This window comes from Methylocystis sp. (assembly GCF_051061225.1).
Lineage (GTDB): Bacteria > Pseudomonadota > Alphaproteobacteria > Rhizobiales > Beijerinckiaceae > Methylocystis.
Genome location: NZ_JBPFEB010000057.1, coordinates 1 through 54,557, shown reverse-complemented (window position 1 = coordinate 54,557; position 54,557 = coordinate 1). Strand labels below are relative to the sequence as shown.

The 54,557-nt window shown below is 59.5% G+C and carries 57 protein-coding genes and 5 pseudogenes (1 of these 62 running past the window's edge); 21 read left to right on the top strand and 41 right to left on the bottom strand.

The window, feature by feature from the left end; translation table 11 throughout:
- From ACR652_RS10930 to ACR652_RS10920, 3 genes are all read right to left on the bottom strand, one after another.
- Nucleotides 1–69: the 5' portion of a hypothetical protein gene (locus ACR652_RS10930; protein ID WP_434506529.1), read on the bottom strand. It extends 150 nt beyond the left edge of the window; 69 of the gene's 219 nt are visible here — the first part of the coding sequence; the start codon lies at nt 67–69; the stop codon falls past the left edge of the window.
- Nucleotides 62–289: a hypothetical protein gene (locus tag ACR652_RS10925; protein ID WP_434506528.1), complete on the bottom strand. Its 228-nt coding sequence runs from the start codon at nt 287–289 to the stop codon at nt 62–64. The genes ACR652_RS10930 and ACR652_RS10925 overlap by 8 nt, the downstream gene beginning before the upstream one ends.
- Nucleotides 290–399: 110 nt before the next feature.
- Nucleotides 400–633, bottom strand: coding sequence for a hypothetical protein (locus tag ACR652_RS10920; protein WP_434506527.1), 234 nt, complete (start codon nt 631–633; stop codon nt 400–402).
- A 119-nt stretch (nt 634–752) separates the two neighbouring features.
- Here ACR652_RS10920 and ACR652_RS10915 point away from each other — a divergent pair, with 119 nt between their 5' ends.
- Complete coding sequence (locus tag ACR652_RS10915) at nt 753–974, top strand: helix-turn-helix domain-containing protein (protein ID WP_434506526.1); 222 nt, start codon at nt 753–755, stop codon at nt 972–974.
- Between the two features lie 215 nt (nt 975–1,189).
- On the opposite strand, the gene ACR652_RS10910 is transcribed toward ACR652_RS10915, so the two are convergent.
- The 16 genes from ACR652_RS10910 to ACR652_RS10835 all read right to left on the bottom strand — a co-directional run bounded on the left by ACR652_RS10910 (nt 1,190) and on the right by ACR652_RS10835 (nt 10,458).
- The gene (locus ACR652_RS10910; RefSeq protein ID WP_434506525.1) at nt 1,190–1,426 is read right to left on the bottom strand and encodes a hypothetical protein; all 237 of its coding nucleotides are present in this window, start codon (nt 1,424–1,426) and stop codon (nt 1,190–1,192) included.
- A 20-nt stretch (nt 1,427–1,446) separates the two neighbouring features.
- The gene (locus ACR652_RS10905; protein ID WP_434506524.1) at nt 1,447–3,372 is read right to left on the bottom strand and encodes a hypothetical protein; all 1,926 of its coding nucleotides are present in this window, start codon (nt 3,370–3,372) and stop codon (nt 1,447–1,449) included.
- 5 nt (nt 3,373–3,377) lie between these two features.
- Complete coding sequence (locus ACR652_RS10900; protein ID WP_434506523.1) at nt 3,378–3,851, bottom strand: hypothetical protein; 474 nt, start codon at nt 3,849–3,851, stop codon at nt 3,378–3,380.
- 133 nt (nt 3,852–3,984) lie between these two features.
- Nucleotides 3,985–4,716, bottom strand: a complete 732-nt coding sequence (locus ACR652_RS10895) for a hypothetical protein (RefSeq protein WP_434506522.1) — start codon at nt 4,714–4,716, stop codon at nt 3,985–3,987.
- A 103-nt stretch (nt 4,717–4,819) separates the two neighbouring features.
- Nucleotides 4,820–5,164, bottom strand: coding sequence for a hypothetical protein (locus tag ACR652_RS10890; RefSeq protein ID WP_434506521.1), 345 nt, complete (start codon nt 5,162–5,164; stop codon nt 4,820–4,822).
- A gap of 9 nt (nt 5,165–5,173) precedes the next feature.
- Complete coding sequence (locus tag ACR652_RS10885; protein WP_434506520.1) at nt 5,174–5,884, bottom strand: hypothetical protein; 711 nt, start codon at nt 5,882–5,884, stop codon at nt 5,174–5,176.
- Nucleotides 5,881–6,126 carry a hypothetical protein gene (locus ACR652_RS10880; protein WP_434506519.1) on the bottom strand — a complete coding sequence of 82 codons (246 nt, stop codon included), beginning with the start codon at nt 6,124–6,126 and terminating at the stop codon, nt 5,881–5,883. The genes ACR652_RS10885 and ACR652_RS10880 overlap by 4 nt, the downstream gene beginning before the upstream one ends.
- Nucleotides 6,123–6,542, bottom strand: a complete 420-nt coding sequence (locus tag ACR652_RS10875) for a hypothetical protein (RefSeq protein ID WP_434506518.1) — start codon at nt 6,540–6,542, stop codon at nt 6,123–6,125. The genes ACR652_RS10880 and ACR652_RS10875 overlap by 4 nt, the downstream gene beginning before the upstream one ends.
- Before the next feature lie 157 nt (nt 6,543–6,699).
- Nucleotides 6,700–6,906: a hypothetical protein gene (locus ACR652_RS10870; RefSeq protein WP_434506517.1), complete on the bottom strand. Its 207-nt coding sequence runs from the start codon at nt 6,904–6,906 to the stop codon at nt 6,700–6,702.
- 63 nt (nt 6,907–6,969) lie between these two features.
- A complete protein-coding gene (locus ACR652_RS10865; RefSeq protein WP_434506516.1) occupies nt 6,970–7,266 on the bottom strand; it encodes a hypothetical protein in 297 nt (98 codons plus the stop codon).
- A gap of 256 nt (nt 7,267–7,522) precedes the next feature.
- Nucleotides 7,523–8,668, bottom strand: coding sequence for an AAA family ATPase (locus ACR652_RS10860; RefSeq protein WP_434506515.1), 1,146 nt, complete (start codon nt 8,666–8,668; stop codon nt 7,523–7,525).
- Nucleotides 8,665–9,297 carry a hypothetical protein gene (locus tag ACR652_RS10855; protein ID WP_434506514.1) on the bottom strand — a complete coding sequence of 211 codons (633 nt, stop codon included), beginning with the start codon at nt 9,295–9,297 and terminating at the stop codon, nt 8,665–8,667. The genes ACR652_RS10860 and ACR652_RS10855 overlap by 4 nt, the downstream gene beginning before the upstream one ends.
- Nucleotides 9,287–9,796, bottom strand: coding sequence for a hypothetical protein (locus ACR652_RS10850; RefSeq protein WP_434506513.1), 510 nt, complete (start codon nt 9,794–9,796; stop codon nt 9,287–9,289). The genes ACR652_RS10855 and ACR652_RS10850 overlap by 11 nt, the downstream gene beginning before the upstream one ends.
- Complete coding sequence (locus tag ACR652_RS10845) at nt 9,793–10,020, bottom strand: hypothetical protein (RefSeq protein WP_434506512.1); 228 nt, start codon at nt 10,018–10,020, stop codon at nt 9,793–9,795. Before ACR652_RS10845 ends, ACR652_RS10850 begins: the two co-directional genes overlap by 4 nt.
- A complete protein-coding gene (locus ACR652_RS10840) occupies nt 10,017–10,166 on the bottom strand; it encodes a hypothetical protein (RefSeq protein ID WP_434506511.1) in 150 nt (49 codons plus the stop codon). The genes ACR652_RS10845 and ACR652_RS10840 overlap by 4 nt, the downstream gene beginning before the upstream one ends.
- A gap of 67 nt (nt 10,167–10,233) precedes the next feature.
- Nucleotides 10,234–10,458 carry a hypothetical protein gene (locus tag ACR652_RS10835; protein WP_434506510.1) on the bottom strand — a complete coding sequence of 75 codons (225 nt, stop codon included), beginning with the start codon at nt 10,456–10,458 and terminating at the stop codon, nt 10,234–10,236.
- Nucleotides 10,459–10,597: 139 nt separating this feature from the next.
- On the opposite strand from ACR652_RS10835, the gene ACR652_RS10830 reads away from it, so the two are divergent.
- Together ACR652_RS10830 and ACR652_RS10825 are read left to right on the top strand one after the other, a co-directional pair.
- Nucleotides 10,598–11,098 (top strand): hypothetical protein, encoded by a 501-nt coding sequence (locus tag ACR652_RS10830; protein ID WP_434506509.1) that lies wholly within the window; start codon nt 10,598–10,600, stop codon nt 11,096–11,098.
- A gap of 30 nt (nt 11,099–11,128) precedes the next feature.
- Nucleotides 11,129–12,319, top strand: a complete 1,191-nt coding sequence (locus ACR652_RS10825; RefSeq protein WP_434506508.1) for a tyrosine-type recombinase/integrase — start codon at nt 11,129–11,131, stop codon at nt 12,317–12,319.
- A gap of 302 nt (nt 12,320–12,621) precedes the next feature.
- On the opposite strand, the gene ACR652_RS10820 is transcribed toward ACR652_RS10825, so the two are convergent.
- The 6 genes from ACR652_RS10820 to ACR652_RS10795 form a co-directional block, all read right to left on the bottom strand.
- On the bottom strand, nt 12,622–12,945 hold the full coding sequence (locus tag ACR652_RS10820; protein WP_434506507.1) for a hypothetical protein: 324 nt from the start codon (nt 12,943–12,945) through the stop codon (nt 12,622–12,624).
- Between the two features lie 326 nt (nt 12,946–13,271).
- Nucleotides 13,272–13,847 (bottom strand): recombinase family protein, encoded by a 576-nt coding sequence (locus ACR652_RS10815; RefSeq protein WP_434506506.1) that lies wholly within the window; start codon nt 13,845–13,847, stop codon nt 13,272–13,274.
- Nucleotides 13,848–14,348, bottom strand: coding sequence for a recombinase family protein (locus tag ACR652_RS10810; protein ID WP_434506505.1), 501 nt, complete (start codon nt 14,346–14,348; stop codon nt 13,848–13,850).
- On the bottom strand, nt 14,335–14,736 hold the full coding sequence (locus ACR652_RS10805; protein ID WP_434506504.1) for a DUF2924 domain-containing protein: 402 nt from the start codon (nt 14,734–14,736) through the stop codon (nt 14,335–14,337). Before ACR652_RS10805 ends, ACR652_RS10810 begins: the two co-directional genes overlap by 14 nt.
- 78 nt (nt 14,737–14,814) lie before the next feature.
- The gene (locus ACR652_RS10800) at nt 14,815–15,006 is read right to left on the bottom strand and encodes a DUF3489 domain-containing protein (protein WP_434506503.1); all 192 of its coding nucleotides are present in this window, start codon (nt 15,004–15,006) and stop codon (nt 14,815–14,817) included.
- A complete protein-coding gene (locus ACR652_RS10795; RefSeq protein WP_434506502.1) occupies nt 15,000–15,341 on the bottom strand; it encodes a hypothetical protein in 342 nt (113 codons plus the stop codon). The genes ACR652_RS10800 and ACR652_RS10795 overlap by 7 nt, the downstream gene beginning before the upstream one ends.
- Nucleotides 15,342–16,100: 759 nt before the next feature.
- Here ACR652_RS10795 and ACR652_RS10790 point away from each other — a divergent pair.
- The 4 genes and pseudogenes from ACR652_RS10790 to ACR652_RS10775 form a co-directional block, all read left to right on the top strand.
- Complete coding sequence (locus tag ACR652_RS10790) at nt 16,101–16,631, top strand: flavin reductase family protein (RefSeq protein ID WP_434506501.1); 531 nt, start codon at nt 16,101–16,103, stop codon at nt 16,629–16,631.
- Nucleotides 16,632–16,934: 303 nt separating this feature from the next.
- The gene (locus ACR652_RS10785) at nt 16,935–17,999 is read left to right on the top strand and encodes an efflux RND transporter periplasmic adaptor subunit (protein WP_434506500.1); all 1,065 of its coding nucleotides are present in this window, start codon (nt 16,935–16,937) and stop codon (nt 17,997–17,999) included.
- Nucleotides 18,000–18,022: 23 nt separating this feature from the next.
- Complete coding sequence (locus ACR652_RS10780) at nt 18,023–20,140, top strand: ABC transporter permease (protein WP_434506499.1); 2,118 nt, start codon at nt 18,023–18,025, stop codon at nt 20,138–20,140.
- A 523-nt stretch (nt 20,141–20,663) separates the two neighbouring features.
- Nucleotides 20,664–20,776, top strand: a pseudogene (locus tag ACR652_RS10775) (IS5/IS1182 family transposase); the annotation flags it as partial.
- Here ACR652_RS10775 and cysC read toward each other — a convergent pair.
- The 3 genes from cysC to ACR652_RS10760 all read right to left on the bottom strand — a co-directional run bounded on the left by cysC (nt 20,770) and on the right by ACR652_RS10760 (nt 23,619).
- On the bottom strand, nt 20,770–21,327 hold the full coding sequence (cysC, locus tag ACR652_RS10770; RefSeq protein WP_434506544.1) for an adenylyl-sulfate kinase: 558 nt from the start codon (nt 21,325–21,327) through the stop codon (nt 20,770–20,772). The pseudogene ACR652_RS10775 and the gene cysC overlap by 7 nt on opposite strands.
- Nucleotides 21,328–21,622: 295 nt before the next feature.
- Nucleotides 21,623–22,900 carry an ATP-binding protein gene (locus ACR652_RS10765; RefSeq protein WP_434506498.1) on the bottom strand — a complete coding sequence of 426 codons (1,278 nt, stop codon included), beginning with the start codon at nt 22,898–22,900 and terminating at the stop codon, nt 21,623–21,625.
- Nucleotides 22,900–23,619 (bottom strand): response regulator, encoded by a 720-nt coding sequence (locus ACR652_RS10760; protein ID WP_434506543.1) that lies wholly within the window; start codon nt 23,617–23,619, stop codon nt 22,900–22,902. Before ACR652_RS10760 ends, ACR652_RS10765 begins: the two co-directional genes overlap by 1 nt.
- 950 nt (nt 23,620–24,569) lie before the next feature.
- Between ACR652_RS10760 and ACR652_RS10755 the strand changes: the two genes are divergently transcribed.
- From ACR652_RS10755 to ACR652_RS10715, 9 genes and pseudogenes are all read left to right on the top strand, one after another.
- Nucleotides 24,570–25,199, top strand: a complete 630-nt coding sequence (locus ACR652_RS10755) for a hypothetical protein (RefSeq protein ID WP_434506497.1) — start codon at nt 24,570–24,572, stop codon at nt 25,197–25,199.
- Complete coding sequence (locus tag ACR652_RS10750) at nt 25,196–25,435, top strand: hypothetical protein (RefSeq protein WP_434506496.1); 240 nt, start codon at nt 25,196–25,198, stop codon at nt 25,433–25,435. The genes ACR652_RS10755 and ACR652_RS10750 overlap by 4 nt, the downstream gene beginning before the upstream one ends.
- Before the next feature lie 269 nt (nt 25,436–25,704).
- Nucleotides 25,705–26,360, top strand: a pseudogene (locus ACR652_RS10745) (IS6 family transposase).
- 271 nt (nt 26,361–26,631) lie between these two features.
- Entirely contained in the window at nt 26,632–27,129 is a 498-nt protein-coding gene (locus tag ACR652_RS10740) for a VOC family protein (RefSeq protein WP_434506495.1), read from the top strand.
- Nucleotides 27,122–27,790 carry a dihydrofolate reductase family protein gene (locus ACR652_RS10735; RefSeq protein ID WP_434506494.1) on the top strand — a complete coding sequence of 223 codons (669 nt, stop codon included), beginning with the start codon at nt 27,122–27,124 and terminating at the stop codon, nt 27,788–27,790. Before ACR652_RS10740 ends, ACR652_RS10735 begins: the two co-directional genes overlap by 8 nt.
- A 259-nt stretch (nt 27,791–28,049) precedes the next feature.
- Nucleotides 28,050–28,412, top strand: a pseudogene (locus tag ACR652_RS10730) (methyltransferase domain-containing protein); the annotation flags it as partial.
- A 15-nt stretch (nt 28,413–28,427) separates the two neighbouring features.
- A pseudogene (locus tag ACR652_RS10725) lies at nt 28,428–28,780 on the top strand (DUF1254 domain-containing protein); the annotation flags it as partial.
- 534 nt (nt 28,781–29,314) lie between these two features.
- On the top strand, nt 29,315–30,556 hold the full coding sequence (locus tag ACR652_RS10720; RefSeq protein ID WP_434506542.1) for an SLC13 family permease: 1,242 nt from the start codon (nt 29,315–29,317) through the stop codon (nt 30,554–30,556).
- Nucleotides 30,557–30,576: 20 nt separating this feature from the next.
- On the top strand, nt 30,577–31,023 hold the full coding sequence (locus ACR652_RS10715) for a DMT family transporter (protein WP_434506493.1): 447 nt from the start codon (nt 30,577–30,579) through the stop codon (nt 31,021–31,023).
- A gap of 213 nt (nt 31,024–31,236) precedes the next feature.
- On the opposite strand, the gene ACR652_RS10710 is transcribed toward ACR652_RS10715, so the two are convergent.
- The gene (locus ACR652_RS10710) at nt 31,237–32,826 is read right to left on the bottom strand and encodes an ATP-binding protein (RefSeq protein WP_434506492.1); all 1,590 of its coding nucleotides are present in this window, start codon (nt 32,824–32,826) and stop codon (nt 31,237–31,239) included.
- A 264-nt stretch (nt 32,827–33,090) separates the two neighbouring features.
- On the opposite strand from ACR652_RS10710, the gene ACR652_RS10705 reads away from it, so the two are divergent.
- Nucleotides 33,091–35,571, top strand: coding sequence for an ATP-binding protein (locus tag ACR652_RS10705; protein WP_434506491.1), 2,481 nt, complete (start codon nt 33,091–33,093; stop codon nt 35,569–35,571).
- Nucleotides 35,572–36,341: 770 nt separating this feature from the next.
- Complete coding sequence (locus ACR652_RS10700; protein WP_434506490.1) at nt 36,342–38,255, top strand: potassium transporter Kup; 1,914 nt, start codon at nt 36,342–36,344, stop codon at nt 38,253–38,255.
- Nucleotides 38,256–38,384: 129 nt separating this feature from the next.
- Here ACR652_RS10700 and ACR652_RS10695 read toward each other — a convergent pair whose 3' ends face one another.
- The 9 genes and pseudogenes from ACR652_RS10695 to ACR652_RS10655 form a co-directional block, all read right to left on the bottom strand.
- Nucleotides 38,385–38,561: a DUF2254 family protein gene (locus ACR652_RS10695; RefSeq protein WP_434506541.1), complete on the bottom strand. Its 177-nt coding sequence runs from the start codon at nt 38,559–38,561 to the stop codon at nt 38,385–38,387.
- A gap of 106 nt (nt 38,562–38,667) precedes the next feature.
- A pseudogene (locus ACR652_RS10690) lies at nt 38,668–39,006 on the bottom strand (DUF2254 family protein); the annotation flags it as partial.
- A gap of 467 nt (nt 39,007–39,473) precedes the next feature.
- On the bottom strand, nt 39,474–39,764 hold the full coding sequence (locus ACR652_RS10685; RefSeq protein ID WP_434506489.1) for a hypothetical protein: 291 nt from the start codon (nt 39,762–39,764) through the stop codon (nt 39,474–39,476).
- Between the two features lie 475 nt (nt 39,765–40,239).
- Nucleotides 40,240–41,034, bottom strand: a complete 795-nt coding sequence (locus tag ACR652_RS10680; protein ID WP_434506488.1) for a response regulator — start codon at nt 41,032–41,034, stop codon at nt 40,240–40,242.
- 107 nt (nt 41,035–41,141) lie between these two features.
- Nucleotides 41,142–41,741, bottom strand: a complete 600-nt coding sequence (gene kdpC, locus ACR652_RS10675) for a potassium-transporting ATPase subunit KdpC (RefSeq protein WP_434506487.1) — start codon at nt 41,739–41,741, stop codon at nt 41,142–41,144.
- A gap of 10 nt (nt 41,742–41,751) precedes the next feature.
- Entirely contained in the window at nt 41,752–43,848 is a 2,097-nt protein-coding gene (gene kdpB, locus ACR652_RS10670; RefSeq protein WP_434506486.1) for a potassium-transporting ATPase subunit KdpB, read from the bottom strand.
- 14 nt (nt 43,849–43,862) lie between these two features.
- Nucleotides 43,863–45,572: a potassium-transporting ATPase subunit KdpA gene (kdpA, locus tag ACR652_RS10665; RefSeq protein WP_434506485.1), complete on the bottom strand. Its 1,710-nt coding sequence runs from the start codon at nt 45,570–45,572 to the stop codon at nt 43,863–43,865.
- 33 nt (nt 45,573–45,605) lie between these two features.
- A complete protein-coding gene (gene kdpF / locus ACR652_RS10660; protein WP_434506540.1) occupies nt 45,606–45,692 on the bottom strand; it encodes a K(+)-transporting ATPase subunit F in 87 nt (28 codons plus the stop codon).
- A 240-nt stretch (nt 45,693–45,932) separates the two neighbouring features.
- Nucleotides 45,933–46,058, bottom strand: coding sequence for a hypothetical protein (locus tag ACR652_RS10655; protein WP_434506484.1), 126 nt, complete (start codon nt 46,056–46,058; stop codon nt 45,933–45,935).
- A gap of 477 nt (nt 46,059–46,535) precedes the next feature.
- Here ACR652_RS10655 and ACR652_RS10650 point away from each other — a divergent pair, with 477 nt between their 5' ends.
- Together ACR652_RS10650 and ACR652_RS10645 are read left to right on the top strand one after the other, a co-directional pair.
- Entirely contained in the window at nt 46,536–49,232 is a 2,697-nt protein-coding gene (locus ACR652_RS10650) for a DUF4118 domain-containing protein (RefSeq protein ID WP_434506483.1), read from the top strand.
- A complete protein-coding gene (locus ACR652_RS10645; protein WP_434506482.1) occupies nt 49,229–49,921 on the top strand; it encodes a response regulator in 693 nt (230 codons plus the stop codon). The genes ACR652_RS10650 and ACR652_RS10645 overlap by 4 nt, the downstream gene beginning before the upstream one ends.
- Before the next feature lie 1,072 nt (nt 49,922–50,993).
- Here the strand turns inward: ACR652_RS10645 and ACR652_RS10640 are convergent.
- Nucleotides 50,994–51,395, bottom strand: a complete 402-nt coding sequence (locus tag ACR652_RS10640) for a hypothetical protein (RefSeq protein WP_434506481.1) — start codon at nt 51,393–51,395, stop codon at nt 50,994–50,996.
- Complete coding sequence (locus ACR652_RS10635; protein ID WP_434506480.1) at nt 51,392–51,658, bottom strand: transporter associated domain-containing protein; 267 nt, start codon at nt 51,656–51,658, stop codon at nt 51,392–51,394. Before ACR652_RS10635 ends, ACR652_RS10640 begins: the two co-directional genes overlap by 4 nt.
- 664 nt (nt 51,659–52,322) lie before the next feature.
- Between ACR652_RS10635 and dapA the strand changes: the two genes are divergently transcribed.
- Nucleotides 52,323–53,300 (top strand): 4-hydroxy-tetrahydrodipicolinate synthase, encoded by a 978-nt coding sequence (gene dapA / locus ACR652_RS10630; protein WP_434506539.1) that lies wholly within the window; start codon nt 52,323–52,325, stop codon nt 53,298–53,300.
- Between the two features lie 1,108 nt (nt 53,301–54,408).
- Here the strand turns inward: dapA and ACR652_RS10625 are convergent.
- Nucleotides 54,409–54,557, bottom strand: a 149-nt coding sequence (locus tag ACR652_RS10625) for an integrase core domain-containing protein (RefSeq protein WP_434506538.1), incomplete at its 5' end; no start/stop codon positions are given.

Genomic DNA, 54,557 nt, shown 5'->3' with positions numbered 1-54,557 from the left:
CCCTTGCGCCTCGTTCACGAGGTCGTGGAGGCGATCGATAATTTCATGGGTTCCGAGGGGCTCAGCCATTTCTGGCCTCCTTCTCGGCCCGCAGCATTTCGAGCAAATCCCCGGCGGCGCGAGCGGCGTCTTTCAGCAGCTCGGCGAGCCCGTCGACGCTATCAATGGCGTCATACTGCTCCGCGATGGAAACGAGCTCCGCCAGCGCGTCGAGCCGGCGCCACTGGCGCAGTGCGAGATCGTAGGACGTCGGGCCGAGGTCGGCTTCGGTTTCGGTTTCAGCGACCATGGCGGCGGCCTCCACGGATGGAGGCCACGGCGCGCGCGGTCTCGCTAATGGCAAACGAAAGCCACAAGAGACCGAACGGGGCGAGAAAATAGAGGGTGGCGACGGTCTGGTCAGACATGATCGCCCCCGCTGATCGCATAGGCGGCGCCGGCGAGGCGGCGGACGAAGGCGTCGCGCTGGGCGAGGGTGTTGAACTGCCATTCGTCGCGCCGGCCGTCCTCGCGCAGGAATTGGACAGATAGCCCTGCGGCGCGCCGCTCGGCGATAACGCGCCGGGGCGTCTCGACGACGGCCGCCGGGAGCGTGGGTGGCAAGCTGTGCACGAAGCTGTGGTCGAATTGCATGGGACATGCCTTTCCCGTTTGCGGAAGTGGTGCTTTCCGCGTTGGTTTGTGCTATGGGCACAGTGTGGAATTTACACATGTGGAAATAGCACATGGCTGGGCATATGACAAGCGCACAGATGAGAGCGGCCCGAGGGCTCGTAAACTGGAGTGTTCGTGAGCTTTCGGAGAGGTCAGGCGTTCACCGGAACACGATCACCAATTTCGAGACCGGCAAATCCGGTGGCGACGAAACCACCATCTCCGCCATCCGCGCCGCCCTCGAGGCCGCGGGGGTGATCTTCGTCGCGGAGAATGGCGAGGGCCCGGGGGTGCGGCTCAGGAAGGCGGGCGGAAAATGAAGTGGCTTTGGCCCAAATTCATGCGAGGGCGCGGAAATCAGCCCGGAGAGGACGACGAAACATATTTCGTGCTGTTTGCGTTTATTGCGATCGCCGTTCTGCTTGCCGTTCTAATCGCACTTTAGCCGCGCTCCCCCAGCCTTCGCCCGGTCGATGAGCGGCTTGCGGTCTTCCGGCGCCATCTTCGCCAATGCGTCCAGCCGGCGCTCGGCCCCTTACACTAGCGCAGCAATCTCGCGCGCGATCGCGTGCTCTAAATCGTCGGGCAATTCCACCGCCGGCATGACTGCGCCCCCGTGCGCAACGCCCGGCGCGTCGATCAGAAGCTTTCCGTCCATGCCGCGCCGGACCTCCAGGCCATTCAACCGCAACGGGATTTTGCCGATCTCGACTTCGGCAGACGCGACGGCAATGAGGCCATCGCGCCCGATTCTCTCGACAGAAACCGTCAATGTGGTTTTCGTCGTTCTCATCAATGTGAGGGCGGCATGGACACGCCAGTGTCGGGCGACAGCGCGCCCTCTGTCGACGTGGTTGAAGTGGCGAAGATGCTGAAGCCGGGGGCGGGAGCCACGCGCACATCAACAGCTATTCTTGCCGCGCCTTCGAGCTTCGCCACGGGCGCTTGCATCACAGGGCCGCCGAGCCCGAAGTTCGCGAGTCCGGAGCGATCGCCCTTGCTCGCGGCCGTCAACGCGGCGACGGGCCTGGGCAACTGGAAGAGCTTGTCGGTCTCGTCAAGCATGGCGTTCAGCTTGCGGAAGTTCTCATACATTTTATAGGAGAACGCGCCGACGTCGGCGGCAAGAGCAATGGGACCCATCGTTCTTGTAAACGCGCCGAGACCTGCTGTTACGCCAGGGCCGCCGAAGTAGCCGCCGAGGGCGCTGAGACCCAAATGAGTGCCAAAGATCGACGCAAGGCCACCACCGATAAGCGTCCGCGTGTGCTCCTTCGGGTCCTCACTGATTTTCTTCTCCCACTCGCGCAACCGGTCTGAAATCGAGTTCGCGAACGACGTGATTTTCGGATTGAGGTCACGGCCCAACGTCGCAGACAGCGCGTTGAACTGCTCCGTCAATCCCTTCATCGCCGTGGGAAGGTCCTCGCTCATGATCTTCGCAACGGAGGGCGAAAGGTCCATGCCACCGCGCGCCATGTTCACGTCACGCTGTATCTGCTCGCGGTTCAAGATGAAGTGCGTCATGATCTTGGCGACGTTCTTGTCGCTGTATGCGCCCGCAAGGGTCTCAGTGATTTTCAGGGGGTCCGTGATCTTGTGGCGCGTCAGCGCTGGGGAGACAACTTCGGTCGCATATTGGAACGGATTCGTCAGCGCGAGGTCGCTGCGAATAAGGCCGCCTGGCATAATGCCGGCCACGTCGCCTTGCTTGTTCCGAACGATCTTCTTCGGATCAATCAGCCCGAGCTCGTTGAGGATTTTGGCGCTCTTGACCTTCATCTTGCCGCCAACAAGCGCAGAGAACATCGAGCCGAGGGCCGTTCCGGCAGTGTCACCGCCCATCGTCTGAATGAGGGACGGGAATACGCCCGCGACAAACTCTTTCGACCACTGCGTCGACGCGGCTCCTGCGTGCTGGGCGGCGGCGAACATGGCCGATGGCGGCACGCTGTCGCCGAACACATTCATCGCCCGCCCCGTCCCCTCAATGAAGGTGCTGAAGCTTTTCAAGTTCTTCGTCGCGCCGATCAGGTCGGCGGCGCGAAGGATGTTTTCCATCTCGCGGGAAACCTCTTCATCCGAGACGCCTTGCTTGGTGTGCTGCATCAGCACACGAAACTTCAGGAGCGGGTCCATGAACTTTATGGCATCTTCGTATGTGCCCGCGATCGTCCGAGCGTTACGGATCATGGTCCCGATGGTCGTCTGGCCAACCGGCTTAAACTCCTTCGCCAGGCGCTCCATTTCTTCGTTGGCCCCGGCAACCTCTTCCGGCGACATGCCGGCCATCTTCATCCGGAGATTTTCGGTCGCGCGGAGGCTCGCGTCCTTCGAAATTTTCATGATGAACGGGGTGATTGCGGCCGCTGTCGACCCCGCGACCATGGCCGTCTCCGCGGCCCGCTCGGTCGCCGACGCCATGACGCCTGGACCACGGGCGCTGACGGCTCTGGCCACGGGAGCCGCTGCCGCCGCGGTCGCTGCGGCGGCGTTGATTGAGGACATGCGAGCGGCAATGTCGGCGTGACGGGCCGCCGAGAGCGCTTGGTTCCGATAGAACCCGCTCATTCTACCGGCCACGCCATCCATGCGGCGCGAGGCAGCCTCGGCGGTCTGCTCGAGCCCGCGCAAGCGCTGGGACACGGCCGAAAATGTCTGCCCGGTGTTATCCTGGGCGCTGATTGAGATGCGGGTTTCTGTCGGTTTCGCAGCCATTGTGATTACTCCGTCACGCCGAATTTCACGCATGTGTCAAAGTCAGGCCACTGGTCACGCGGTGGCAGGCCGAGTAGCGTGTCGTTGACAACGTTCGCCGCAGCGAGTCCCTCATCAAAAGCTAGCCGACGGATTTTTTCGACCGTCTCTTCGTCAACGCCCGCGTTCTTCGCGGCCCGCGCGGCGACATTCGGCACAAAAACAAACATCGAAGCGACCGCGATCCTCGATCCCGCTACAACCGGGTTGTCTGGATCGTCCTTCGCTCCGCGCGACGACGCCTTACCGCGCAGCTCCCGTAAAATTGCGTGCGCCGCCTCGCCGGCTTTGCCGTCGATATTAGAAGCGATCCATTTAGCCGCGTTTTCGAAGTCTAATTGCCCGTCCGCGCGCTGCGGCATGCCAGCCGAAAGGTATTGGCTCACCCTTCCAGGTGAAATCCCAAGTTTTTCAGAGAATTCGCGCTTGCCGACGATCATGTAGTTTCTCCGCTTTTAGATTGTATAAAATTTTTTATAGATCGGGACCAAGCGGTTCGAACCACCCGCAACTATACGCGGAGCTAGAAGGACCCATGCCCGGGGGTGCCCATCCGAACATCCCGCGCACCCCTCACCTCGCCGTCGCGATCGCCTGGGCGATTCCCTTTGCAATCTCCTCCGCCGCCACCGCTGCGACCTTGGCTTCGGCCACCCTGTGGAACTCGAAGCGCGGTCGGTAGCTGGGGTCCTTGATGATGTGGAACACCGGCACAACGGACCTGCCGTGGCGAGCGTAGACACCAGGCTTGAGGCCGCCTCGGGCAGACTGCAGCATGAAATATTCCGCTCGCTTGCCTCTGGCGCGGAGCCGGGAGCGGACCGTTTGATTTTGCATCGGATCGCTAGAGGCGCGGAGCTGCGAGATAATGCTGGTGATAGTTCCCCGGCTGACGTTCCCGTAGGCGTCGAGCTGGACACCGGACGCGGGCGCGAGCGCCATGCCGCCGGGAAGTCTTCCGGTTGCGGCAAGCGCCCGCTCAAAGCGCTTGATATTGCGGGGCCCGCCGTAAATCTCGGGCGCCAGATATTTCTCGGCCGGCGTTCCCTTGCCGGCGAACTGCTTGAAGCCGACCGCCGCGACCAGGGCGGCTTTCTTGGCCGGCGTGACCTGCATGGAGTTCAGCGTGTAGGGCGTCGGGCGGTCGAACACCCGCTGCATCTCCTCTCGCAGCGCGACCCGCGTCGCCATCGCCGTGCGTGTGAGCCCGAGCGCCACGCCGAAGGGGATTTGACGCTGGATCCTGTTCAATTCCTTCAGCGTCTCCGCGATGGGAACTTCGATCTTGACTGATAATCCTGTCATCGATCCTCGCCCGATTTGGATAGATCGGCGGGCGGCGGGGAACCCATTCCGCCGCCCACCTCGCGCACATCTCCGCCGAAGGGACGCGCGCATTCCGACGCCGCTACCCGATCGTCTCGAGGACACGCAGCGCGCGACGATGTGCGGCGAGTTCGTCGCAGAGCACACCGTGGGCGCGCTGGATCTCCTCGAGCTCGTCCTCGGAGATACCTTCCGTGACTTCGGCTGCTTTCGCGCGCGCGGCCGCATCCAGCGACTCGATTTTTCGATTGATGAGTTCGCGGGGCGAACTGTTCGAGGCGCTATCAGCAAAGCTGCGCTCTGCGGCTTCCGCTGTCCCTTCAGCGGCGACGCCGAGAAAGACGAGCGCCTCGGCTTCGTGCTCAGGCAGGTCGAGGATTTGTCCGGCTCGAAAGTTTTGGAAGTCTTTGAGAATTCGAATTGCCATTTTTGCCTCCTATGCCGCGGCGCGCGAGGTGTGCAGGCGCACCGGCCGGCGCTGAGTGTGCGGTTCGATTGCAAAAGCGCCCGGTCGCAGTCCGGCTTGTTCGGAGAGCTTGAGAACATCAGCAGCGCGTAGGTAAAACTCAGCCTGATCGCCAGGAGCGGGGTCATGCGGTAGCGCTCTCAGAAGGCCGCCGCCAAGCTGATCGGAAACAGCGCGGATGGCGCGCCAGATGATACAGTCCTGCATGAGGCGATCAGCAGCGCCGCTGACGAGACGAAGGAAAGCGGCTTCGTTTCGTCCGGACGTGTTGAAAACACAACGGGCGAGGTCGGCAAGCTCCGCATTGTCCCTAGCGGCGGTCCATGTGGTGAGAGGCTCCAGGCCGGCGGCGTCCTCAACACGGCGCTCTGCCGCGCCGCCGGCTGCCGTGTAGATGGCTAACGGCAATAAGTCCCGCCAATCGATCAGGGCGCGCTTTGATGGCGCTGGCGGGACGGCGGGCGGCAACTCGGTCTGACTGAACTTCGGACCTTCATGGCGCCACGTTCCAGCATACCCATCAACCACCTCAACGAGCTCGCCGTCGGTTGTCTCCGAGTAGGCGGCCCTGAGCACCAGGTCCACTGGGTCCATCCCGAGCGCGATCCGCGCGATTCCGTGTCCAGCCTCGTGGAAGGCTTGCCGGAACGGCGCGTCGCAGCGTCGCAGCACTTCGGTCATCTGTGGAACCTCCCCCGTGGTTGCCGGCACAGGTCCGCGTCTTCGGCGTCGCCGTCGTCTTCTTCTGCGTCAGCGACCTCATCGGCGCGCTCCACACCAAGAGCGAGAGAGCCGCGCACGAGCTCCTCGTCCGTCACTTCCTCGAGGCGCAGCGGGCCTTCCGACGGCGGCAGGCCGACGGCGGCGCGGATCAGCTCGGCGGCGCGCCGTTCTATCAATTCTTCGATCGGGTCGCCGATCATTCCGCGCTCCCATCGGCAACGGTGCGGCGAGTGTCTTCGTGCGCCCGTGCAGACGCCAGCCTCTTGCCGAAGTTCTCGACGACATCTTGGGAGATGACGAGTGGCCCATCCCCCCAATGAGGCGGGTTGTGGCCGGCGCGCCGAGCGGCTTGGTCGTATTCAGCGTGTGTGGTCTTCAGCACTTCGAGCGCATCGTGGGCAGCTTTCATCGCGCCGTGAAAGGCGGCCATCGCGTCATGACGCGCATCAAAGGCCGCCCGCATCTGGCGCTCGGCAAGCTCTCGCTGCGCCGCCTGGAGGCGGCCTTGCAGCACGCGCTCGAGCTCGTCCAGCCGCTCCAGCCTAGCGTGATGACGCTCCGTCGTCATGTCGAACTTTATGAGATTATCTTCGCTCACGCTCTCATCGATCAACATGGATTTTCGCTTCGCTGCGTGTCCCGCGATCTCGGCGTGAAGGCGGGCGCGCTCGCTCTCCACGGCCTGGAGGTCATCGGCGATTGTCGCGATGCGGGCCTCCGCGGTCTCGGCTGCTTCGGCGCCCTGGCTCTTCAAAAAGTCGAAGAATCCCATTTCAGTCCTCCCCTTTGCCGGAGCGCTCCGCCGAGGCCTTCTTCGGCGCGACCATCTCAGCGACGCGGTTGAACAGCGTCTTGTTGAACTTGGCGCGGCCGGTTCTAACCAGGTGGTCCGCGACGCTGTCCTCAAACGAGGCAATCTCGCCGGCTGCGTAAAGGCAGGGCCAGACTTGCGTGTTCACAGTGAATTCGATTGCTTTCATCGAGCCTCCGGTGATTTGTTCGGAGCATGGCGGCGCCGGGTTATTAAGTTCAAGGCCTGCGAATTAATATGTTTGCTCCCGGTGGCCCTCCGCGATGTTTTTGAGCTGGCCATACCCGATCGTCTTGCCGTTGTTCAGAGCGGTGAGCCTTTGAAGCTCCGGATCGTCAGTGCGGCGCGTTATGTGCTCAATCCATGCTTCGGCCAGGCGCTTGCAGCGGCCACACAGCGCGCCATGGCCGAAGCGGGTTTCGAGCAGCTCCCGGATGAGGGCGTCCCGTCGATCAAACCGCTTTGCACGGGCGGCACGCAGGGCCGCGTCTATCGTGGCGCGAAAGTCCTCGCGGCGGGCGTCGGTCATTTCCGCCGCCGCGGCATGGATAATTTCGATTGCGGCGCCAACATCGGCGGCGGCGGGAGGGAGGGCGGCGAGGGCCGCGGCGAGGTGAGGGTCGGTCATAGGCGAGCCTCTCCAGCCATTCCCCTATTGGATGCGTGAGCGAGCGTGAGAAAGCGTGAGCCCTCACGAATTTTCACGCGCCCAAAGCGGGAGGAGACCGTGAGCGAGCGTGAGGGGGTTCTATAAGAACCCTCACGCATCTCACGCTCACGCAGGGTCAGGGCAGCCATAGGACACGACCCCCGTTTTGCTCTCCGGCTACCAGTCTTTTGGCGTCGAGGTTCTTCTTGATGGCTGAGTTGAAGGCTTGCCGCTGGCGATCGGCAAGCTTCTTGGCCGTGTCGCCTTCCTTTGGCTTCTCCGCGATGCGCGTGTAATAGCGTTCCCTAACAACCTCGTCGGAAACAGCCCGCACCAGCGGCCCATTTGGGAATGGCCGGAATGTTTCGCCAAGCTCCTCGATCGCCTGCGACGTGACTTCCATAAAAAGTCGCTGCGACGGCGGAACGACGGGTGCACGGGCCTTTGGCGCGGCGTCTGTGGCGTTTTCGACGCTCTCGACAACGAGGGTCGATATCTCGTCGCCATCCTCGTCGTGGCCAATCACGACGCGACCCAGGCGAGCGATAAGGCGCACGTCCGAGGAGTCGTCTTTGAGCTTGGCCAGCGTCAATGAAGCAGCGAGGTCGCCTTCCATCCGCTCACAGAGGATCGCGGCATCGAGCGCTCCCAGGAGCGATGAATGGCCGCGCATCCGGCGGTCATCGCCAAGGCCCGTATGGTGCACCACAAGCACGAGGCAGTTAAAGCGCTCAGCCAGCGCGCCGGCATTCGCGACGAAAGCCGTCATGCCGGCCCCGTTTTCATCATTGCCCGCGAGCGTCGCGGCAAGCGTGTCCAAGACGAGCAATCCGGGAGTTACGCAGGCCCCTTCTATGGCCGAAACGAGGGCTGCGAGGTCGCCCTTCTCGGCGCCTAGGTTCGGCGCGGCAGGGATCATTGCAAAGGGAACATCTTCCCCAATGTTAGGGTGCGCGATCTGAAACCCGGCCTTGCGTTTCCGCAGCCCAGCCGCCGCCTCGGCCGCGATGTATAAAACCGGTGCCTGATTGGCGCGCCGCCCCGCCCAGTCCCAACCAAGGGCGACCGAAAGTCCGATATGGGCCACAATGAAGCTTTTAAAGCTGCCTGGCTTTCCGAAGATCGCCGCGAGTCCAACACGCGGGAGAACGCGCTTGATCGCCCATTCCTCGCGCCCGTCGAAGGCGATCTGCGACCATGGTTCGACCCTGAAGCGCTTATCGCTGGGAGGGCGGGACTTTGACTGCGGAGGGTTGTCGTCGAGAGGAGCCCATTCCGTCATGCGGCTTTCCTCTGCTTTTCGCTCGGCGCGACAATCTTTGGGGCGATCGTCAATTCCTCGCGCAAACGCCTCCCGAATGCATGATCCAGGACGCCGAGGGTAATGCCATCAAGCCAGCGCGCCGCGCGGGAAGGGTCGATGATAAAAACCCCCTCTCGCCCAGCGCGCAGCCAGGAGAGAACGCTTTCATGGGCAATGAGCGGCCCGTCAATCTGGGGGCGCGCGACGTTTTCCAGGCCCAGCGCCGGGACCGCGCCACGCCATAACGCGAATTCGCCGCGCTCGATGCCCCAGGCGGCGAGATCGACGACCTCCGTGAATTCGTCTCTGGCGGGGATGATCGCCGCTGGCGTCGACGCGTTGCCTGGGAGATACCTGGAAAGCTCGAACCTCGCCCCGCCGAGGAAGACGACAGGTTCACAGGCGAGCGCGTCGAGATGGTCGCGACCATTGACGGCGCGCCCGCGCACGCCGAGGCGCCACAGCGCAGACCATGCGCGCTCAACGCAGGCTATTGGCGCGCACGAGAGATATTCCATCTCGACCTCGTTGAGCAGGCCGAGACCCAGCGTGCGCGGGTCTATCGGCTGGCCGTTGGGGACGTCTGTGAGCGGGAGATCAGCGTCCATCTTCGCCTCCCGTAATTGCGCCGATCCGGAGGAGGCCAGCGACGGCGATCAGCGCCGCCTCAGCGCGACCGTCATCTTTCACGCGGGCGAAAAGGTCGGCTTTGTCGGGCCAGCGGCGGATCGCCTCCGATCGCGCAGCGTCCTTTGCGCCAACCTTGCCTGGCGCAATGCCAACCGCGCGCTTCCAGGTTGGAGGGGTTAGGAATGTCGCGGGGATCCCGGCGGCGCCGAGGGCCCCCTCGATGACGCCGCGCGCTCTCCCGAACGCGAAAGCGCCGACCGCGCCTTCACCTGGCCTTGCGCCGACAAACTCCACGAAGGCGTGGCCCGCGTGCGATTTCCAGACAAGGCTTGCCAGAAGAGGGGCGTTGACGGCCTTGCGGCCTGCGGGACCATCGGCGAGCACCGGCATGTCGAACAACTCCCGCAGCTCACCCGCGGGAGAGAGGACAGCGATGGCGCCGCGACCGCCCACATCGATTCCGAGGATGGATTTCATGCGCTGCCCTCCTCATGAGAGAGGCACGCTGGATTGACGCCGCGCACGTCATCGCGTGCGAGGATCCATCCGTCGCCAATCAGGCTGAGCACCTCGAGCAGGGCGTCTTGATACTCGGCGCCTGCCCAGGCGAGACCAGCAAGCGAGCCGGTGCGCCGGATTTCGATGGTGCCGACAAAAATGCGGTCGACGGGATTGCCGAAGATTTCCAGATACCCCTTCATCGCGCGCCCTCCCGTTTCTGGAGGGCGATCACCGCCGCGGCGGCGGCCAACGACTTCACCAGGGCGCGGCGGCGCGGCTGGCGCGCGGCGCAAAATTCGTGGATTTTTGTCGGGTTTTGCGGTATCTCGGAGCCGATCGCTGCCACGCTGATCGCTTTCCGAGCCCGGCCCGCCGCCCGCGAGGCCGGGTTCATCTTTGCTGGGGTCATAGGATCAGGCCGCCCCCTGCTCGAGGCGGCGCAGGCCGGCGAGGATCGTCGAGCGGCGCGCTTCCCACATCGAGCCGCGTTTGAACGCTCCAGGGATCAAACCCTTCGACAACTGGTGATAGGTCGCGCGCGGGGTCTGGTCCAAAAACTCAGCAATTGCGTCGACACCACGGAGAATATCGCCCTTCAGCGTCTCCGGAGGCGTCTGGGGATTAGGCGAGGTGTCCATCGGCCATCCTTTCTGGGCAAGAAATGCAAGTGTGCATTTCCATACGTAGGCTGCCAGAGAAGGAAAGAAAGTCAAGAGTGCATTTGCTATATTTCGGGAGGGCCGATATAAGGAGTGGAACGGATGGGAGAGCGAGGGAATGTATACTTACGCCCAAGTCGAGGAGGCGCTGGCCAAGCTAAACGGGGCGCATTCCGATCCGCGCCGTGGGGCATTTCGTGCCCGCCTTCAGCATTACCGTCGTATAGGTCTAGTTCAGGAAAGCCCGGGCAAGGGGAAGCGCGTCGCCTACACGATCGCGCACGTCCAAATTTGGGCCTTCAGCCTATGCCTAGCCCAAATCGGTATTGATCCGACTGCAATCAAAAAACTCGTCGACGGCTTTAAGCCGAAGATCATGGCGGCATTTCAGGACGCGGGCAGGGGCGGCGAGGACCTCTACGTTGTTTTTAATCCATGGTTTCTGACTATTCCCGTAGATGAGGAACTGCCGCTCCATCGCCCGGATTTCTTCGAGATCGTTTCCGCTTCGAGATTCAAGGAACATTCGGATTTTTGGATTGGTCGGATTTGCTGCGTCGTTAATATTTCTGATCTTCAGAGGAAGTTGGAGAGTGACCTTCAGGCCATCGCGGCTTGACGCGTCGCGCTCGTCGGCGATGATCTCGCCATGTCGGTGAGAAAACGCACATGGACCAACCCCAAGGGGGAGGAAAAGCTCGCTTGGATTGTCGACTATTTCGACGCCAGCGGAAAACGCCGCCTCAAAACATTCAAGCTCAAAAAAGAGGCGGAGGCCTTCGCTGCCCAGACGACCGTAGATATCCGAGCGGGAGTCCACACGCCAGACAGCGCCAGCATCGCGGTGAGGGAAGCGGCTGCCCTTTGGGTGGAAAGCTGCGAGGGACGGAACCTCGAACCGACAACGATCGCTGCTTACGAGCAACACGTCGACTTGCACATCATCCCGGCGCTCGGGGGCATAAAGCTTTCTCAGCTCACGGCGCCCATGGTCCGCGCCTTCGAAGACGCATTGCGCTCCGGGGCCGCGCCCTTCGATCGGCCGCGCTCGCAGGCGATGATTAAGCGCATCTTGCGGAGTCTCGGCTCGATCCTTTCGGACGCGCAAGAGCGGGGTCTGGTCGCTCGTAACGTCGTCCGCGAGGTTCGCGCGCGTCGTCACGGGGGAGCCGAACGAAAGGCGGCGGCGCGCCAGAAACGGCGGCTGAGGGTAGGGGTGGATATTCCGACGCGCGCGGAAGTTCGCGCTATCCTGAAGGCAGCCAAGGGCCGTTGGCGGCCGCTCCTCATGGTGGCTGTTTTTGCCGGCCTGCGGTCGTCAGAGGTCCGCGGCCTGCATTGGGAAGACGTCGACTTGAAGCGCGGCGAGCTTCATGTCCGACGCCGCGCCGATCGATACAAGACGCTCGGGCCTCCCAAGACTGAAGCCGGCGAGCGCATGGTGCCTATCCCGGCGCCCTTGATTGCCGCGCTTCGCGAATGGAAGGTCGCCTGCCCGCCGGGCGATATGGTCTTTCCGACAGGGGTAGGGACGATCGAACTACACCAGAACATTGTGAACCGGGGCCTGAAGCCCGCATGCGTCGCGGCCGGAGTCGTCTCGGGGGAGGGCGTGGCGAAGTATCCTGGCCTGCATAGTCTCAGGCACTTTTTCGCCTCGTGGCTTATCAACCGGCGCGAGGACGGCGGCCTTGGGCTCCCGGCAAAGATCGTCCAGGAGCGTATGGGCCACAGTAATATCGCCGTGACGCTTGATACGTATGGACACCTTTTCCCGCAGGAGAATCACGCTGCGGAACTCGCGGCGGCGGCTGCGTCCATCCTGGATGATGCAACATGAGTGCAACATGGCTGACGAAAAAGCTATGAAATCAATGGATGATAACGCACTCTGACTCCGTTAATCTTGGTTCGAATCCAGGTCCCCCAGCCAGCGAAATCCCCGAATTCCTATGTCTCCCATGGTTACCGGCCGAGCCCGGAAGGCCCCGATTTTTCCGTCGTTTACGATAGGGGCCTTGCAGCGAGCGCCTCCTGGAGACGCAAACCAGGGACTTTCGACGCGTGAATGGCGCGAATGTCTCTGAGGCCGATTTTCAGACCGTCAGTTGTGCAGCTTTGCTGGTGGGGTGCAGGCTTAGGTCAGGGCAGGGAAAAGCCAAGAACGCGCTTTTGTTCTCGCCAGTCGTGCGGCAAACCTCTCGACAGGGCGATGAGTCGCGTCGGCGTCAGCTCAACCGGGTGCTGGCCGGCGAGGATGGCCCGGACAATGTCCGGCGAGAGGTAGGACAGGCGCAGCAGCACGGCCAGATAACCCCGCCGCACGCCGAGCCGGGCAGCCATCGCTTCAACGCTGTCGTCTTGACCGGAAAAGAGCATCGCGCGCATGGCCATCGCTTTGGCGATGAGCGAGGCGAGGCCGCTGTCGACGGCGTTGGCGGCGCCATCGCCGATGACGAGCCGCACGCCCTTCCCGGCGCGTCGGAGGCTAGCGATAACGGACAGCGTCAAAGGCTGTGCAAGCGATAGTGGATTCGTCCATCGAGGCGAAGCGTTCGGCAAGGCGACTGAAGGAAGCGACGCTCGGTCCAAGTGCATGAGGATCTGCTCGTCGCCGACCTCTATCCGCGTGATCAGCGCGCGTACGATCTCCCGCCGTTCGAGCGAAGTTTGTCTCGTCCAACGGTCGGCAAGCGCTTTTGATCCACCGATCAGAGCCCGTTGTGTCGGCGCATCAAGAACCAGCGGCGCGACGGCGCTGATGATCTCCGCCTCGGAAGCGAATAACGCGCTCAGCCGATCCAGCACCAGCCCTTCGATGTCGCCCGCAGGAATCCGCGGCCTTTGGATTGGCCATTCCTGCTGCCCGCGATGAGCGCGGCGGAGACGTAATAGCGATAGCGTTTGCCTTTCTTCACGGCATGGGTCGGCGACAAGCGATGTCCCTCGTCGTCGAAGATCAGGCCCGCCCACAGACTCGGCTCCTCCGCGCCAGCGCCCAACGACCGTTCGACCCAATTTGTTGACAGAGATTCCTCTACAGCTTGCCAAAGCGCTGCGTCGACGATCGCCTCGTGCTGGCCGGGATGGACGTTACCCTTTTGGGCGACCTTTCCGACGTAAAGCGGGTTCTGCAGCATCAGGTAAAGGTTGCCCCGCGAGAAAGGCTTGCCGCCGCAGAGCTTCCCCTGCGCGCCCTCCCGTCGTTTGCTGACGACGCCGCGCGCATTGAGTTCGGCTTTAAGAAGCGCAACCGAGCCGAGCTCGGCGTAACGCTGGAAGATCATTCGGACAGTCGCCGCCTCCGCCTCGTTGACGACGAGCTTCTTATCTTTCACGTCATAACTCAGCGGGACGTTGCCGCCCATCTACATGGCTTTGGCCTTCGAGGCGGCGATCTTGTCTCTGATGCGCTCCCCAGCAATCTCCCGTTCGAACTGGGCGAAGGAGAGCAGCATGTTGGGTGGGACTCCCCATGGAATTCGTGGTGTTGAACTGCTGGGTGACGGAGACGAAGGACGCCCATGGGCGTCGAACACGTCGACGATCTTGGCGAAGTCGGCCAGCAAGCGGGTCAGACGGTCGACCTTGTAGACGACGATGATCTGAACCTTCTTCGCGACAGCATCAGCCAGCAGCCGCGGCAGGGCAGGGCGGTCCATGGTCCCGCCCGAAAGGCCGCCGTCGTCATACATATCGGGAAGAGCGACCCAGCCGGCGTGGCGCTGGCTGGCGATATAGGCTTCGCAGGCCTCGCGCTGGGCGTCGAGGGAGTTGAACTCCTGCTCCAGCCCGTCCTCGGAAGATTTGCGCGTGTAGATGGCGCAACGGACAACACCAGAGGAATGTGCGCGATCAGGCCTCCGCATGGCCGCTCTCCGCGCTCTTTGATGAAGCGCCAGTCAGCCTTCTCAGCCCGAAGAAGCGAGGCCCCGACCAATGGGCTCCCGTGATCTTTTCGGCGATGAGGGTCAGCGAGCTATCGAGTTCGCCGTTCCATTCGAATCCGTCCGAGTCGACAAGGACCGAATGGGTGGCGCCGCGCCATTCGCGCACCAGCCGCGTGCCAGGCTTCAGGGAAACCGGCGCAACGAACAACTTATCGGCATTGGTTTTAGCGTTGAAGCTTTCCAGCTTGCGCAGCGTTACTTTTGAGAGGCCGCCGAGCGGCCTCTCCTGAAGCTTGTAGGTGATCCCCGCATGAGGAGATCGCGTGACAAGCGCATCGGTGGCTGCGCCCGATGCAGCTTGCGCCACTCTGCCCGCAGCTCGAAGATCGTCAAATCGGCAAGCCGGACGAGCTCGGCGGCGATATCGACCGAAGCCTTGCTCATGTCAGCGGCTTCGGCGCGCCTTCATATGGTAGCGATGGACGCCGTCGGCGGTCTTGGCGCTCGACAGCGACAAGCCGAGCTTCTTCTTCACCGTCCCAGCGAGGAAGCCGCGCACGCTGTGCTGCTGCCAGTTCGTCGCCTGCATCATCTCTTCGATGCTTGCTCCCTCTGGGCGGCTGAGCAGGGTCAGCATGCGCTCCTGCTTCGTGCTGCGACCGGCGTGCGGTTGATCGACTGGCGTGGGCGCCGTTGCAGCAGGCGCCGCTGCTTCTGGCGTTTCGACGCCTCGGAAGTCTTCGGCGCTAAAGCGGCTTTGGCCTTTGCGTTCTTTGACGGCGCAAGCCTCTCTGCTTGGAATGGTTGCGCCTTGGTCGTCGTCTGAACCGCAAGCATGCGATCGGCTGCCGGCTCCGACGCTTTATCCAGCTTGCGGACGTTGGCGACCATCTCCTTAATGGAGAGTCTTGCTTGCGGTTTCGTAGCCGGAACAGGTGCAGGTTTCCGGTGCCTTGTTACTGTCGCGGTCATGACCGTGGGCTCCTGAAAACGCCGGAACGGCGTTCGCACTGCCCAAAGCCCCGCAGTTCGCGAGGCTCACCAGTTCCGCGCGAGAGGCCCGCGCCACACGCACACCACTGCGTGTTTTCCGGCGAAAGTCCAGTCGGATTTTAGCGTATTACTGCTTTTGCAGACCTGCCCTTGGCGACCCACGCACTTCTCGAAGAGCGTGAGGCGGTTCATCTCGTCTTCAATCGGCATCGCCGCGACGCAGCAGTAGCATCCCGTTTCCGGGGGAGCGCCTAACTTTTGAGGCGCTTTGGGAATGCGTTGTTCCGGCAGAAACCACCGATCTGGCGTCGCGGTCAGCTAAAGACGACGAGCGTGCCCTTAGGAACGCGCTCTGCAGAAGTTTTTGGTTATGTGGTTAGTCAAACAGTAATATTGCGATATGCATTCTTCACATGATATCTACTAAGCAGAGATCGTAACTACTGTGAATTATAGACTATTACAATAAGCGCACATTATCGGACATTATTTACGCAAGACAGGCCCGGCGCATATTGCGCGAAAAATGGTAAAAAAGCGCCGCCATCGGCTCCGATTCTTGCCATGCACTTGTGTGATTCGATGCTGGCGCGCGAAATCGTCTCAGCCGCCCGGCGTCGTCCCCCAAGCGCCTCCGGCGGGCACGCCGCGCCGAGTGATGGCCGAGAATAGCTTGTAGATTCAAAAGCGTAGTCCGACGGGCCGCGGGTTCCTAGCGCGAAGGGTGGGAAATGCATCATGAGAGATCTGCCTTTGTCCAAGGTGTATCAGTTGATCGAGCCGGGCCCGGTTGTCCTGCTCACAACGGGGCATGACGGCGCGCGGAACGTCATGACCATGTCCTGGCATATGGTGGTGGACTTCAATCCGCCGCTGATCGCGTGCATCGTCAGCGACCGGGATCACAGTTTCGTGGCGCTGCGGGCGACGAAGGAATGCGTGATCGCGATCCCGTCTGTCGAACTCGCGGCGAAAGTCGTCGCGATCGGCAACTGCTCCGGCCGGGAAGTCGACAAGTTCGCGACCTTCCGCCTGACGCCAAAGACGGACGGGCGTGTTTCGGCGCCCCTGATCGCCGAGTGCTTCGCCAACATCGAATGCAGGGTGGTGGATACGCGCCTCGTGAACAAATTTGGCCTTTTCGTTCTGGAAGGTCTCAAGGCATGGGTCGATCCGCTGAAGAAGAATCCAAAGACGATCCATCATCAGGGCTTCGGCAGGTTCGTCGTCGACGGTGACACGATCGAGTTGGCGTCGCGGATGCCCTGACCTGGCGCTTGTTTGATCGCCTACGAGGCGTTCTCGCGCCGGCCAGGCCGCCCGGTGTGGCGCGGCGCCTGCCTGAGACGCATATCTTAATTTGCGTCATGCTCGCGTAAATTCTATTAAATCTACTCAGTGAATGCCCGATGCGGTCACATGGTCATGACGGCCGAAGAAGCAGCCAGTCCGAAAATACAGAGGGGCCTCGCTCGAAAGGGCCTCGGCGGGCTTGTCCTCGCGCTTCTCGGTGCGAGCGCGATCGCGTTCGCCGGCTTTGAAATATCCCGTCTCGTGGGGAAGGGGCCGGCCGTGCGCTATCTTACGCAAAAGGTTACGCGCGGAGCGGTCGTCAAGGCGGTGACGACCAGCGGCACGGTGAACCCGGTCATCACGGTGCAGGTTGGAACCTATGTCTCGGGCGTCATCCAGGCGCGTTACTGCGACTACAATACGAAAGTCACGAAGGGCCAGGTCTGCGCGAAAGTCGATCCAAGACCCTATCAGGTGATTGTCGATCAGAGCCGCGCCACCCTCGGCGTGGGGCAAGCCCAGATGGTCAAGGATCAGGCGGATCTTGCTTATGCAAAAGTCGCCTATGAGCGCAACAGGAGGCTCGTCGCGACGAAGTCCGTTTCGCAGGACGTTCTCGACTCCTCCAAGGCCGCGCTCGACCGGGCGATGGCCCAGATCGGACTGGATCAGGCGACCATCGCCTTGCAGCAGGCGCAGCTGCACGCCGCAGAGATCAATCTCGGCTACACGGACATTGTGTCGCCGGTCGACGGCACTGTCGTCAGCCGCAGCGTCGAAATGGGCCAGACAGTCGCTGCAAGCTTCCAGACGCCGACCCTCTTCCTCGTCGCGACGGATCTGACGTCGATGCAGGTCGACACCAATGTTTCCGAGAGCGACATCGGCTCCGTCAACGGAGGCGACAGGGCGACGTTCACGGTCGAGTCCTTCCCAAATCGAACCTTTTCGGGAAGGGTGACCGAGGTCAGGCAATCGCCGCAGACCATTCAGAACGTCGTGACCTATGACGCCGTGGTCGGCGTGCGCAATCAGGACCAGGCCCTGAAACCCGGAATGACGGCGACGACGCGCATCATCGTCGACGAGCGGCAGGATGTCCTGCGGGTTCCCGACCAGGCGCTTCGCTATCAGCCGGGCGGCGTTCCCGGTGTTACCGGCGCTCCGCCGCCGGTCGATCTGAACGGCGGCGTTAGAGTCTGGGTGTTTCGCGGCGGCGAGCCGCAAATGGTAGTAATCATGCCTGGACTCGACGATGACTCCTTCACGGAAGTCATCAAGGGAGACCTTCAGGACGGCGACGAGGTCATCGTGGGCGGAGCGACCCCGAAGCCATCGCCCTGACGCTCGAACATGAGGCACCGATCGTGACGGCGTCGAATATCATCATCGAGGTTGGAGGCCTGACCAGAACCTTCACAGTGGGGGACGTGGACGTGCGCGCCTTGCGAGGCGTGAACCTCTCCATCGAGCGCGGAGAGTTCGTGGCGATCATGGGCGCGTCCGGCTCCGGAAAGTCGACGCTCATGGCGATATTGGGCTGCCTGGATTCGCAGACTGGCGGCCGCTACTTTTTCGGAGGCCTCGACGTCTCGGCGCTCCACGAACCGCAGCTTGCGAAGCTGCGTCGGGAAAAGCTCGGCTTTGTCTTCCAGAGCTTCAACCTGCTCGCCCGCACGAGCGCGATCGAGAACGTCGCTTTGCCGCTCTTCTATTCGGATGAGGCCATCGAGGGCGCGCAACGGCTCGAGAGGGCGCGCGCCGCGCTTGAACTGCTTGGCCTGGGGGACCGGGCGCAGAATACCCCAGCGCAGCTTTCCGGCGGCCAGCAACAACGGGTGGCGATCGCTCGGGCCCTCATCAATGGGCCTTCCGTGCTGTTCGCAGACGAACCCACGGGCAATCTGGACACAAAGACCTCGCATGAAATCATGGAGAGCCTGCTCTCTTTGAACAGGGACCAGAGCTTGACTGTAATCGTGGTCACGCATGAGCCGGACATCGCCGCCTACGCCGGCCGGGTGATCACGATGCGCGACGGCCAGATTGTGTCTGATGAGCGGCGCGCCAGCCCGGCGCCGTCGCGTCCGCCGACGCCACAGCAGAAAGAGGCGTCGGCCGCGATGACGATCTTTCATTCCTCGCGGCCGGCAAAAGGGGCGCTTGCGCAAGTCTCGACGCTCGCCTTCGCGTCGATGATCGTAACAGCGGCCGTTCAGGCGATCGCGCGCAACAAGCTGCGCTCCGCCCTGACCATGCTCGGCGTGTTCATCGGCGTCGCCGCGCTTATCGCCATGGTGGCGGTGGGCAATGGCGCGAACGCCGCGGTGCGCAAACAGATCGAAAGCCTGGGAACCAATCTCGTCGTCGTGTTGCCCGGCGCCGTGCTGACAGGAGGGGCGCGCTCGGGATTTGGCAGCGCCTCCACGCTGACGGTGGCGGATGCGCAGGCGATCCGCCGCGAGGCCCCAGAGGTTGGACTCGTTGCCTATCTGATGCGGCAGATGGGCCAGGTGCAGCTGCGCAACCAAAACTGGACGACAAACATCCAGGCGGTCTCGCTGAATTATCCCCCCGTCACGAATTGGCGGATCGCCGAGGGGCGCGGGATCGGCGCTGACGACGAAAGAAGCGGCGCCCTCGTCGTCGTCATCGGCCACACGGTCTACAAGCAGCTGTTTGCGCGCGGCGAGAATCCGCTCGGGACCACGATCTTGGTCAAAGGGTCGCCGTTGCGCGTGGTCGGCGTGCTTGCGACAAAGGGCCAGAGCATGTGGGGGCAGGACCAGGACGATCTGGTCATGATTCCCTTCAAGACAGGGGAACGGAAGGTTCTCGGCGTCGCAGCGCCCAACCAGCCCACAAATCTCACAAGCCTCTATCCGCCGCCGCCCAATCCGTTCAATCTGCAGCCGCGCCTGACCGGCTACGTCAATTCCATCTATGTGCAGGCGACCGCGCAGACTAGAATTCCGGCGGCGATCGACGACATCAACCGCATCCTGATGCGACGCCACCGGATCAGGCCGACGGACATCAAGGATTTCGACATCCGCAATCTGAGCCAGATCGCCGAGACCGCGGAAGGCAGCAGCAAGGTGATGGCCGTTCTGCTCGCCATCGTCGCCTCTATCTCGCTGCTTGTCGGCGGCATCGGGATCATGAACATCTTGCTCGTCTCGGTCACCGAGCGCACACGCGAAATCGGCCTACGCATGGCGGTCGGGGCCCAACGGCTGCATGTCCTGACGCAGTTCCTTGCGGAAGCCGTGCTGATCAGCGTCAGCGGCGGGCTGGCGGGGATAGCGGCAGGCGTTGCGATCTCCGAGATCATCGCGATTTTCTCCGCCTGGTCGTCCCCTGTTTCTCTCGTGGCGATCGCAATTGGTTTTGTCTTCTCCGTCGCGGTGGGCGTGTTTTTTGGTTACTATCCGGCCAGAAAAGCGGCGCAGCTCGATCCCATACAGGCGCTGCGATATGAATGAGGCGGGAGCTATGCGTTCGCTAATTATCGTCCTCGGGTCGATCATCGGCCTCGTTATGGCCAGCTCCTGCGCGGGTGAGGAAGCGAAACCCGGCGATGCTCTTGTCAAGAGCGGTCACGACTTTGCGCTTCAAGTCTGCGCAGCGTGCCATGTGGCCGCAAGGGACCAGGCGTCGCGGCCCATATTGAACCGCCGGCGCCGAGCTTTCTCTCGATCGCGAGCCAACAAACGACAACCGAGGCCTTTCTACGCCAATTTCTCAGCAAGCCGCATGGAAAGATGCCCAATCCGGAGCTTGCCGGCTTCCAGATCGACGAAGTGGTCGCCTATTTGTTGAGCCTTAAACCAAAAAGGTAAGCGCCGTACACTGGACGGGTTCCGGTTTCTCACGTGGCGCGTTCTGCCAATTCGATAAGGGCATGAGCAGTGGATGGAAACGCTTCTGGAGCGTCTCACTGACCGTGCTCTTCTCGGCCTTTTCGAGGCTCTGTCAGACGACAGCGGAACACGCATCTTGGCATTTATGTTCGACTCGACCGTTGTCCGCGCGCACATCTCGGCGGCCGGGGCAAAAAGGGGCAAGAAACCCAGGCGCTTGGGCGCTCACGCGGAGGCTTCTCGACAAAAATTCATATTTGAAAGAACGTTCGCCCGGTTTCGAATTTCGCGACTGCGTAGCGCACTATAGCGTCCGCGAGAATGTGAGGCACATGCTCGGTCGTTCGCGCGACAAATTCCGGGTTCTCTGGCGGTTGATACGCCTGATCTATCCCTGTGACCTCTTTAAGTTCGCCTCGCAAGGCCCGCCGATAGATGTCTTTGGGATCGCGATCCACGCAGACCGCGAGCGGCGTATCAACAAATACCTCGATAAAACCGGCTCCGAAGAGGCCGCGTGCAAGCTGCCTTTCGGCGCGAAAGGGCGAAACCAAAGCACAAATCACCACGAAACCAGCATTTGTCATTAGTTTCGCGACCTCGGAGGTACGTCGTACACTTTCCGCACGATCGGAACGACTAAAACCCAAATCTCGGTTCAGCCCCTGACGAAGGAAATCGCCATCGAGGAGATAGGCGCGAAACCCCAATTGTATCAGCCTGGTCTCCGTGATCTTTGCGAGCGTAGACTTGCCTGCGCCAGGCAGACCCGTGAACCAGATGACGCCGGGTCGATGACTCACCAACATGCCATTTAGATTTGTTTCCATGAGCTCGTGTGCATTCTATTTGGGGAGTTCGGTTCGATCGCAACAATTAGCCGAGATCTAACGGAAGCTCGCAAAGGCAGCTCGCCAGCGTCTACCTAATAAGCGGCAGGGGTTCCGCAGGTTGAACATGCCTAGCGGGTTCAAACTCTTGTCTCCACAGCGCTCGCCCCATTTTCAGTTGACTGATCCTTCGCTGCTCCAATCATCGTCCCGCAGGAGAAGTAGTTTTCCTTAACCTTGAAGGTCTGCTGTTCAAGCGATCAGACTTTTCGGATTACGATTCTTTCTTCCTCGCCAATATCGGCAATGAGACGCGCGCAACGAGGCCGCCTCCGGCGCGTTCGTTCAACGTCAGCCGTCCGCCATGGGCTTCAACGATCGCGCGCGCGATCGCCAGGCCAAGTCCAAAACCATCGTAAGCGCTCGAGGGCGTGCCAATGTCCCCCCGCTCGAAAGGCTCGAGCATGATTTCCCTTTTTTCGAGAGGAATGCCTGGCCCCCGGTCGACGACTTCGACAGTCGCTTCCGTATCTGTCTGAAGAAGCCGGATCTCTGGGCTTTCAGCGTATTTCACCGCATTGTCGATCAGGTTGGAAAATGCGCGCCCCAGATCATCTGGACTACCCAGCACATTTACATGGTCGGGTCCATCATAACGCGCAGCGGCTCCGACGTCGGCAAACTGGTCAGCAATAGCCTGCAACAGGCTCGCCAGATCCAGCGCAACCATCTCTTGCTGGGGAACGCCGCGCAGGTAATCAAGGCAACCGCCGACCATCGCCTGCATCTGGTCAAGGTCGCGCATAAGTTTTACTTTCGTTTCCGCATTTTCGATATATTCGGCGCGTAGGCGCATGCGCGTGATCGGGGTTCGGAGGTCATGGCTAATGGATGCTAACATTCTCGTACGCTGAGAAGCCATTTCCGCAATTCGACGCTGCATACGGTTGAATGCTCGGGTCGCCTTGCGGATCTCCTCCGGACCGGCTTCCGGTAGCTCCGCCGGAACGCTGTCAAGGCCGAACGACTCGGCCGCATTGGCAAAGGTTGTCAGTGGCCTTGTCAGCGACAGTGCCGCCCAAAGAGAAAAGACGAGCAGACTAATGGAGACGAAGCCGATCGTCACAACCGCGAACCGGTGCTGTCGGTGCTTTCCCGCCGAGGCCTCAAGCATGAATTTCTGGCCGTCATGCAACAGCCCGATCACGCGCTTGTCGCGTTCATCAACTTCGGCCTGCACCCCCGCGGGAAGGAGAGATTCGAAATAGACTGGATGGCCCACCTGAACCGCGGCGCTCCCCGGCTCCGAGAGCTTGACGCCAAAACTCGGCAGATTCGCGTTTAAGGCCGCTGCGATCGCGGGCCGCTCTGCCGGGGAAGCTGCGTTCAGGGCCGTCAACGCGGTCACGATGACCGCGGCGTTATGATCCCGAAGACCACTGGGAGCGGGTTGAAATAGGAGAAAAATCACGGTCACAGCCGCGTGGAACAGGCCGACGCAAACGAGGAGGAGAAGCGCCAACTGCACGTTGATGGTGCGGAGCCGAGACATTACCACTCGACGCCGACTTTTGCGGTGAAGGTGTAGCCCATCGAGCGGACGGTCTGGATGAGCGCGGGGTCTCTGGGGTCTGCTTCGACCTTCTGACGAAGTCGGCTGATCAGGATGTCAACACTCCGGTCGGTCGTCGACGCCGCCTTCAATTCATCGCGCACGAACACCTTTCCGGGATTGTGGCATAGCGTAAGCAATAGGTCGAATTCCGCGCTAGTGAGAATCACGCGAACGCCGTCCGGTCCAAACAGACGCCGCGTCGAAGCGTCAAGGACGAACCCGGAAAAGACATACCTCTTGAGTTTTTCGTACCGTTCCTCGCCTGGAGCGGTCCGTCTCAGGATGGCGCCAATCCGCGCGAGGAGTTCTCTGGGAACGAATGGTTTGACGAGGTAGTCATCGGCTCCCAGTTCGATTCCGAGTATACGGTCAGTGTGTTCGCCACGGGCAGTTAGCATAATTAATGGCAAGCTTCCGATGTTTCTCAACCGCAGGCAGATCGAAAAGCCATCCTCGTCGGGGAGATTTATATCGAGCACTATGAGGTCGATTTGCTGGTTCGCAAGAATGTGATCCATTCCCTTGCCGCTTCCGGCTACCGCCACCTCAAAGCCGTTGTCCGCGAGGTATCTGGCGACGAGAGATTTGATTTCCTCGTCGTCTTCGACGAGGAGGATACGGCGCCGTTTAACCGCGTTTGACGCAGGCTCCTTCAACACTCAAGTCCTCTGTTTTCTGGGCGGCGACTGAACTGCCGTGTCCAAGGCAAGATTACGGTGTCGACGTGTTGAGATTGCGGCAAGAGTGTTTCATTTCTTTTCTGACAACGTGTGGATGAATAATCATGGGCGTGTCGATACCACGGAGCGCTATCTCCTGATTGATGCGGACCGTCGACCTTAATCAACCCATGTTTCGGGCTGCCCTCCAATGAGACGGGGAGCGGTTGGTCTAACCACCGGAGACGCTATGGAATGGAGCGGCCGGAGGTTGGCGTGAGCGTGGAGGAGTCGGGGTTGTCGAGCGGTAAGAAAATCTAGCTCCTCACGAAAATTGATTGCTCGCCTGCTCTGTCGCCCCAAAAATCCACCCTGAAATAAAACGAAACAATTTGAGCACAATCACGCCTTGGAGAAATTCGACGATCACGGTCTAGTAGGTTGTCCTAAAGCGCCGGTAAATAATCGGAGAGCAGCTGGTGATCCATCCAATCCCACACCCGGCCGATAGATTGTTATGCTTGTAGACGGGACTGTTTTTGTTGCCCTGTATATAAGGTCGGTGTTGAGCGTTTACTCTTGCCCATCTAGGCTAGGAGGAAACCCACCGAATTCTCGCCATCCTACGCGAGTGCACGCGCGAGGATTTCGAGCGTCTATTTCCGACTGAATATTTTGGGGGGGGGCAAAAAAGAGAAGCGCTTCTGCAACGGCTAGAAGCATCAGCATCGCCATTAATGAGACGTCTTCAAATGATGAGAGGGCATGTGAGAAAGGCGCCGGATCAATCGGACATCCGCTATGTTAGTGGAATTAGTTGGCCGAGAAGTGGACATCATCTTTTAGTTGATGTGCTCCGATCCTATTTTGGGGAGGAATTTAATTATTGTGAATTCTATAAGCCGGTTGACTGTTGTAAAAAGTCTCCTTGCGCTCGCGCTCCTAAGATGAAGTTCAGTAAAAACCATGATTTTGAGGCTAAGGCGGCATTCAGAAATGGGACACCTTACCTGATTCAATATCGCTCTTTCGTGCCATCTATCATCTCGGCATTTGAGATGTATGTTCAAAGTGGCCAGCCGGACACGCCAGATAGCTTCCGAGTCTTCGCGACACACCAGACCGCGAGGTACAATGCATTTTTGGAAAAGTGGACCTTCGGCCCAAGTGCTCCCAAGGAGAGCTTATTGATAAGCTATGAAATGCTTACGTCTGAATCAAAGATCAAAGTGCTAACAGACATAATTGCTTTCTTCGCCCCTGATCACGCCATCGACGATGCTCGCTTGTTAAAAATAACAATGTCGGTTCAAAAGCTCTTGGTGGAAGCTAAAAAGACGACAACGCATATTGATTTCGGAATACGCGCAACGCGCGTAGTTGAAGAGTTTCGATTTTTTGACGAAGAAATTTTCAACGAGCTTAGGTCTCTAACGTCCGAATCCGAAATCCTTGCGAACCTTATTGTCCATCAAGGGTTTCAGAAAGGTAATTGCCCGTCAAAGCGTGATTTCCTACTTTCTGGGGCAGCTCGGTTGACAAGATTCAATCCGCTCAGAACACGCATTAATCCATGACGACCAAGCCTATGCGAAAGACAGCGCTCAAGATTCGCTCCGATTCTACTGTCGAAGGCAGGGGTTCGGATGATATTGCTACAGAGGCATCCATGAACTACATCCCAAAAATCGGTGAACTTGGGGCGTCCTTCGACGCATTTAAAGCGTTATTGGAAAATATTGAGAGCTTGGTCACTATCGCGGTCTCCATCTCGATGGCTGTCGGGTATTGGTTTCTTCTAATGGATCCTTGATCCTTGCTGCTGCGCGGGCCTCTTAGGGCAAACGCGCTAGCATTACAGTTGCATTTGATTGGGAGTTCTTACTCCATGGGACACCATGATTCAGTCTGGGGATCATGGAGTGTCGGGAGCTTCGATCGAAACGACGCTGGAGTTGTGGGCGTCCTCGCTGCGTGACGTGAAGCGTCGGATGCGGCCTCTATTCACGGTTCTGTCGCAAATTTTCGCTGATGACTGGCCTGGGCTATGCTGGCTGGGAGCGGGGCAGACGGGATTGCGCGATGATCGAGTTCAAGGGCAGCCATTTCGAGCGTGATGTGATCTTGTGGGGCGTGCGCTGGTATGTCGCCTACCCGATCAGCTACCGACAGCTTGAGGAAATGATGGAAGAGCGCGGGGTCGAGGTCGACCCATTCGACGCTGAATCGCTGGGTCGTCAAATACACGCCCGAGCTGGACCGTCAGTTCCGTTCGTGGAAGCGTCCGGTCGGCTCCAGTTGGAGGCTCGATGAGACCTACGTAAAGATCAAGGTATCCTGGAAATACCTCTATCGGGCCGTCGACAAGGCCGGAGCCACGGTAGACTTCCTGCTGACCGCTAAGCGGGATCGTAAAGCGGCTTTGCGGTTCCTGCGCCGAGCGATCGGTCAAAACGGCATGCCGAAGAAGGTTACGATCGACAAGAGCGGCGCCAACACCGCAGCGCTCGAGAGCTACAACTCGGAGTACCAGGCGGACATCGAAATCCGCCGAAGGAAGTATCTGAACAACATCGTCGAACAGGACCACCGAGCAATCGACGCTCGGGTTCAAATCCTTTCGCTCGGCCGCGGCGACGCTCGCCGGTGTCGAGCTCATGCACATGATCCGAAAGGGGCAGTTGCAAACGGCGGCTAAATTGCGCCCAGCGAAGCAGTTCTACGCTCTCGCGGCGTAAGCCCCGAGAGCCCCGTTGTCGTGAGCCTCGCCCTTACCTAAAAAATTGCGACAGAACCGCGCTCGACGACGCGCTCGGGTTGAGCGATGAGGAGGAGGTTGAGGGTCGAAGAAGGGCGGCTGTCAATGATTGACCAACGCGCCCATCGCATGTCCGCCCCGCCGTTCGTGGGCGTGACCAATCGGTTCCCATTCGACCACCAAACCTCGCGCGGGAACAAATCGGGCTGCGGCGCGATCGGCCCTACAACCGATTAGGAAGGAGAGGGCTCATGTCCGACAAGCTCACCACCTGCCTGTGGTTCGACCACGGCAAGGCGCGCGAGGCCGCCGAATTCTATGCCGCAACCTTTCCCGACAGCCATGTCGGCGCCGCCAACGCCTCGCCCAACGACAATCCGTCGGCAAAGCAGGGCGACGAATTGATGGTCGAATTCACCGTGCTCGGCCGCGCGTTCATCGGGCTGAACGGCGGGCCCCATTTCAAGCCTAACCAAGCGGTCAGCTTCATGATCCTGACCGACGACCAGGAGGAGACCGACCGCTACTGGAACGCGATCGTCAGCAATGGCGGCGAAGAAAGCATGTGCGGCTGGTGCCGCGACCGCTGGGGCTTTTCGTGGCAGATTACGCCGCGCGCGCTGCTGGCGGCGACGAGGGATCCCGACAAGGCGGCGGCCAAGCGCGCAATCGACGCGATGATGACAATGCGGAAGATATATATCGCCAAGATCGAGGCGGCGCGCCTCGGGGAGAACCGCGATGCGTAGGATCACCGGCGCAGCCTTCCTGTCGCTCGACGGCGTGATGCAGGCTCCGGGTGGGCCGAGCGAAGACTATACGGGCGGGTTTGACGAGGGCGGTTGGCTGTTCAGGTTCGGCGACGACGGCATATTTGAAACCATCGGGTCGCTGTTCGCGGGTGAATACGACTTGCTGCTCGGGCGAAGGACCTACGATATCTTCGCCGCATATTGGCCCTATGTCGAGGGCGACGGCGCAGAGATGGGCAGGGCTTTTACACGGGCCGGCAAGCACGTGCTAACTCGAGGCGACGAGTCGCTGGAGTGGGAGAACAGCCATCGTCTCGGCGGCATCGATGACGTTGCGGCGCTCAAACAGAGCGATGGCCCGGACCTCATCATCCAGGGGTCGAGCACAATCTACCCGGGCCTGCTTGCCGCTGGTCTGATCGATCGGCTGACGCTCATGACCTTCCCGGTAACGCTTGGGCGTGGCAAGCGCCTGTTCGGGGACGGTACGCCGGCGCGCATACTCCGGATGGTCGACCATAAGGTTACGCCTAGGGGAACTGTGATCGCCACCTATGAGCCCCGCGGCGCTATCCCGACCGAGGGTTCGTTCCCCGAGCCAAGCATCAGCGCGCGCGAGACGGAGCGGCAACGGAAGATGCAGGGCGGGGGTTGGTGATCAGGACCCATGGGTCCGAGGGGTGATCATATCGCGGACTTTCTGCGGCGCGTCACGCGCGTAGGTAATCCTGTTCTCCACGGAAACAGCGCACCCATAGATCGATGCAGCGCGAGATGCGTTTCGAGGCGTTCTGAGACTTCGTGTCGCTCATCCGGAGCTACGCGCTCCAGGGTCCTATTCAGCAGGAAATAGGCGAATAGCTGCAGATAGCTTGGGGGACGTGATAATCGAAGCATGCATCTCGTGGGTAAAGCGCATGGACTTTCAGATGAATTCTCCAGAAGGAAAGGCTATCCTGGCCAAAGCTCGGCGCGGCGATTTCGCCCATCCAGGAGAGGAAGAAGCAATTCAATTTGTCGCTGCTGGCGCAGAAAGGTCAGGTATCCGGCGTGTGCTTGATGTCGGATGCGGCAGGGGCGGCACGGCGGCTTGGTTTCATCAGCATGGTTGGGGACAGGTCGTTGGCGTCGATGTGGATCAGAAGTCCATCGATCATGCCCGCGCCACCTACCCGGGGGTCGAGTTCGTCGCCCTGGATGTTGGTAGGTTGGCAGATTGGCGAACCGATCCATTCGATTTCATCTGTCTTTTCAATTCGTTTTACGCATTTCCAGATCAGCTCCTCGCCTTGGGCCGCTATTACCTCGCGCCAATGCTTGACGGATGGGTCGAGGTTTTTCAAGATCCCGGAAGGCGCACGACAGGGACAGGCGCGCAGACCTATCTGATCGCGGGGCCTGGCTGGAATGGCAATGCGCCTGCAGGCGTCAAGGAATACAAGTCGCCCACCGACATGGTTTGGGGTCTTGGTAGAAATTACTGCACGGGAACACCTGAAGGCTATGCGGAAGTGCATGCAATCCAAGATCAGTTCAGGCTCGTCCCGCTGAGTTCGTTTGCAAGGACTACACGCCGCCGCCAAGAGAGGTAGACCCTGCCGTCGTCATGAAGCCGGCCGTGAAACCGGCCGTCCCGCGGGCTCTTGCCAATTGCGGAGTCCTCTACACCTTATCAGACGACCGATGGTGGGTCGTCGACACCCAGCTTTTCGACGGGGTCGGAGCTGGTATATTGACCGCCCTCGTCCCCTTGGTGCTGGCGGATCTGATGCGTGGGACTGGCCGTAACCCCTCAAGGCGTTGTGGCGACGACGCACGGCCTCGGCGCGGCGCCGAGCAGTATGGCCGCCGGCCTGATTGTCGTCAGCGCTGGATATAGCGTCGCTTTTCTCGCTCGCCGCCGTCCCGATGACGGCGTTTCTAAACTTCCTGGTCGCCAGGCCCGGGATCCGACGCGATATCGAGGCGAGCCACGGAGTCTTCGATGGATTTAAGGGCTAATCGCTGCAAGACCGGCGCTCGTGCGGAACAGCGGCATCCCGGCGATGGAAAGGCGCGGGAACGCTCGAATAGCCCCTTTGCGACGGCCCTCCTGGCCGTCGCGCTGACCGCCATCGGCGCTAGCCTAGCGGCGGGGGCGCTCTTCTTCGCCGGGGCGGCGGTCGCGTTCCTAGGCCAGGCGATGCCCGGCTTGAAAACAGGCCGGGTCGACGGGGAGACCGTCCTCGCCTTCCTGATCTTCGCCGGTACCTATTTTGTCATTGCGATCGGCAAGCTGCCAGGTTTTCAGCTCGACCGCGCCGGTGCGGCGCTCTTGGGGGCAAGCCTCATGGTCGGCGCCGGCGTGCTCTCTCTCGAAGAGGCCTATCGCGCCATCGACCTGGACACGATCACGCTCCTTCTCGGCATGATGATCGTGGTCGCGAACCTGCGTCTTTCCGGATTCTTCAGGCTGGTGAGCGACTTCGTCGTGGCGCGGGCGCGGCATCCCCTGCTGCTGTTGACAGCGATCGTGATGGTCTCTGGGCTGCTTTCTGCCTTCCTCGTCAACGACACGATCTGCCTTGTGATGGCGCCGCTCGTTCTTGACCTCGTCAGGAGGCTTGAGCGAGATCCCGTTCCCTATCTGATGTCAATCCCCATGGCCTCTAACGTCGGCAGCACGGCGACGATTACGGGCAACCCGCAGAACATGATGATCGGGTCGTTTTCACATATTCCCTACGGCGCATTCGCTGCGGCCCTCTGGCCTGTGGCGCTGGTCGGGCTGGTCTCGACGATCTTCTTCATCGCGATCGCTCACCGCCGTGAGTTCCTCACGCGCAGCCCTCTGCCCGAAATTACGCCGCCGCAGACCCGTTATCATGGGCCGTTGATCCTCAAGGCAGCGGCTGTGACGGCGGTGATGATGATCCTGTTTTTCGCCGGACAACCAGTGGCCAAGGTCGCCATCGTTGGCGGCGCATTCCTGTTGCTGACGCGTAAGGTTAAGTCCGACAAGGTCTACCGTGAGATCGATTGGCCGCTGTTGCTCATGTTCGTCGGCCTGTTCATCGTGGTCGCGGGCCTGGAGAAAGTGGTGATTACGCCGGATCTCGTCGAGGCTGTCGCGCGGCTTGATCTCGGCGCCTCGGCCATCCTGTCGACGATCACCGCAGTCCTTTCCAACATCGTCAGCAACGTGCCCGCCGTCCTCGTTCTAAAGCCTTTCGTTGCGAGCTCCGGCGACCCCCAGAAAGCTTGGCTAGTGGTCGCAATGGCCTCCACCCTCGCGGGCAACTTCACCCTGGTCGGCTCGGTCGCCAATCTGATCGTCGCGCAGAAAGCGAAGGCCCAGGGTGTCGACCTTGGCTTTTGGTCCTACTTCAGGATCGGGGCCCCGTTGACGCTCGCAACGCTCTGCTTCGGGGTCTGGTGGTTATAAGACACGCCAGGGAGACCCAGATGAATCCTGTTTGGTGGACGCCTTTCATCCTCGTCGCCGGGGCGCTTCAGGCGTTTGGCGCCGTTATGAGCGCGCAGTTGAGGATCTCGCTCTCGAATCCATGGCTGTCGCTTGCGGTGCTGTTTTCGCTTAATTTCTTTTTCTTCGCCGCACTTTTCGCGATGTGGCCACGTCCACTCCCGACCTTGGAGGGCATTCAGACCATGCCTTGGTGGGCGCCGCTGGCGGGCCTCACCGGCGCTGTGGCGGTGTTTGCCGGGCTGGCGCTCATCGACAAGCTTGGTGCGGGGATTGTCAACGGACTCATCATCACCGCGAACCTGGCGACCTCTCTCGCCATCGATCACTTCGGTCTCCTAAATGCGCCGCAGCATGGGGCGAACATCTGGCGTATGTTGGGCGGCGTCCTGATGGCGCTCGGCGTCGCGCTGATTTGCCGGTTCTAACTCAGTGTAGAGCGCGCCATCCGATCATGCAGGCGGCTAATTTCCTTGCTAAGGAGCCGACGCTGGAGGCGGCGCTGACTCGCTATGGGCCCACTGTTCAATTAATCGCTCGCTAGGGTCGACCTCGCCGCGTGAACGATCCTGCTTGTCGGAGCGACAATCGCGCATCGATCCGCTACTGCCTTCATGAATAGCATCGGCTACGCTATTGAATCACTCCGCCTGTGAGGTCTTCATTTCGAACATCGTTCTGACCCGCTCGGCCAATTCATCGAGAGTAAACGGCTTGCGCAATAGGCCCATGTTTGGAGCTAATTGCAATGTTTCGGCCGATTTGCCAGCATATCCAGTGATGAGCAAGATCGGCAGATCAGGATGGGCCACTCGGGCGGCGTCAGCCAATTGAAGGCCGCTTAAGCCCGGGAGTCCAATGTCGCTGATCAGCAGGTCCAACGGCTCGCCTGACTCTATTATATTCAACCCTTCCGTCCCATCGCCGGCTTCCATCGTATGGCAGCCCATTTCAGCAAGAGTTCCGACAATCTGCGAGCGCACCTCTTCCTGATCCTCAACGACGAGGGCTTTTCCTTGATGCATTATGCGAGCGGACCGAAACTTTTTCTCGGTCGGGGGGTCTTGCTCGGCGGCGCATGGAAGCGGCGCGTGGCCCGGCAAGTAAATTCGCGCGCTGGTCCCCTGGCCGGGAGCGCTTTCGATCCGCACATGGCCGCCAGATTGTTTGACGAAGCCATAAACCTGCGACAAACCCAGGCCCGTGCCCCGCCCTGTTGGCTTCGTTGTAAAGAACGGTTCAAACACACGGCTGAGAAGATCGTGGCTGATGCCCACCCCGCTGTCGGTTACCTCGATCTCGACGTAATCTCCGGGCGGCATCTCAGAATCCGAAGCCTCGGTCTTCAACGTCAGGTCGGCCGTCGCGATCCTGAGTGCGCCGCCTTGCGGCATCGCGTCACGAGCGTTGATCGCCAGGTTCAACAAGGCGCTCTCGAGTTGGGATGGATCGCAGGTCACGCTCCAGCGCCGGCAACCCAAGCGCAGCTCCAGATCAATTTCCGGTCCCAACGTTCGGCGCAGCATCTCTTCCATGGCTTCGACAAGCTTGTTGGGGTCGATCACCCGAGGCAGCAATGTCTGTCGGCGCGAGAACGCCAGCATTCGGTTGGTAAGGCTGGAGGCGGTGTCCGACGCTTTCCTGATCGCCGCCAGCGGGCGCTCTATCGCGTTCGCGCGCCCAATCGCAATTTGACGCTCGATCACATTGAGGGATCCGACAATGACCTGAAGCACATTGTTGAAGTCGTGCGCGATGCCGCCGGTCAATTGGCCGAGCGCTTCCATTTTTTGCGCATGGGCAAGCCGCTCCTCGCTCGCAAGCAGCGCGGCATTGGCGTGGCGCAATTGTTCCACCGAAGGAAGGGCGAGAAAGTGGGGTAAAGCCCACCACAGCGCGACTGCCGTCGCAATGGAGGCAACGGCGGTTGCCGCTTTGACGAGCCCCTGAAGACCGTAGAGTGGAGCCCAGAGGGTGAAAAGGTCGAGCCAATGCGTCGTGCCGCAAAGCAGGATGAACGCGGCGAATAGCCATAACAACGGTCGGAAGACGAGATCGCTTCGTCGCCTTCCCACAATGACGAGTGTCAAGGGAATAGAAAAATAAGCCAAGGCGATAATGGCGTCTGAGACCGCATAGAGCCAGATCAGCCCCGGTTCCCATAGCAGACAGTATCCATGCGGCGACAGGCCAGAGGTGTCGAAGAGCCACTCGCTCAGTGCGGACAGCATGTAACCCTCTCCCAGGGAGGAAACGTAGAAGCCGTAGTGTGTGACGCCCACGCTCGGCACGCCGCCATAGCAAACCAACAGCTATGCTCTATATAGGGTCTTCTTACGGTACAGGGCGCGCGGCAGCGTCTCCGCCTTCCGTAAAGGCCCTGACAATCGAGCTTTTTAGCACCACCGTTATCGCCGCGCGTGGGAATTTAGCATGAGCCACAAGCGCATGGTATAAAGGTCGCCCCATAGTCGGCCTGAGGAAGGCCAAACTCCGTGGACGAGACAGAAATCTCCAAAGACTGCCAGCAATGCAAAGCTGAACTGCTGTCAGAGGCCGAGACGCTGAGGCGGCTGAACGACGCCAGCTCGCGCCTGTGGCGGACGACCTGCTTGCGGGCTGGGTTGGAAGAGATGCTCATCGCAACGATCGAGCTGCTGGGGGCGACCCTTGGCAACGTCCAATTCGTCGACGAGTCCACGGGGAAACTGATAATCGCGACCCAGCAGGGGTTTGGACCCGAATTCCTGGAGTACTTTCGGGAGGTCAGCATTGACGATGGCTCTGCTTGCGGGCGGGCGCTCCGCTCAGGAGAGCGTGTCATTATCGAGGACGTCGAGCTCGACCCATGTTTCGCGACCTTCGTTTCCATCGCCCGAAAAGCAGGGTTTCGCGCCGTTCAATCGACGCCAATCCTGAGTCGGGACGGCAAACCGCTGGGAATGATTTCAACGCATTTCGCCGCCCCCCATCGGCCGAGTGAAGTGAATTTAGCACGCCTTGATCTCTACGTCCGCCAGGCGTCGGATTTCATAGAACGGTGTCGCCGCGAAGAAGAGCTACGCCAACGCGCAGAAGAACGTGAGGCGCTCCTCGACGCTTTGCCGGCGTTCATCTGGTTTGGCGATGCCCAAAGCCATGTCATCCAGGGAAACCGCGCCGCGAGCGAGATGACAGGAGTGCCGGCCGGCGGGAATGTATCCCAAAGCGTTATCGCAACCGGACAGGCGACTTATCTGCGGCAGCTCAAGCAGGATGGAACTGAATACCCGCCTGAGGAGCTGCCCATTCAGACCGCGATCGCCAATCGCCGGCCCTTGCATGACGTCTATGTCGACTTCCGGTTCCCCGACGGCCGTCGCGTTGAAACGATCGGCAACGCCGCGCCGCTTTTCGACGCAAACGGCGCCGTCAGAGGCGGCGTCGCGGCGCTTATCGACATCACCGATCGGAACCTGGCCGAACGCGCGCTGCGGGAAAGCGAGGAGTTCAACCGGACGATCATCGACTGCAGTCCGGATTGCGTCAAAGTGCTTGATCTCGAGGGACGACTGCTGATGATCAACGAGGCGGGCCGGCGCCTGCTGGAGATCGACGACCCGGCGTCGCTTTACGGCCGGGATTGGCGAAGGATCTGGACGCGATCGGCGACCGACGAAGTTGGAGACGTTCTGGCGCAGGCGAAGGCCGGGCGTACTCTTCATTTCGAGGAGCGCCACGCGACGTTCAAGGGAGCGGAGAAATGGTGGGACGTGATCATGACGCCCGTGTGTGGGAGCGATGGGAGCGTCGTCCGAATCCTGTCGGTTTCGCGTGACATCACCGAGCGGAAGCGGGCGGAGGACGCGCTGCGCGAAGCCGATCGCCGAAAAGACGAATTTTTGGCGACCCTGGCGCACGAATTGCGTAATCCCCTCGCCGCCATCGCCAATGCCGTCTCCGTGATGAAGAAATCTAGAGACGGCGACGGCAGTGTGGCGGGACAGACGCCCAAGCTCCTATCCATGACGGAAAATCAAGTCGGCCACCTTGTTCGGCTCGTCGATGATCTCTTGGAGGTTTCGCGGATAACCTCCGGCAAAATCGACCTCAAAAAACGACCGGTCGATCTCGCTGTGGTTATTCGTCAGGCGATCGAGACAAATCGAACGATGATTGAGGCGAGCCGTCACGAAACCATTCTTTCGCTTCCCGACTGCCCATTGATGGTCGACGGAGATCCGGTGCGGCTCGCACAGATCTTTGCAAACCTTTTTAGCAATGCCGTGAAATACACGCCGGCGGAGGGCCGGATCGGCGTTTCGATGGAACGCAGTCATGATATTTGCTTGGTTCGGATCAAGGATACAGGCGCTGGCATACCCAAGGATATGCTGTCGCGGATCTTCGAGCTTTTCATACAGGTGGATCGGACTGTCGGCCGCTCGCAGGGCGGCCTTGGGCTCGGCCTCACCCTGGCCCGGCGCCTCGTCGAGTTGCACGGCGGCGACATCGAGGCCCGCAGCGAAGGGGTTGGGCGCGGGAGCGAGTTCATCGTGCGGCTCCCGCTTAGCGCCGACTTACCGCAGCGCGACATTTCAATAGACGTGCCGATCGTGAAAACGTTTCCGTCACGTAGAGTGCTGATTGTCGACGACGATGCGACCGTGGCGGATTCCCTGGCAATGCTTTTGGAGGCCATGGGCGTTGTCGTGCGCACGGCTTACAGTGGGATCGAAGCGTTGCAAGCCGTCCCCGAACTCAAACCCCACTTGGCGTTTATTGACATCGGCATGCCCGGAATGGATGGATATGAGACAGCCCGATGCATTCGGAAGCTTGCGGATGGAAAGAACGTGATTCTAGCAGCATTGAGTGGATGGGGACGAAGCGAGGATCGTAAGAGAGGTTTAGAAGCAGGGTTCGATCGCCACTATGTCAAACCGATCGATGTTTCAGATATTGAAGAGGTATTGACGCTAGGCGATAGAGGATAGGTCTGTTCTTCTAGCGGGCGTTTTTGGCCTCTGGGTTCGCTCGCGCAAAACCGGTCGTCGAGGTCGTTCATCTTCGGGGCGAAACTTGAGATTCTGTCGGCGAATATTTAAGTGTCTGGCTTTTGTTGCCTCCCTTACGTGCAGTCCCGTCGTTGCCGATGATCTGCAAAAATTGCGGCGTGCTGTGAATTCGCTTCTCATTAAATCTGGCGGTGGCTTAGTCTCTAATAAAGCTATGTGTCAAAGCTCCGCGGGGGCCTCTCCGAGTACGTTACGCGTATCGAGTTCGTTCCGGTCGACGCCACGACGAACGCTTTGCTTCTCTCTAGCGAAACATGCGGGGGCGACGACAAGCACGGGCAGTACCTCTACATCGCAAAATCCTGGGGTGGTGGCGAATTGGTCATTGACGCGGAAATTGGGGATTTGAATTTTATCGGAACGATCGATCGTGTCAAAGACGGAGTCGTCTATCTCCTGGGCAAACGATAGATGCCCAACGATCCTAATTGTTGCCCCTCGACCGAGGCGATCCTGGCATACAACGTCCTGACGAAGACGCATATTTTCAGCGCCGTACAATAGTGCGAAAGAAAAGTGAAACCCACTGAGAGATGACAAGGATCTGTCACGCAGCTGATCAAGCGTGGCCTTTAACTGCCTTATCAAAAGGCGTATACGCGAATCACAATCAGACTGCTTGCGAGTGAACGTGCCCGTCCGAGGGGCGTCGCTGCGCCAGGGCGGTCACGTCTGGAAAAAGGCACTCTATGAAATTGTGGGCGAAGCGGGATTCCGCGGATACATCAGCTCCTGACCACGGCCGCGAACGGGGCGGCCTCCTTGGTCTGGTCATCGGGTCTATCGGCGTCGTCTACGGCGACATCGGCACGAGTCCCCTGTACGCGCTACGTGAATCGTTGGCGCACAGCGTGAAGGCCGATCGGCTTACAGAGGAGGCCGTTTGCGGGGCAATATCGCTTTTGATCTGGGCCTTGATCTTCACTGTTACGGTCAAGTATGTTCTTTTTCTCATGCGCGCAGATAACCGCGGCGAAGGGGGAACATTATCCCTTATGGCCTTGGCGCAGTCAGCGATCGGCGGGCACTCCCGTTATGTATTTTTGCTGGGCGTCGCGGGTGCTGCGCTATTCTCCGGCGATGCGATTATCACGCCGGCGATTTCGGTCATGTCAGCGATTGAGGGCCTTGATCTTGTGACGCACCAATTTAGTGAATTTGTCTTGCCCATCACCATTTTCATCCTCGTGACCCTATTTTGGGTGCAGAGCCACGGCACCGCGCGCGTCGCCACCTTTTTTGGGCCGATAATGATTGTGTTTTTTCACACGATTGCGGCCCTCGGCGCGATCCACATTCCCGACGCACCACAGGTGCTTGCATCTTTCAATCCTCTGGCAGGGATTGGCTTCCTATGGTCGCATGGGTGGTTGGGTTTCGCTGTGCTGGGTTCCGTGTTCTTGGGCGTTACTGGGGCGGAGGCGCTCTACGCGGATATGGGCCATTTCGGCCGTCGTCCAATTCGCGTCGCATGGATCGCTTTTATATTGCCGGCTTTGCTTCTCAATTACCTGGGACAAGGGGCGCTTATTCTTTCGCGGCCCGAGGCGGTTGAAAACCCGTTTTTCCTTCTCGCGCCGGCGTGGGGGCTGCTGCCTCTCGTCATTCTGTCAACGGTCGCCACCGTTATCGCAAGCCAAGCGGTTATCACAGGCGCTTATTCGATCGTACGGCAGGCAATCCAACTGAGCCTTCTTCCACGTCTTCAGATCACCCACACGTCGGCGACGCAAGAGGGACAGATTTACATCGGCCGCGTTAATCGGCTACTTCTTGTCGGCGTAATGTTGCTCGTCGTCGCATTTCGCAGTTCCTCGGCGCTCGCCTCCGCTTATGGCATCGCAGTCACTGGCACCATGGTTGTCACCACTGCTTTGGCCTTCGTCGTCGTCCGACGCAAATGGGGATGGCCATTGTGGGCCTCCATTCTGGTCATTTCGGCATTTCTGTCGGTCGATCTGACGTTCCTAGCCGCGAATATGATGAAGGTCGTCGAAGGCGGTTGGGTACCGCTTGCCCTCGGGGGCTGCTCTATGATCGTTATGTGGACGTGGGTGCGTGGTTCAAGACTGCTGGCTGAAAAAACACATCGCGACTCGATCCCCATCATGGATCTTATCGCTATGCTGGCGAAATCCAAGACCACGCGGGTTCCCGGAACGGCAGTGTTTCTTACCAGCGACGCCAATGTCGCGCCGACGGCGCTCATGCACAACATTAAGCATAACAAGGTGCTTCACGAACGCGTGTTGATTATTTGCGTCCGTACAGAGGACAGACCGCGTGTTCCGCCGGAAAAGCGCTTCGAATTAGAAAATCTTACGGACGACTTTTATAGGGCCACTTTCCATTATGGCTTCATGGAGAGCCCGCGAGTGCCTGCGACACTAGCAGCTATGCGGAAGGCTGGCTTTAAATATGATATCATGACCACGAGTTTCTTCCTTGGTCGCCGTTCGATCAAGGAAAGCTCATCTTCTGAAATGCCTGCGTGGCAGGATAAGCTTTATGTCGCATTGACCAAACAGTCAGCGAATGCGACTGACTTCTTCTCCATTCCATCAGACCGCGTCGTCGAACTCGGTGCACAGGTGACGATCTAAATAAATCCATGCTGTAGCGCCCACGAAAGGAGGCCGCCTACGACAAGTCCCACTATGACGGCGTACTCGATCGCCGTCACGCCCTCACCCGTGTCGGGGGCCAGCCAGTGGATCAGTTTTCTGCCAAGCTCACCCATATCTTACCTCGATATCGATGGCGGGACGACGCGCCTCGGGCATTAGTCCCTCGATCACCAACTCGGTCTCTCGACGGATTCGATCGACGATGTGATTGGCGCTTATCGAGTTGGAGACATGGTGAATGAAATAGATCAGCCATCCCACGCATATTGGCGCCAGCGCCATCGCTCCCGCAACGGTGACGGTGCAAAAGGATGCGGCGATAGGCGAGCTGCCGGAAGCGCTCGATGCAGTAAGAAAACGTCGCGAGAAATATACCAAGCGTCCACTGCATCACATGATCGCGCACAAAACTGACGAGGATTCGAGGAGAGAACTGCGTTGACGCTAGGGTGGGCGTCATCAAGAGGATTTCGAAGACGATCGACACGACCGTCATTGTCGACGTCGCGATGCTCGTGAGGATGACCTGCGCGACCTGAGGATCCTCACGGGACGGAAACAAAAATATTGGAACCGCATTCCGAACGGCGGATAACTTCTCTTCGAGGTCAGAAGCCAAGGCGCCGCAGAAGCCTAATGTGACCGTGATTGCAAGCGGACGAAGGAGAAAGCCCCCCCGGAGAGCATAAAGGGCCGATCGAGCTTTCGTCGTAAGCTCTTTTCTCATCGCCACTGCATAGCCTTAAGCGGCGGATGCTCAACTATATCGGACATTGAAGCTTTTCCTAAAAGCAACTGGCGCAGTTTGAAACGAAATCGGCCCCGAAGCCTGCCTGCTCTTTGTTTCCTCCTGTGAGTGGAAAGAGTTCCTGAGGGAAGTGGCGAAAACGCAATCCAACTGCGAAAAACAGTACTCCTCCAGCCTGGATTAGCGAACTGCCCCAAAAAGGGGCTCGGACCGCAGAGCGAAAGGGGATCTCTAAGGCAATCGCAAAACGGGCTGGCTGGCGGGAGCTGATCGAAATTTGCCACCCTCGCAATCAAAACCCAACGATCTCATCGTCGAGCTTCCCCCAGCCACTGCTGGCCCCAGACGCCGACGCTCGCAACCGCGTCGTCTCCTCATTCTCGCAATCCAGATGGGTCGGGTCACTGTGAAATCATCGCTTCACAGGGGCAAAGGAAAGTTTCCCGTCATTCGTCCCGATCGACGCCGCCCCAGCGCGCGCGATCGTCGCGACGGTCGTGATAGACGGTCCGCGCAAACCAAAAATATCCGATGCCATAGGTCAGGCAGGCCAATGCCGCTCCCATCCCCTCTGACCCGTGATTAGATAGCCAGAAGGCGAAGCCAATAAGCACAAAGCCCCAAAACGCGCCTAAGCCCGCCGCGATAACATGCGTCGTGGAGTCGCTTATCCGGATCGCATGCAGCGTCAACCCGACCTTGTCAGGCCCCTGCCGCCAGATCGTCAGCTTCTGCATGGATGCCTCCCGTGATATCTACTATCTCTTGCCGGGCGCGACCGCCCTGCAGAACGTCGCAACCCACGCATTCAAGAAATTGCGGCGCCCATTGCTCGCAACCGCGGCGCCTTCGCCTGTGGTTGCACTTCCCAAGGACTGGCGAGTTCGCGCCATCCGCTCTGTCCGATCTTGATACCGGCAAAGCAGATCGAGACGGTTGAGGTAAACGAGGTCGATCATCTCATTCCTCGAAGCGTGAATTCATCGCGATAGTGGCGCACGACAGCATAAAGATTCAATGTGATTCCCACGCGCTGTTCATAAAGAAGGAATAAGTTGTCTGAGCGCGTTTCGAGCGCTCTCAACTGTCTTTAGCACGACAGCTCGGTTGCCCCCGGCCCAAATCGGTCGTCAGCCGGTGACCATGACGCGGCCATGCCGGCCGCCCTGCGCGTGTAGCGCGGCGCGTGCGCAGGGTTGCGACCAAAAATGATTAGCGCCCGGCGGTCGCAGCAAATCGGTAGCCCAATCCCTGCTCGGTTTGGATAATGCGTGGCCTGGCAGGGTTTTCTTCAATCTTGGCTCGCAGTTGACCGACAAGAACGCGAAGCAATCGAGTGTCGCTTTCATGGGCCGTTCCCCAAACGGCCGTGAAGATCTCCCGATGCGTGAGGAGGAACCCTGCGTTTCGAGCAAAGACAGCAATGAGGTCGTATTCCTTGGGGGTCAGGTTTATTGCGGCGCCATTCCGGCTGACGCAGCGCTTCTTCAAATCTACCGTGAGGCCGACTGCTTCGATCCGATGCGTGTCGAATTCCTGCCTCCCGGAGGCGTGCCTTAACGCTGTACGCAGCCTGGCGATGAACTCGCCGACCGTGAAGGGCTTTTCGATATAATCGTCAGCGCCCGACTCAAGGGCGGTTATTTTTTCGATTTCCTGCTTGCGCGCCGAAAGGATGATAATCGGCATGTCGCTAAAGCTACGCATTTGAATGAGGAAGGCGTGTCCATCGACATCCGGGAGGTCGAGATCCAGGATTATGGCGTCTGGCGCAGTCGTTGCGATAAGTTCTAGCGCATCCTGCCCCGTCGTGGCCTCGATTGTCTCGTATCCGCAAGCCTTTAGAGCGGGGCGCAGCACCCGATGAATTCCTGGTTCGTTGTCGATGACAAGAACACGCGTTTGCCTTGCAAGCCTTTTTTCCTTGACGTCGGACCACTGAGAATTCGGAGCTGGAAAGGCTTTCTCGCGGCGCAGCGGGCGCGGGGTGTCGGATTTTTGTTTCATGCGCTTCATCGCCAGGGCATCGCATAGATGAGTCTGTGGTGGCGCCCAACAGCCAATTGCCGGCGCTAAGGCCCGAGCTCGATAAGCGCGGGCCTTAGCGGAGTTGCTTAGCGAAAGCCGTCCAAAGCGAGGTTTAACTGCAACACGTTGACGCGAGGCTCGCCGATGACGCCGGCGACACGCGCTTCAGTATTCTCCTCGACAAGGAACCGCACATTCTGTTCGGGAAGATTGCGCGCCTTTGCGACAGAAGGAACCTGAGCCAATGCATATTGCGGCGAAATATGCGGATCGAGGCCAGAAGCCGACGTCGTCACCGCGTCCGCGGCGACCACGTCGATGCGCCCTGCCGCAAACTCTGATTCGATCGACGCATTCACCCGATCAACCAGCTTCTTTGACGTGGGTCCAAGATTGGAGCCCATGGAGTTCGAGGCGTTATAGGGCGCGTCGACGCTCTTGGAGGGATCCGCTGGATCGGGACCAGTCGTGGCCGAAGGACGCCCGTGGAAGTAGCGGTCAGACGCGAAATTCTGCCCAATGAGGTTGGAGCCGATGATTTTGCCGTCACGCTCGATCAGACTGCCATTGGCCTTCCCAGACATGACAAGCTGGGCAATCCCGGTAATGGCGAGCGGGTAAGCAAGGCCTGTCAGGGCGCTAAACAAGGCAATCATGACGATCGCGGGTCGAAGTTGCGAAAGCATTGGTGGATCCTCACGCGAGATGCAGGAACGAGACGGCGATGTCGATTAGCTTGATCCCGATAAAGGGCGCGATAATGCCGCCGAGACCGTAGATGAGAAGGTTGCGGCGCAAGAGGTTTGCGGCGCCGACCGGACGATAGGCGACGCCTTTCAGCGCGAGCGGAATCAGGGCGATGATGATGAGCGCGTTGAAGATCACCGCCGACAAGATCGCTGATTCCGGCGAAGCCAACTTCATGATGTTGATGGCTTCAAGTTGCGGGTATGTGACGACGAACAATGCCGGAATGATCGCGAAATATTTCGCGACGTCGTTGGCGATGGAGAAGGTCGTCAACGAGCCCCTGGTCATCAGCAGCTGCTTGCCAATTTGCACGATCTCGATGAGCTTTGTCGGATCGCTGTCGAGATCGACCATGTTGCCGGCTTCGCGCGCCGCCTGCGTGCCAGTCTGCATGGCGACGCCAACGTCCGCCTGCGCCAAAGCCGGGGCGTCATTGGTGCCGTCGCCGCACATGGCGATCAAGCGGCCACCCTGCTGCTCCTTGCGGATATAGGCGAGCTTATCCTCAGGCTTCGCCTGGGCGATGAAATCATCGACGCCAGCTTCGCCCGCAATCGCCGCCGCAGTGATCGGGTTATCGCCCGTCACCATGACTGTCTTGATGCCCATCGCGCGCAAGGCGGCGAAACGCGCCTTGATGTCCGGCTTGATGATGTCCTTCAGATGCACTACGCCGAGCAATCGTCCGTTTTCCGAGACGGCGAGCGGGGTGCCGCCGGCGCGGGAGATGCGGTCTACCGCACGCGTGAAATCTTCCGGCACTGGAATGTGGTCCAGAACGGCGCTCGCCGCGCCCGCCAAGGCGGGATTGCCAACGGCCTGCTTCAGGATCGCGTCGACGGCGCCCTTGCGCAGCGAACGGCCCGGCAGATCGACCCCGGAAATGCGCGTATGCGCCGAAAATGGCACGCTCCGCGCGTCTGCGGCGAGATTTGGCGCCGGCAAGGCATAGCGGGTCTTCGCCAGAGCGACGATGGATCGACCCTCCGGGGTCTCGTCTGCGAGAGACGCAAGCATGACAGCTTCAGCGAAAGAGTAGTCGGAAACGCCGCCGACCGGGATGAATTCGTCCGCCATGCGATTGCCGAAGGTGATTGTTCCGGTCTTGTCGAGCAGTAACGTGTCGACGTCTCCCGCTGCTTCGACCGCGCGGCCCGAGGTGGCGATCACATTGAACCGAATGAGACGGTCCATGCCGGCGATGCCAATCGCCGACAGCAAGCCGCCAATGGTCGTCGGAATCAGGCAGACGAGCAGGGCGATGAGCACGCTCAAGGAAAGCGCCGTCCCGGAATAGCCGGCGAGCGGCCACAGCGTCACACAAACGATCAGGAAGATGATCGTCAGGCCGGACAGCAGGATCGACAAGGCCAACTCATTGGGCGTCTTCTGTCGCTGCGCGCCCTCGACAAGAGCGATCATACGATCAATGAAGGTCGACCCTGGCGCGGCGGTGATCCTGACCCTGATCCAGTCCGAAAGGACGGTCGTGCCGCCGGTGACGGCCGAGCGGTCGCCGCCGGCCTCGCGGATCACAGGAGCGGATTCGCCGGTAATGGCGGATTCGTTAACGGATGCGACGCCTTCGATGACCTCGCCGTCGCCGGGAATGAGATCACCGGGCTCGACGAGCACGACGTCGCCGATCCTTAAATCCAGAGCGGAGACGCCTTGGACGACGTCCCTCATGCCGCTTTTGCCCTCAGGGTCGATCAGGCGCTTGGCCTTTGTGTCCGTGCGGGTCTTGCGAAGTGCGTCCGCCTGCGCTTTGCCACGGCCTTCGGCGACGGCTTCAGCGAAATTGGCGAACAGGACGGTGAACCACAGCCAGGCCGCGATCTGTCCGGTGAACAGAGCGGCTCCATTCCGCGCGACGAGGTCGCGCAGGAAAATCAGGGTTACGACAGCTGAGACCACTTCAGTGACGAAGATTACCGGATTGCGGGCCAGCTGGCGGGGATCGAGCTTTCGGAACGCGTCGACTGAGGCGCGTTTGATGATGGCCCGATCGAAAAGGCCGGGAGCGGCGACTTTCGAAGACATGACAGCTAACTCCGTTAGAAGACCTTGCCTGCATCGACCAGGAAGTGCTCGACAATCGGGCCGAGCGCGAGGGCCGGGAAGTATTGCAGCAGGTAGAGGATGACGATGACGCCGATAAGGAGGCCGATGAACAGAGGACCATCTGTCGGGAAGGTGCCCGAGGAAGCAGCGACTTTCTTCTTCGCCGCGAAGGATCCCGCCATCGCCAGTAGGGGCACGACGAAGGCGAAGCGGCCAAGCAACATGGCGATGCCCAGCGTCGTATTGTACCAAAGCGTATTGCCGGTCAGGCCCGCGAAGGGGGAGCCGTTATTGTCGTTGGCCGACGCAAAAGCGTAGAGGATTTCCGACAAGCCGTGCGGGCCCGCATTATTCAGGCTGTTGAGGCCCGTCTGCAGCATCACCGACGCGGCCGAGAAACCGAGCACGGTGAGCGGATAGATAAGCACCGCCAACATGGCGAGCTTGATTTCGCGGGTCTCGATCTTCTTGCCGAGATATTCCGGCGTCCGGCCGACCATAAGGCCCGCGACGAACACGGCAATGACGGCGAGCACGAGGAAGCCGTAGAGTCCCGCGCCGACGCCGCCCGGCGCAATGCTGCCCATCAGCATGTTAAACATGGGGATGAGGCCGCCGAACGGCATGAAGGAATCATGCATCGAATTGACCGCGCCGCAGCTGGTTCCGGTCGTCGAAGCGGCGAACAGGGCGCTGGTGGCGACGCCGAAGCGAACCTCCTTGCCTTCCATATTGCCCGGCGACGGATCAACGCCGATGGCGGTCAGCAACGGATTGCCGGCGCTTTCGGCCCAGTAGGTGACAAACACGCCCGCGACGAGCACAAGGCCCATGGTGATGGCGATGGCGCGCCCCTGCCGAAAATCGAGAACCGCGCGCCCAAGAGCAAAGGCCGTCGCAAACGGGATGACCAACAGCGCCCAGATTTCGAGAATGTTGGACCAAGCGTTCGGGCTTTCGAACGGATGCGCGGAATTGGCGTTAAAGAAGCCGCCGCCATTGGTGCCGAGCTCCTTGATCGCCTCCTGGCTCGCCATCGGACCGATGGAAATAACCTGTTTAGCGCCTTCGAGCGTCGTGGCTTCCACCGATCCGGCGAGCGTCTGGGGAACGCCAAGCGCGACGAGTACGAGTGCGACAACGACGGAAAGAGGCAGCAGCACATAAAGCGTCGAGCGCGTCACATCGACCCAGAAGTTGCCGACCGTGGACGACTCGGCTCGCGAAAAGCCCCTCACCAGGACAAAGGCCATGGCGAGGCCGGTGGCGGCGGAAAGGAAATTGTGCACCGTCAACCCGAGCATCTGGGTGAGATGGCTCATGGTCGATTCGCCACTATAGTTCTGCCAGTTTGTATTCGTGACAAAGCTGACCGAAGTGTTGAAGGCGAGATCGGATGGCACGCCGCTGAAACCCTGCGGATTCAGAGGCAGATACTCTTGCAGGCGCTGCAAAGCATAAAGCGACGCAAAGCCAATGATGCTGAAAGCAAGCATGGCCATGGTATAAACGAGCCAGCTTTGCTCTCTTGCGGGGTCGACGCCAGACAGCTTGTAGAAAACGCGTTCTACAGGCGCAAGGATGGGCGACAAGAACGTGCGTTCGCCCGCAAGCACACGCGTGATGTAAGCGCTAAGCGGAATCGCCGCCGCTATCACGGCGGCGAGCACGAGGGCGATTTGCGCCCAACCGACGAAAGTCATGGGTTCGATCTCGGGCAGGCCCGAGCCTTCTGATTAAAACTTTTCTGGATGAAGCAGGCTGTAGACAAGGTAGCCGCCCAGCAGCAAGGCGACGCACAAGCCGATGATGGGTTCGTACATGGCGACGCTCCTTTTACAGACGCCCACAGGCGCGGGCGTAGAAGCCCATTATGATCAGGATGACAACGCCGAGAGCGAGGTAGATAAGATCAAGCATGTTTGGCTCCGCTTGAGAAACCGGAGCAATATGCGCTCACGAGCCGTAAGGGGGCCATATGAAAAGCGGGGATTTCGCATAAAGGAAATATAAAGACAGTCCCTGTCCGTTAAGCCGCGAAGCGCTGAGAAAAGAGCAAAACATCAAGAATCTCTTGTTTGGTGCTCGTTGTGCTTGTTGCGCGCTTGCCTCGCCCGCATTTCGTCGCGAATATTCAGGCGGGCGATGAGCCCGGCGGTGGCTAAGCCCAAGATGTATATGGCGGTCATCTCTCCCTCCCTTATCCGATCCGGGCAGCCCTCAACAGAACGCCAAGGAAAATCCCCACCTTAAAGGCCGGTAGCGCAATATAGTGAGGCTCTAACATGCGTGCTTCCCCTTCGATGGAACCGACAGAAATATGGGGGCAGACGCAGTAAAGAAGCTATTCGAATGTTCAGGCTTTGGCATAAGGACTGGATAAAGATGAGGGACGATTGTAACTCCAAGCAGCAGCGCAGGAATTAGGCGACGCATCTCCTCATCGGCATAAAATCGGCAGTCACTGCTGTCGGGAGGCGGCCACTTGGAGCGCCCAAAGGGCGAGAAGCTTTTTTATGGCGAAGCCTTGAAACCTGTCTGGGTTTCATTCAATTTTACGATTTGACATGGTCATGGTCGCGTCGTGCTTGTTGGTTCCTCCTCTTTAGATTTAGAGGAACCCCCTTCAGCAGGTTCGCGCCAAAGAAGCTTGGGGCGAGGGAAGAATGGCCGAACCAGAGACGGACTTCGATCGGCGCCCCGACCCCGAAGCGCTCCTCGCGCTCGCTGAACGGGAAAAGTCGGGAAGGCTGTGCGTTTTTCTCGGCGCGGCCCCCGGCGTCGGCAAAACCTACGCTATGCTGCGTCGCGCGCGATCTACTCGAGACGAAGGGATAGACGTCGTCATCGGACTTGCCGAGACCCACGGCCGCCGGGAGACGGAAGAGCTAATGGCTGGCCTGGAGGTGCTGCCAAGGCGAAAGGTTGAATACAAAGGCCGAGCTATCGAGGAATTCGACATCGACGCGGCGTTGGCCCGCAAGCCGCAACTGATCATCGTCGATGAATTGGCGCACACAAACGCGCCAGATAGCCGACATCCCAAGCGTTGGCAGGACGTCGACGAACTGCTCCGCGCCGGCGTCAATGTCTGGACCGCCCTCAATATTCAACATTTGGAAAGCCTCGCAGACGTTGTTTCAAAAATCACCGGCGTCTCCGTCCGCGAGACGGTTCCCGATCGCGTGCTGCAAGAAGCGACAGACGTGGTTCTTGTCGACATTACGCCCGACGAACTTCTTCAAAGGTTGAAGGAAGGAAAGGTTTATGTCCCGGAAACCGCACAGCGGGCTGTCCAAAACTTTTTCACCGCCCGCAACCTGACTGCTCTACGCGAACTGGCGCTGCGTCGAACAGCAGATCGCGTTGACGATCAAATGGTGGGCTTTCTGCGCCAGGGCGCCATCGAAGGGCCCTGGGCGACAACCGAGCGGCTGCTCGCCTGTGTTGGCCCTGACGCTTCCTCCCAGAAAGTCGTGAGGATTGCCGCGCGGCTGGCGACGGGACTCAACGCGCCATGGATCGCGCTCCATGTCGCGAGGCCGGGCGACGATGAACAGGATGCGGAGTCGGTCAAGCAAATTCATGACGCCTTGCACCTAGCCGAACGGCTAGGAGCCCAGATCGAGCGCGTCTCCGGAAGCGATCTCGCCGGAGAGGTGCTGAGATATGCCCGGCGGGAAAATATCACCCAGATCGTTGTTGGCCGTTCTCGAGCGAGCTTCTTTGGCCGACTTCTCCGTCGGTCTCTGACCGACGAGATTGTCATGCGTTCAGACGACGTTTCTGTCCAAGTTGTGATGGGTGACGGACGTCAGCCAGCCGCCGAGAAGCCGCACCGGTTTCAACCCGGGAGCACTCAATGGGCGGGCGCCGCAGCAGCGACGCTCTCAGTAGCGGTTACGGTTGCCGCAGGCTATATGCTCGATCGTTGGCTTAGCCTTCCCAATCTGTCGGTCATTTTTCTGGTTCCGGTCGTTCTGTGCGCCGCGTGGTTCGGGTTGGGGCCGGCTATCTTGGCGGCCATACTTGGATTTTTTGCCTGCGATTTCTTCTTCATTGATCCTCGATATCAATTCACGATTCGGGATCCTTCGGAATTTCTCGCGCTTGTCGTTTTTCTCGTTGTCGCCTTTGTCACGGGAATGCTGGCCAGCAGAGTCCGCGAATACTCGCAATTCATGCGCACGCGGGCGGAGTCAGCGCAAACTATGTTTGAGTTTTCCCGCAACCTATCGGGAGCGTCGAATCTAGAAGAGGTGCTCTGGGCGGCGGTTGCTCAGATACAAAAATCTCTGGACGCGCGCTGCGTCGTCCTCCTCGTTCCGAACGACGGCGACCTGAATCTCTCCGCCGCTTGGCCGCCGCTCGATGCATTGGATCCGGGCGAGACGAGCGCCGCCCGCTGGGTGCTTGAAAAATCAGAACCAGCGGGGTGGCGTACGGGCACTCTGCCAAACGTTCGTTTTCAATTTCGTCCGCTCTCCACCACCCGTGGGGTGTTGGCTGTCGCTGGCGTCGAATTCAGGCAGCCGGATGAGCCCTTATCGGCTCAGCAGGAGCGCACCCTGACCTCCCTGCTCGAACAGACAGCGATCGCCGTGGATCGCTCACTGCTCGTTGGAGAAGCCGTCAAAGCGGCCGCTTTGGAGGAAAACGAAAAATTGCGAATGACTCTCCTATCGTCGCTATCGCATGATTTGCGCACGCCGCTTACGTCGATCACAGGGGCGGTGACGAGCCTTCGACAACTCGGCGAGAAAATGAGTCAGGAAGACCGCCAGGATCTCCTCGCGTCCATCGAAGAAGAAGCCGGACGGCTATCGCGGTTCATTTCGAACCTCATCGAAATGTCACGGATCGAGGCGGGCGCGGTAGCGCCCCGTCGCGAGTTCGTCGAGGTCGGCGACGCTGTGAGAGCGGCCGTTGAGCGCAGCCGGAAGGTTTTTCCGGAGTTCAACGTATCTGTCAGCCTTTCGCAAGGTCTCCCGCTTATAAAGGGAGACGTCAATCTGTTGAGCAATGTGCTGTTCAATTTGCTGGATAACGCCAACAAATACGGAGGCGGTTCCGCAGCGGTCTACGCGCGTCGCGAGGGCGAAGATGTCGTCGTTTCCGTGACGGACGAAGGACAGGGCGTGAAGGCAAGCGACCTGGAGCGCATCTTCGAGAAATTTTACCGTGGCGGACGCGTGGATGGCCGCAAGGCTGGCACGGGTCTTGGTCTTTCGATTTGCCGGGGACTGGTGGAAGCGATGGGCGGGACAATCATCGCGCAAAGCCCCGCCATACGAAGGCGGGGAACGCGCCTTGTGTTACGCTTCCCCATCCCCGAACAACCACAGCAAGGTAAAGCGGCATGAGCAACATACGGATTCTCGTCGTCGATGACGAACCTCAGATTCATCGTGTGCTTCGGCCGGCTTTGAACGCTTGCGGCTACGACGTTCTGGAAGCCTTGACGGGCCGGCAAGCCCTTAAAATGATCGCTGCGTCCGCGCCTGACGCCATTATACTGGATCTCGGCCTTCCCGACATCGACGGCAAGGAGGTGCTCACTCAAGCCCGGACTTTCTCCAAAACGCCAATCCTCATCCTCTCAGCAAGGGACCGGGAGGCCGACAAGATTGCGGCGTTGGACGCGGGAGCAAATGATTACGTTGAAAAACCTTTTGGCATCGGCGAACTTTTAGCACGGCTACGAGCAGCCCTTCGCCAGGCGTCGCTTGTGGATAACGACCAGACCACGATTGAGACTGGAGGGCTTTGTGTTGATCTTTCGCAGCACATCGTCACGAAGAATGGCGAGGCCGTGAAGTTGACCCCAAAGGAATACGATGTCTTGACAACCCTCGCCCGACACGCGGGAAGACTTCTGACCCATAGACAGATCCTCACCGCCGTCTGGGGTCCTGCGCATCAGGAGGATACCCAGTACCTCCGCGTGTTCATCGGACAGCTTCGGGCGAAGATCGAGGATGATGCCTCAGCGCCTAAGATTATAGTAACCGAGCCCGGGGTCGGCTACCGCTTTGTCAAGTCGGCGAAATGAGTAGCTGCACCAGGGATTGGAGCCGCGCTGGTCGAGACCTTGATAAACTACTAGCTGCTCTTGGGAGGAGTTGAATGCAGAGACGCGGCAACCCCTCAAACATTTCGCGAATGGTGTCTTGGCCGTAGACTTCGATGCCTCGCATTCCGGCGCCCCCAGTAGGGCACGCAACAACGGCTCTGCAAAGGGATTACACAGGGTAGTAGCCATACTGGCTGTGCAGATAGGCGCCGCCTGCAAAGGTAAACGTTTCAACAACCAAAGCGGCAAGGAAGATCGCCACTACCTCCGGTAGCCTTGTTGATCGTTCTTGTCGGTCTTTGCCTTATGAAACCATCGCCACTGTTATATGGCGCCTAGTTTGCCAAAGAGCTCGCTGAACATTGGCTGAGCGAGCAGCGCTACCAAAATTGCTGGCGCATTGCTTTGCTCGCTCGTGCACTTATCTTTAGCGTTTTGTCCAGGGCCCTCAGGCGTCAATAGCTTCTAAAAACACGGCGCCCCTCGACCATGGTCGACGTGCCCAGCATTGCGCCGTCGGCTTCGAGATAGTAGGTTGTGCCGGCGATTTCCGTCACCGAACCCAAGGCTTCCCAGACGCGGTTGAGAACTCGATCGTAGCAACGCCACGGGATAAATGACTCACCTGATCTTCTTGCGACTTGGCAGAGTCCTGCGCCAGCGATTGGCCTGAGACGCCGCTCGCGAGAACGCCGATAAAGAGCACCCGTCTCATTTTATATTCCTCCAATGCAAAGTTCCCGATCTTTGCAATCGTCCATGGAGGCAACCTATTGCCGTCTTGCATAAAGGTTCCATTCGGAAGCTGTCCAGAAGCATAAGGCCCGCGTAAATTCGGTGCAGTCATTCAGAGCTCAGGGTGTCACGGAATCGAAACTGGAGGATATGCCTATCTCGGATAGCCGCCTGTTACTTGCAACTCCTGGAAGGACGTGCACTTTGCGAGTTTATGTAGCCGCAGCATTCGTGGAGTGTCAGTTTTGGGAAGTGATCGGCACTTGCTGAGGGCTTTGCGTCTCGTAGAATCCCTAGCAGGGCTCCTAGCAGTGTTTTAACGTCCGCGAATAACGGTCGCTTCAGTTATGGTTTTCCAGGCGCAGAACCAAGCACGAAATCGATAGTGATTGATCGTCTCGCTCCTCCCTAAACGGAAAAGCAGGTAGCGCGAAGACACGAGATAGACACAAGTTTCGATTTCCGTGCGTGCCATACGACGTTCGCTTTCCGGCGCCTGAGCAAATAAACTCTCAGCCCCTAGCGAATGGTCGATTTGGGGCGCTGCGTCCGCACAGAAAACCCACCATAGCCCCTCCAGCAAAGCTACCCGAACGGCGCGTCCGTCGCATGGAAGTTCCTTTACTCTCGCAACCGTTGTTTCCCGATTCAATTGGCATTGATCGAGAAAACGTTTTAACATAGGTATCAGGGCCTTGGCCTGCTGCATCGAGATCATGCTGGCGACTTTGTTTCAAGCGGAGTTACCTTCAAGACCGTAATCTGATTGCCTGATTTGCTAGCGACTTCGAGGCGATAGCCGTGAAAAATGAATGCTTGCCCTTGTTCCGGGAGGGCGGCCGCCTCGCAAATGACCAGGCCGGCAATAGTTTTCGCGGTTTCGTTGGGAGGAATGCACGTCAGAGCGTTATTGAGATCGCGTACAGCAACCGCGCCGTCGACAAAAACCGAGCCATCGGTTTGCGGATATATTCCATCCATGCGAGTCGTCCCCGGTTCCTCTCGAAGGATTAAGGCGATTAGCAGTCCACCTCGTCGGCTTCTGCAGCGGTTCTCTCGGCTGCATTGCGAGGCAGGAAACCACATACTCACTCACACCGAGCATGACTGTATCATTTGTAACGCGAGTCGATATGCTAGCAGTCAACCGGGATGGCTTCCTGCTTACATGCTTGCTACGAAAATTGAATAGATGGCCATAAGCGCGCCATTCAGATTTTTGTGCGGGCTCATAAAGAAGATAGAAAGTGATAGTTTCAACAGCCCATGCCATCGTTATAGTTGAAACCGCGCGCTGAGTTCCAGTTCAGTACAAGAGGAGAAGATTTCCTGGCTGCGTCGGCAGGATTATGGTGCAGCATCCTCATGTTGCTTTCTCGTGCCAGCGCTCGCGTCGTAGCGGAGTAGTTATCCACGCGTAGCCCATTCAGGGCCTACTGCGTGATTGAGGGATAGCCTCGGCGCTTTGGGCGTTCAACGGGGGGTCCGTCCGCCGTGTCTCGAATGAAGGTGCGCTCTCGTTGGCTTTATGTGATCCTTATGTCAGCGGGTATCTCTCGATATCGATTCTTTACGCCACTCTGAGGCACACTCTCGTTTCGAGCCCTTCTTGGGAATCTGCAATGCCCTCGGTTCATAAACGCGTATACGCACAAAACGATGGGAGCCTGACCGCTCCTCCGTTCTCTTCGTCGAGCGCAAATCGCCGGCAAGAGCACCAGATGCGTTCTGGTCCGAAGGACCGCCGCTGCTCCCTGGCTGGTTCACGGCACTGGCGACGCCGTTTGAAAATGGCGGGATTTCCCAGAAGGCCTTCCCGAACCTCGTCGCTTTGCAAATCGAACAGGGGACTCGAGGTTTCGTTGCTTGCAGCGCTATCGGAGAAGCGGAAATTCTCACGCCGCAAGAACGCGCCTTGCTAATCAGGATCGCCGTCGAAGCGGCGGGTCGCGTTCCACTCGTCGCCGCGACCGGGACCAACTGCACGCGCGAAACCATCGCTCTTACCCAGGCGGCGCAGGCGGCCGGTGCGGCGGCAGCGCTAATCGTGACGCCGTACAATAGCGATCCAAGCCAGGAGAGGCTCTACCGCCACTACTGGGAGATCACTCGCTCGGTCGATCTTCCGCTAATCATCGGAATCGACCCGCCGTCCTCAGGCGTGGACCTCTGCTCAGAAACCCTCGCAAGGCTGGCCGAAATCCCGAGCATCATCGCCGCCGAAGATACTGTTGGCGGCCATCCCGGACTTGCAGCCAAGTCATTCCTGAGACAGCGGGATTTCTTCCAGCTGTCGGGGAACGACGATAGCTGCGTTCTCTTTCGCATGGCAGGCGGGCATGGCTCGATCTCGGTGGTCGCCAATGCGGTTCCAAAGCCCTGGGCAGAGATGCACCGAGCCTGCGACGTGGGCGATTGGGGTCGTGCTGCCGCCATAGAGAGGCGGCTCTTGCCGTTACTGAAGGCGCTGAGACTGGAGCCGAACCCCGCCCCAATCAAATATGCGCTGTCTTCTTTGCGCCCTTGGTTTAGACCTAACATGAGGTTGCCGCTCACGCCGGTCAGCTACGACACCGCCACCGCGATTGTCGAAGCGCTCAAAGGCTTGGACCTGATCTATTAGCCGCGCAACCCCCCGGCAGAGATGACCGCGGCGGTAAAGCGCGGCTCTGACCAAGCTTGCGAAGCTCCCTGCCGTCACCTTTCGCAAACACAGCGTGAGCTTATGCAATCTCCTTACCACGCGGCGCCTCTCTCAAGCGACAATGCTGCGAGGTCTCCTCAAGCGACATCCGACTGCCGGATGAGGCCCCACGCCTTGTCCAAAAACGCCTACCTACTCGCATCTGGGCCCTCATTGAAGATGCGCGCGAGCGTAACAGCATCGTCAGAGCCAATCCGAAATCTCTTCTCATTCCGCAGGACGATCTCGACTGCTTCCAGTCCATCCACATTGTAGAGCCACCCCCGGGGCGTAAAATGAATACCCCAACCCCACCACCATTTATTTTCTACCGGTAAAGCGCCGGCGATATCCTCGCGGCGAACATGTTTTCGGAATAGTCCCGGCCCGAAAAACCATGTCAACTCATCAGGCGACACCTCGACAGTCAATGAGGAAAAAGCCCAGCTTGCCAATGCGAGAACGGCAGCCACTGAAAACGCTATGTGGACTCCGCCGGCTATTAAACCCAAAACAAAAATCCCCGCGGCTGAGCCAATGAGCGCGCGCCGCAATGTGTGACCGGATTGCACATGCCGATAGAGAGGCCTCATCTGAGGCGGATCCTTCAAAACTCTAGCAACTCTGCGCTCGATCATAACTCAGGCGATCTGAAATGGGAGACAGAAATGCGACCTTTTGGCTTCATGGCAAGCGCAATGCATCTGGCCTCGCCGGCGGTAATGGCGAATAGACCTTCTGACCTATTCGTCGTTCGTCAGCCTAGATATTTGGCCCCTGCCGTTTAGGCAAGGCTGAACGAGACCGGGGCTCGTCCGCGCTATGACTCGCACTCAGCTGTTCAAGGAGCGATCGAACGGCGTCAAGTTCCCTGCCAAACCCGCTCCAATCCCCCGCCTTCAGCTGAGTAGTCGCGCGGTCAAAGTGGCTGAGGGCCTCGCGCGCTCGAGAATCGGGAGAGAGCTTGGGACCAGGTCCCGTTGGCGCAACCGGAGTAGGGAAGGCTGGATTAGTTCCCTCGAAAAGGGCGGCTAGTTGTCACTTCTGATCAGGTTGTTCCGAGGAGAGCCTGAGTGGGCGGTCGTCGGTTTAGGGCCGAATGAGGCCTGCGGTCATTATACCACGAGAGCCATCGGTCGAGATCGGCGGCGCGCGCATCGGATGATTTGAAAGGAATGGCGTAGGCCCATTCACGCA

Coding starts and splice junctions, on each gene's coding strand:
- ACR652_RS10920 (WP_434506527.1), bottom strand. CDS start 633: ATGCAATTCGACCACAGCTTCGTGCACAGCTTGCCACCCACGCTCCCG.
- ACR652_RS10735 (WP_434506494.1), top strand. CDS start 27,122: ATGCGTAGGATCACCGGCGCAGCCTTCCTGTCGCTCGACGGCGTGATG.
- ACR652_RS10790 (WP_434506501.1), top strand. CDS start 16,101: ATGAGAGATCTGCCTTTGTCCAAGGTGTATCAGTTGATCGAGCCGGGC.
- ACR652_RS10830 (WP_434506509.1), top strand. CDS start 10,598: ATGTATACTTACGCCCAAGTCGAGGAGGCGCTGGCCAAGCTAAACGGG.
- kdpF (WP_434506540.1), bottom strand. CDS start 45,692: ATGTACGAACCCATCATCGGCTTGTGCGTCGCCTTGCTGCTGGGCGGC.
- ACR652_RS10900 (WP_434506523.1), bottom strand. CDS start 3,851: ATGATCGTCGGCAAGCGCGAATTCTCTGAAAAACTTGGGATTTCACCT.
- ACR652_RS10865 (WP_434506516.1), bottom strand. CDS start 7,266: ATGACCGACGCCCGCCGCGAGGACTTTCGCGCCACGATAGACGCGGCC.
- ACR652_RS10875 (WP_434506518.1), bottom strand. CDS start 6,542: ATGTTGATCGATGAGAGCGTGAGCGAAGATAATCTCATAAAGTTCGAC.
- ACR652_RS10860 (WP_434506515.1), bottom strand. CDS start 8,668: ATGACGGAATGGGCTCCTCTCGACGACAACCCTCCGCAGTCAAAGTCC.
- ACR652_RS10750 (WP_434506496.1), top strand. CDS start 25,196: ATGACGACCAAGCCTATGCGAAAGACAGCGCTCAAGATTCGCTCCGAT.
- ACR652_RS10795 (WP_434506502.1), bottom strand. CDS start 15,341: ATGACCGCGACAGTAACAAGGCACCGGAAACCTGCACCTGTTCCGGCT.
- ACR652_RS10715 (WP_434506493.1), top strand. CDS start 30,577: ATGAATCCTGTTTGGTGGACGCCTTTCATCCTCGTCGCCGGGGCGCTT.
- ACR652_RS10720 (WP_434506542.1), top strand. CDS start 29,315: ATGCCCGGCTTGAAAACAGGCCGGGTCGACGGGGAGACCGTCCTCGCC.
- ACR652_RS10885 (WP_434506520.1), bottom strand. CDS start 5,884: ATGACCGAAGTGCTGCGACGCTGCGACGCGCCGTTCCGGCAAGCCTTC.
- ACR652_RS10680 (WP_434506488.1), bottom strand. CDS start 41,034: ATGAAACAAAAATCCGACACCCCGCGCCCGCTGCGCCGCGAGAAAGCC.
- kdpB (WP_434506486.1), bottom strand. CDS start 43,848: ATGTCTTCGAAAGTCGCCGCTCCCGGCCTTTTCGATCGGGCCATCATC.
- ACR652_RS10700 (WP_434506490.1), top strand. CDS start 36,342: ATGAAATTGTGGGCGAAGCGGGATTCCGCGGATACATCAGCTCCTGAC.
- ACR652_RS10870 (WP_434506517.1), bottom strand. CDS start 6,906: ATGAAAGCAATCGAATTCACTGTGAACACGCAAGTCTGGCCCTGCCTT.
- ACR652_RS10710 (WP_434506492.1), bottom strand. CDS start 32,826: ATGCTGTCCGCACTGAGCGAGTGGCTCTTCGACACCTCTGGCCTGTCG.
- ACR652_RS10685 (WP_434506489.1), bottom strand. CDS start 39,764: ATGCAGAAGCTGACGATCTGGCGGCAGGGGCCTGACAAGGTCGGGTTG.
- kdpC (WP_434506487.1), bottom strand. CDS start 41,741: ATGCTTTCGCAACTTCGACCCGCGATCGTCATGATTGCCTTGTTTAGC.
- ACR652_RS10650 (WP_434506483.1), top strand. CDS start 46,536: ATGGCCGAACCAGAGACGGACTTCGATCGGCGCCCCGACCCCGAAGCG.
- ACR652_RS10635 (WP_434506480.1), bottom strand. CDS start 51,658: ATGGATGGAATATATCCGCAAACCGATGGCTCGGTTTTTGTCGACGGC.
- ACR652_RS10825 (WP_434506508.1), top strand. CDS start 11,129: ATGTCGGTGAGAAAACGCACATGGACCAACCCCAAGGGGGAGGAAAAG.
- cysC (WP_434506544.1), bottom strand. CDS start 21,327: ATGTTGGTGAGTCATCGACCCGGCGTCATCTGGTTCACGGGTCTGCCT.
- ACR652_RS10800 (WP_434506503.1), bottom strand. CDS start 15,006: ATGCTGACCCTGCTCAGCCGCCCAGAGGGAGCAAGCATCGAAGAGATG.
- ACR652_RS10755 (WP_434506497.1), top strand. CDS start 24,570: ATGAAGTTCAGTAAAAACCATGATTTTGAGGCTAAGGCGGCATTCAGA.
- kdpA (WP_434506485.1), bottom strand. CDS start 45,572: ATGACTTTCGTCGGTTGGGCGCAAATCGCCCTCGTGCTCGCCGCCGTG.
- ACR652_RS10855 (WP_434506514.1), bottom strand. CDS start 9,297: ATGGACGCTGATCTCCCGCTCACAGACGTCCCCAACGGCCAGCCGATA.
- ACR652_RS10925 (WP_434506528.1), bottom strand. CDS start 289: ATGGTCGCTGAAACCGAAACCGAAGCCGACCTCGGCCCGACGTCCTAC.
- ACR652_RS10645 (WP_434506482.1), top strand. CDS start 49,229: ATGAGCAACATACGGATTCTCGTCGTCGATGACGAACCTCAGATTCAT.
- ACR652_RS10640 (WP_434506481.1), bottom strand. CDS start 51,395: ATGATCTCGATGCAGCAGGCCAAGGCCCTGATACCTATGTTAAAACGT.
- ACR652_RS10765 (WP_434506498.1), bottom strand. CDS start 22,900: ATGTCTCGGCTCCGCACCATCAACGTGCAGTTGGCGCTTCTCCTCCTC.
- ACR652_RS10695 (WP_434506541.1), bottom strand. CDS start 38,561: ATGGCGCTGGCGCCAATATGCGTGGGATGGCTGATCTATTTCATTCAC.
- ACR652_RS10740 (WP_434506495.1), top strand. CDS start 26,632: ATGTCCGACAAGCTCACCACCTGCCTGTGGTTCGACCACGGCAAGGCG.
- ACR652_RS10895 (WP_434506522.1), bottom strand. CDS start 4,716: ATGACAGGATTATCAGTCAAGATCGAAGTTCCCATCGCGGAGACGCTG.
- ACR652_RS10890 (WP_434506521.1), bottom strand. CDS start 5,164: ATGGCAATTCGAATTCTCAAAGACTTCCAAAACTTTCGAGCCGGACAA.
- ACR652_RS10915 (WP_434506526.1), top strand. CDS start 753: ATGAGAGCGGCCCGAGGGCTCGTAAACTGGAGTGTTCGTGAGCTTTCG.
- ACR652_RS10905 (WP_434506524.1), bottom strand. CDS start 3,372: ATGGCTGCGAAACCGACAGAAACCCGCATCTCAATCAGCGCCCAGGAT.
- ACR652_RS10845 (WP_434506512.1), bottom strand. CDS start 10,020: ATGAAGGGGTATCTGGAAATCTTCGGCAATCCCGTCGACCGCATTTTT.
- ACR652_RS10835 (WP_434506510.1), bottom strand. CDS start 10,458: ATGGACACCTCGCCTAATCCCCAGACGCCTCCGGAGACGCTGAAGGGC.
- ACR652_RS10810 (WP_434506505.1), bottom strand. CDS start 14,348: ATGCGGAGGCCTGATCGCGCACATTCCTCTGGTGTTGTCCGTTGCGCC.
- ACR652_RS10850 (WP_434506513.1), bottom strand. CDS start 9,796: ATGAAATCCATCCTCGGAATCGATGTGGGCGGTCGCGGCGCCATCGCT.
- ACR652_RS10655 (WP_434506484.1), bottom strand. CDS start 46,058: ATGACCGCCATATACATCTTGGGCTTAGCCACCGCCGGGCTCATCGCC.
- ACR652_RS10880 (WP_434506519.1), bottom strand. CDS start 6,126: ATGATCGGCGACCCGATCGAAGAATTGATAGAACGGCGCGCCGCCGAG.
- ACR652_RS10815 (WP_434506506.1), bottom strand. CDS start 13,847: ATGGGCGGCAACGTCCCGCTGAGTTATGACGTGAAAGATAAGAAGCTC.